Origin of the sequence: Tolypothrix sp. FACHB-123 (genome assembly GCF_014697075.1) — a bacterium.
Classification (GTDB): Bacteria; Cyanobacteriota; Cyanobacteriia; order Cyanobacteriales; family Nostocaceae; genus Aulosira.
In genome coordinates, this window is sequence record NZ_JACJRE010000060.1 from 1 (window position 1) to 43,354 (window position 43,354).

Annotated in this window: 29 protein-coding genes, 1 pseudogene and 1 CRISPR repeat array; of the genes and pseudogenes, 14 read left to right on the forward strand and 16 right to left on the reverse strand. The window is 40.6% G+C overall.

Annotated elements, in window-relative coordinates; all coding sequences use genetic code 11:
- Positions 1-239 (reverse strand): hypothetical protein (locus H6G41_RS34820; RefSeq protein WP_206756954.1); only part of this gene is annotated, 239 nt, incomplete at its 3' end.
- Positions 240-411: 172 nt separating this feature from the next.
- Here H6G41_RS34820 and H6G41_RS27620 point away from each other — a divergent pair.
- From H6G41_RS27620 to H6G41_RS27630, 3 genes are all read left to right on the forward strand, one after another.
- Complete coding sequence (locus H6G41_RS27620; RefSeq protein WP_190750623.1) at positions 412-633, forward strand: hypothetical protein; 222 nt, start codon at positions 412-414, stop codon at positions 631-633.
- A 62-nt stretch (positions 634-695) separates the two neighbouring features.
- Positions 696-2,135 carry a glycosyltransferase gene (locus H6G41_RS27625; RefSeq protein ID WP_190750625.1) on the forward strand — a complete coding sequence of 480 codons (1,440 nt, stop codon included), beginning with the start codon at positions 696-698 and terminating at the stop codon, positions 2,133-2,135.
- A 175-nt stretch (positions 2,136-2,310) separates the two neighbouring features.
- Positions 2,311-3,084 carry a sucrose-phosphate phosphatase gene (locus tag H6G41_RS27630; RefSeq protein WP_190750627.1) on the forward strand — a complete coding sequence of 258 codons (774 nt, stop codon included), beginning with the start codon at positions 2,311-2,313 and terminating at the stop codon, positions 3,082-3,084.
- 2 nt (positions 3,085-3,086) lie between these two features.
- Here the strand turns inward: H6G41_RS27630 and H6G41_RS27635 are convergent, their stop codons facing one another.
- The gene (locus H6G41_RS27635) at positions 3,087-3,920 is read right to left on the reverse strand and encodes a hypothetical protein (RefSeq protein ID WP_190750629.1); all 834 of its coding nucleotides are present in this window, start codon (positions 3,918-3,920) and stop codon (positions 3,087-3,089) included.
- A 371-nt stretch (positions 3,921-4,291) separates the two neighbouring features.
- Between H6G41_RS27635 and H6G41_RS27640 the strand changes: the two genes are divergently transcribed.
- The 3 genes from H6G41_RS27640 (at position 4,292) to H6G41_RS27650 (ending at position 6,900) form a co-directional block, all read left to right on the forward strand.
- A complete protein-coding gene (locus tag H6G41_RS27640) occupies positions 4,292-4,807 on the forward strand; it encodes a DUF4174 domain-containing protein (protein ID WP_190750631.1) in 516 nt (171 codons plus the stop codon).
- Between the two features lie 2 nt (positions 4,808-4,809).
- Entirely contained in the window at positions 4,810-5,451 is a 642-nt protein-coding gene (locus tag H6G41_RS27645; RefSeq protein WP_190750633.1) for a glutathione S-transferase family protein, read from the forward strand.
- Positions 5,452-5,913: 462 nt separating this feature from the next.
- Positions 5,914-6,900, forward strand: coding sequence for a methyltransferase domain-containing protein (locus H6G41_RS27650; RefSeq protein ID WP_190750635.1), 987 nt, complete (start codon positions 5,914-5,916; stop codon positions 6,898-6,900).
- Here H6G41_RS27650 and H6G41_RS35870 read toward each other — a convergent pair.
- The 4 genes from H6G41_RS35870 to treZ form a co-directional block, all read right to left on the reverse strand.
- Positions 6,893-7,015: a hypothetical protein gene (locus H6G41_RS35870; protein ID WP_277878200.1), complete on the reverse strand. Its 123-nt coding sequence runs from the start codon at positions 7,013-7,015 to the stop codon at positions 6,893-6,895. The two genes, H6G41_RS27650 and H6G41_RS35870, sit on opposite strands and share 8 nt — an antisense overlap.
- A gap of 126 nt (positions 7,016-7,141) precedes the next feature.
- Positions 7,142-8,662 (reverse strand): trehalase family glycosidase, encoded by a 1,521-nt coding sequence (locus H6G41_RS27655; protein WP_190750637.1) that lies wholly within the window; start codon positions 8,660-8,662, stop codon positions 7,142-7,144.
- Positions 8,663-8,759: 97 nt separating this feature from the next.
- On the reverse strand, positions 8,760-11,552 hold the full coding sequence (treY, locus tag H6G41_RS27660) for a malto-oligosyltrehalose synthase (protein ID WP_190750639.1): 2,793 nt from the start codon (positions 11,550-11,552) through the stop codon (positions 8,760-8,762).
- Positions 11,553-11,669: 117 nt separating this feature from the next.
- Positions 11,670-13,517, reverse strand: coding sequence for a malto-oligosyltrehalose trehalohydrolase (gene treZ, locus H6G41_RS27665; protein WP_190750641.1), 1,848 nt, complete (start codon positions 13,515-13,517; stop codon positions 11,670-11,672).
- 239 nt (positions 13,518-13,756) lie between these two features.
- On the opposite strand from treZ, the gene H6G41_RS27670 reads away from it, so the two are divergent.
- The gene (locus tag H6G41_RS27670; protein ID WP_190750643.1) at positions 13,757-14,527 is read left to right on the forward strand and encodes a peroxiredoxin-like family protein; all 771 of its coding nucleotides are present in this window, start codon (positions 13,757-13,759) and stop codon (positions 14,525-14,527) included.
- An 11-nt stretch (positions 14,528-14,538) separates the two neighbouring features.
- Here the strand turns inward: H6G41_RS27670 and H6G41_RS27675 are convergent, their stop codons facing one another.
- On the reverse strand, positions 14,539-15,987 hold the full coding sequence (locus H6G41_RS27675; protein WP_190750644.1) for a sensor histidine kinase: 1,449 nt from the start codon (positions 15,985-15,987) through the stop codon (positions 14,539-14,541).
- Between the two features lie 369 nt (positions 15,988-16,356).
- Between H6G41_RS27675 and H6G41_RS27680 the strand changes: the two genes are divergently transcribed.
- The 7 genes from H6G41_RS27680 to H6G41_RS27700 all read left to right on the forward strand — a co-directional run bounded on the left by H6G41_RS27680 (position 16,357) and on the right by H6G41_RS27700 (position 26,310).
- Positions 16,357-17,571, forward strand: coding sequence for a sigma-70 family RNA polymerase sigma factor (locus H6G41_RS27680; RefSeq protein ID WP_190750646.1), 1,215 nt, complete (start codon positions 16,357-16,359; stop codon positions 17,569-17,571).
- 5 nt (positions 17,572-17,576) lie between these two features.
- Positions 17,577-18,695 (forward strand): DUF1822 family protein, encoded by a 1,119-nt coding sequence (locus H6G41_RS27685; RefSeq protein ID WP_190750648.1) that lies wholly within the window; start codon positions 17,577-17,579, stop codon positions 18,693-18,695.
- A 176-nt stretch (positions 18,696-18,871) separates the two neighbouring features.
- Positions 18,872-21,202 carry a CHASE2 domain-containing protein gene (locus tag H6G41_RS27690; protein WP_190750651.1) on the forward strand — a complete coding sequence of 777 codons (2,331 nt, stop codon included), beginning with the start codon at positions 18,872-18,874 and terminating at the stop codon, positions 21,200-21,202.
- Positions 21,203-21,462: 260 nt separating this feature from the next.
- On the forward strand, positions 21,463-22,251 hold the full coding sequence (locus H6G41_RS27695) for a DUF928 domain-containing protein (protein WP_190750672.1): 789 nt from the start codon (positions 21,463-21,465) through the stop codon (positions 22,249-22,251).
- A gap of 355 nt (positions 22,252-22,606) precedes the next feature.
- A CRISPR array of direct repeats spans positions 22,607-24,776; the repeat unit is 36 nt; unit sequence GTTTCCATCCCCTTTCGGGGCGATGTGATTGTAAAG.
- A gap of 295 nt (positions 24,777-25,071) precedes the next feature.
- Positions 25,072-25,197 carry a hypothetical protein gene (locus H6G41_RS35875; RefSeq protein ID WP_277878201.1) on the forward strand — a complete coding sequence of 42 codons (126 nt, stop codon included), beginning with the start codon at positions 25,072-25,074 and terminating at the stop codon, positions 25,195-25,197.
- Positions 25,198-25,271: 74 nt separating this feature from the next.
- On the forward strand, positions 25,272-25,616 hold the full coding sequence (locus H6G41_RS34825) for a hypothetical protein (RefSeq protein ID WP_206756955.1): 345 nt from the start codon (positions 25,272-25,274) through the stop codon (positions 25,614-25,616).
- Positions 25,617-25,917: 301 nt separating this feature from the next.
- A complete protein-coding gene (locus H6G41_RS27700) occupies positions 25,918-26,310 on the forward strand; it encodes a hypothetical protein (RefSeq protein ID WP_190750653.1) in 393 nt (130 codons plus the stop codon).
- 455 nt (positions 26,311-26,765) lie between these two features.
- On the opposite strand, the gene H6G41_RS27705 is transcribed toward H6G41_RS27700, so the two are convergent.
- From H6G41_RS27705 to H6G41_RS27745, 9 genes and pseudogenes are all read right to left on the reverse strand, one after another.
- The gene (locus H6G41_RS27705) at positions 26,766-27,608 is read right to left on the reverse strand and encodes a calcium-binding protein (RefSeq protein WP_190750655.1); all 843 of its coding nucleotides are present in this window, start codon (positions 27,606-27,608) and stop codon (positions 26,766-26,768) included.
- Positions 27,609-27,881: 273 nt separating this feature from the next.
- Positions 27,882-30,344, reverse strand: coding sequence for a CHAT domain-containing protein (locus H6G41_RS27710; protein ID WP_242038074.1), 2,463 nt, complete (start codon positions 30,342-30,344; stop codon positions 27,882-27,884).
- A 165-nt stretch (positions 30,345-30,509) separates the two neighbouring features.
- Positions 30,510-32,792 (reverse strand): filamentous hemagglutinin N-terminal domain-containing protein, encoded by a 2,283-nt coding sequence (locus H6G41_RS27715; RefSeq protein WP_308796578.1) that lies wholly within the window; start codon positions 32,790-32,792, stop codon positions 30,510-30,512.
- Between the two features lie 468 nt (positions 32,793-33,260).
- Entirely contained in the window at positions 33,261-39,110 is a 5,850-nt protein-coding gene (locus H6G41_RS27720; RefSeq protein ID WP_190750660.1) for an ATP-binding sensor histidine kinase, read from the reverse strand.
- Positions 39,111-39,652: 542 nt separating this feature from the next.
- Positions 39,653-40,039 carry a response regulator gene (locus H6G41_RS27725; RefSeq protein WP_190750662.1) on the reverse strand — a complete coding sequence of 129 codons (387 nt, stop codon included), beginning with the start codon at positions 40,037-40,039 and terminating at the stop codon, positions 39,653-39,655.
- Positions 40,040-40,708: 669 nt separating this feature from the next.
- Positions 40,709-41,131, reverse strand: coding sequence for a response regulator (locus tag H6G41_RS27730; RefSeq protein ID WP_190750664.1), 423 nt, complete (start codon positions 41,129-41,131; stop codon positions 40,709-40,711).
- Positions 41,132-41,324: 193 nt separating this feature from the next.
- A pseudogene (locus H6G41_RS27735) lies at positions 41,325-41,576 on the reverse strand (response regulator transcription factor); the annotation flags it as partial.
- Between the two features lie 296 nt (positions 41,577-41,872).
- Positions 41,873-42,274, reverse strand: a complete 402-nt coding sequence (locus tag H6G41_RS27740) for a PAS domain-containing protein (RefSeq protein ID WP_190750668.1) — start codon at positions 42,272-42,274, stop codon at positions 41,873-41,875.
- A gap of 243 nt (positions 42,275-42,517) precedes the next feature.
- Positions 42,518-42,895: a response regulator gene (locus tag H6G41_RS27745; RefSeq protein ID WP_190750670.1), complete on the reverse strand. Its 378-nt coding sequence runs from the start codon at positions 42,893-42,895 to the stop codon at positions 42,518-42,520.
- Positions 42,896-43,354: the final 459 nt, after the last annotated feature.

A 43,354-nucleotide genomic window follows, 5' to 3' on the forward strand; every position in this document is an offset into this window, starting at 1 on the left:
CGGTACTTGTTTTTGTTGCCGCAGGTCTGGGTTTCCTGTTCGCGCTGGACGTTTTCTTGCCATGATGTATCTCTAAGAACATCATTATTAATGTTCTTAGAGATACATCTTTTGCTTACTTTTAGCTTAAGTTGACACCAATGGGCACTGCCATGCCTTCTAGAATATATTGATGTGCCGCCAAGACTATTTAAATTGCTATTAAATTTAAAAATGGCTGTTAACAGTTCATGTTCCACATTTAACAGCCAAAACGGGTATTTTTACAACTGAAATAGGATTGTAAAAGTTAATGATTTTTCGGGTATCACCGATTTCTACCCGATTAATACCCGATATTTTAACTTATAAGACGTAACATCTCAAAAGACCGGAGTTTTGCAACCTGGTTGTAGTTTTGAGTAAATTCTTATGTCACATTTTTCCGTGAACATTGCCAATATCGTGCTTACTAATGAGCAATATCTTAAGCTCAGAATATATGCAGAAGCTAATCAAATATCAGTTCATGAGGCAATTCGCTTACTCATCGATTCGCTGCCAGAACCTGCTAAAGATAGAAGAAATTTAGATAAATCACATCCAGCTTTTTTATCGAGAAGGTTTTTGCACAGTTTGTTTAATGTTCAGTAATTCTACTCTGAAGGCTAACAGTTAATTAATCATCTTTGAGTTTTGTAGGTAGAAATTTAACAATGAAAAATCTTGTCCCTGTGAGTTTATTTGAGTCTCTGGAAATTCCTAATCTAGAAACACATTCTCAACCCACCTATGCATTAATTTCAGTTCACGGCGATCCGACGGCTGAAATTGGCAAAGAAGGGGCAGGTGGACAAAATATCTACGTGCGAGAATTGGGATTAGCATTAGCACAAAAGGGATGTCAGGTTGATATATTTACCCGACGCGAACATCCCAATCAAGAAGAAATTGTGGAACTAGCACCAGGGTGTCGCACAATTCGTCTAACCGCAGGGCCAATAAAATTTGTTCCTAGAACCGAGTTATTTGAGCATTTACCAGAATTTGTTGCATCTTGGTTGAATTTTCAACAGCAAACGGGGCGTAACTATGCACTAATTCACACCAATTACTGGCTTTCTGGTTGGGTAGGATTACAACTCAAATCGCAACTAGGATTACCTCAAGTTCATACTTATCATTCCATCGGAGCAGTTAAATACCGTGATGAACAAAATCCGCCGCAGATTGCTGCAATTCGCCATTGTGTAGAAAAAACAATTTTAGAGCAAATAGATTGTGTAATTTCTACTAGTCCTCAGGAAGTAGACGACCTCCGCCAATTAATTTCGCAAAAAGGCAGAATTAAAATTATTCCCTGTGGTATTAACACTACACATTTTAGTTCTGTCAGCCAGAAAATAGCTCGCCAGAAATTGGGAATTAGCCCCGATGCTCAGATAATTTTATATGTAGGGCGTTTTGACCGCCGTAAGGGAATCGAAACATTAGTCAGATCTTGTGCGGCTTTACCTAATTCCTTTCAACTTTATTTTGTTGGTGGTAGTCGCGAAGATGGCCCAGATCTTCAAGAACAACAACGTATTCAAGCCTTAGTCAAAAAGCTGGGTTTAGAAGCAGTAACAGTGTTTACTGGACAGATTTCGCAAGCGCAGTTACCTGCTTACTATGCTGCTGCAAATGTTTGTGTAGTTCCCAGTTATTACGAACCTTTTGGTTTAGTTGCAATTGAAGCAATGGCAGCCAGAACACCTGTAATTGCTAGTAATGTTGGCGGATTGCAGCATACAGTAGTGCATGGTCAAACCGGGCTGTTGGTTCCTCCAGGAAATCATCATGATTTAACAAAAGCTATTAGTAATGTGTTAGATAACCCCAGTTTGAGGCAGTTTTACGCTAATGCTGCATATAGCTGGGTTCAGTCTCGTTTTAGTACTCAAGCAGTCACTAATCAAATTTACGAACTCTACCAATCACTAACGCTTTCTACATTTGTTCAAGAAATAATTCAAACGCATAATTTAACTCCAAATGTAGAAAAGCAAATTCAAACTTTGTTGAAGTCTAAAGCTTTAAAACCGAGCGACATTAAAGCTTTAGAGAAACTAGTTGACTCATTTTCTAATGGTACTGTGCAGTGGGTAAATAGTTAAGCCACAATATGCCAGGCTAAAATCGATTGAGAAATACAGGGATAAAAGAATTTTAGATAATGGATTGACGAATATATTTAAAACATGCAAATTTGTGGTGCAATATCCCTGTATTTTTACCAAATACGTCATTTATTTATGATTATAAACACATTATAAATGTGAGGAACTAATAATGAAATTACTATTAGTGATTGATTTAGATAATACTCTGGTCGAGAAAGATAAAGGAACTAATTTTTTAACCCAACGTTTAGCAGAGTTCCGTAAACATATATATTTAGTCTATATTACTGAAGAAACTGATACTTCCAGCCGTAAATTTATAGCACAATCAAAGCTTTTAAAACCAGATTACCTAATTACTAGTCTAGGGAGTGAAATTTATCAACAGGGTGTGATTTTAGAGCAAGATTGGGCAAATTACCTTTCACAAGGCTGGAATAGAGATACTATTTGGGCGATTGCTAGCCAATTTTCCGGCTTGAAAGTTCGTTCTCAAAGCGAACAAACTCGCTGGAAAATCAGCTTGAGCCTCGATATGGCTGCTTCACTTCATGTTATTGATGATTTACAAGATTTATTAGACTTTTCAGGATTATCAACTCAGGTTATTTTTAGTAATGGACGTGATGTTGATATCGTACCCAAAAATTGTAACAAGGGTAAAGCTGCTGCATATGTGCAACAACTCTTGCAAGTAGAACCGGAGGCCACTGTTATCTGTGGAGGTTCGGGAAATGACATTAGCCTATTTAAATTACCGTCGCCAGGAATTATTGTCAGTAATGCCCAAACAGAACTGCTTCAATGGTACTACAAAACCCATTACCCTTGGCACTATTTAACTTATTACCCCGATGCGGCTGGAATTGTGGAAGGACTGGTTTATTTTAATATTTTGGCATTCCCTAATAGCTGGCGATCTCAATCCATTTCCAATTCATAGGATTATGCTAATTCTAGCAATTGATTGGGAGCAAACAAAACTGGCGTTAACACAGATTCATCATCTAAATTTATTTCAGTTGGAGGTGCTGTCACGGCTTTGAGATCTACGCTTTTGTTTGTATTGGGGTTCAACTTAAATTTTACAACTCCACCAACAGTTTCTATCCAAATTGGACAAGCTTTGAAGCCAAATCCCAGGGATTGACTGCCATTAAATGAGATTTTTGTATCTCCTTTTTTTTCAACAGAAATTTTTGAATCTAATCCAATGACATTTTTAACAGCATCAATATTAATATCTATTCCTTGCACATTATCCTGATAAAGTCTAATGCCAAAAGAATTAGATTTCAGCACATCGATAATGATATAAGCTTCCCCCTCTTCATTAAACTGAGCAATAAAGTCTTCATCAATTAATGGCTGAGATTGCCGCAAAAATTTACTCACAGCAGCAGGCATAACAGTGTCATACAGAACATTTTCATATTCAAATTCGATTGCCGAAGCTTTGCCAAAAACTGATTTTATGCCCGCACTTTTTCCGCCCAAAGCAGATAATAGATTGTTGAGTATGGAAATACCAAAATTGAACTCTAACTTATTTGTTCTTAATCCACTAATTGTGCCTGCTTGCAGGTTTGTAAACACTTGGGGCAAAGGTGGCATTGGATCGGCAACTATATCTGTAATATTTGCATATATACTTGAAATGCCAGTTTTAGAATCGCGGGATAAAATAGTTAACGGGGTAATACCTTCTCGCGGAAGTTTAATTGCGTTATATCCAAGCTGGTTTAAGTGGTCAATTGCCTGGTCTTTGCAAGCTACCATTTGGAAAAATCCTTAATTATACTTTGATTACTAAAGCTTTAAATATAAATTTAACTATTTCCTAAATATAGCAATCCTAATTGAGTTGCGAAAAATATCGGTTTTGGCTGTTGATGGTTGGCTGTTGACGGTTGACTGTGAACGGTTAACAGTCAACAACCCTACTTGTAGTATTTCATATGGTTCTCAAAATAGATGTGGTTTATATGGAAATTTTACAAAGTCTGCTGAAAAAATAAGCTTTTTGAGTAATCCGACAGTGAAAGTAAGACAGCAAAGGCTTGTGATTTCACCAGTTTGCAATTGATTTTTTTATACCCAAAACAAACCACTAGATAGAGGAAAACTGGGGAAACTGATGATAGCTTGAAATGATGCCAGAAGATAAAAATCCCCTAGTGAATAAGTCAGTATTAATTTTCCTGACGCTAATAGCGTCTACTCTGTTACCAGTCAGTTTTGCTAGTAATGTCCAAGGTTCAAGCAATCATCAGCTCAAAATGTCTTCATTTAACCTTAGTTCCCAAAAATGGCAAAACCGTGTCTTACTCATCTTTGCACCGTCTGTTGATAACCATGCCTACCAACAGCAGATGCAGTTATTGCAACAGCATCACAGCGGTTTGGTAGACCGGGATTTAGTTCTGGTTCAGGTTTTGGCAACAGATACAAGTTATGCTAACGGACAGTTAATAGATCAATCTTCTGTAGCTAATTTGCGCGATCGCTTTGGAGTGGACAAAAATAATTTTCGCGTGATTTTGGTGGGTAAAGATGGTGGTGTTAAGCGCCAGGAAGCAACACCAGTCGAAGTTAAGGCTATTTTTGAACAAATCGACGCTATGCCTATGCGTCAACAAGAAATGCAACAGCGAGGTAGAAATTAGTTATGACGATTGTTGTCCATCATCTCAACAACTCGCGATCGCAGCGCGTGTTATGGTTACTTGCAGAATTAGGTATCGAATACGACATTAAATACTACGAACGTGACCCCAAGACGATGCTAGCACCAGCATCCCTGCGGCAAGTCCATCCCCTCGGTAAGTCACCAGTAATTACAGATGGGCAACAAACGGTTGCTGAGTCGGGCGCTATCATTGAATACATAGTCAGTCGCTACGGTAATGGTCGGCTAATCCCAGAATCCGGTACACCAGAGCGTCTGCGTTACACTTATTGGTTACATTATGCAGAAGGCTCGGCAATGCCACCTCTAGTAATGAACCTTATCTTTAACCGTTTTGGAGGAGATGACAGCAGCGCCAACGACGCATTTATTGCGCCCCAAATCAAGCTTCACTTTGATTATATAGAAGCTGAACTTAATAAGAGTACGTGGTTTGTAGGCGAAGAATTCACTGCTGCCGATATTCAAATGAGCTTTCCTCTGGAAATTGCTGCTATGCAAGCAGAAATGATAGAGAACCGACCAAAGATTCAGCAATTTATCGAACGCATCCATGCGCGGCCTGCTTACAAGCAAGCTCTTGAACGTGGAGGTAAATACAACTATGCCAACAGCATTTGATAATTCTTCGTTCCTGAAAATTCAATTGTAGATTGGGCAATGCACTACTGAGGGAGCTAGCGAACCCGTAAGCTCCCCTACCTATTATGGAGCCGTGTAAAAATAAGTTGAACAATTCAATATTTGTAGTGCGGGCATCTTGCCCGCGCGAGCAAGATGCTCGCACTACTTATTTTTACTTGATGCCTATGCAATGCTGAAATTTAGTGAGGTGGTAGTGAATTAAGATGCAGATATAGAAGGAAGAATTTATCTGGGAACACTGCAAAAAATTAACTCAACAATGAACTAAGTAGGGATTGAATGCGCCGTAAATTTGAAAACTTTCCCAATATTCAAGAACCTAATTTTTCTAGCAAGCAGGCATAAATAGAATTATAGATCAATAAGAATTACCTTTCAAGTATTAATATTTTTGTGCGTCTACCAGTTAAATTAGAGTTATAGTTAGCTTTCAAAACGATGTCAAACTTACTATATTTTGTAATTGGTGTTATTTTATTTTTAGCCATAGGAATTGTATTTTATTTCCTGACTGCTCGTAAGTATCAATCTTCTGCTACAGTTGCTAATTCTTACGATGAATGGACTACTGATGGCATCCTAGAGTTTTATTGGGGAGAGCATATTCACCTCGGTCATTACGGTTCGCCGCCACGACGCAAGGATTTTTTAGCGGCTAAATCTGACTTTGTACATGAAATGGTGAAATGGGGTGGTTTAGATAAATTATCTCCTGGAACTACTGTTTTAGATGTTGGCTGTGGTATTGGGGGTAGTAGTCGCATTTTAGCGCGAGACTATGGGTTTGCGGTCACGGGGATTACAATCAGCCCACAGCAGGTAAAACGTGCCCAAGAGTTAACGCCCCCAGGAATAAGTGCCCAGTTTGCAGTTGATGATGCAATGGCGTTGTCGTTTCCAGATGCCAGTTTTGATGTAGTTTGGTCGATTGAAGCGGGCCCCCATATGCCTGATAAAGCGGTTTTTGCTCGCGAATTAATGCGGGTACTCAAGCCTGGTGGTGTGTTGGTTGTAGCTGACTGGAATCAGCGGGATGACCGCCAGCTGCCCCTAAATTTCTGGGAGAAACCAGTGATGAAACAACTCCTCGATCAATGGTCTCATCCAGCTTTTGCTAGCATAGAGGGCTTTAGCGAACTGTTAGCAGAGACGAAATTAGTTGAGGGAGAAGTAATTACAGCCGACTGGACGAAAGAAACGCTTCCTTCTTGGTTGGATTCAATCTGGCAAGGTATAGTTCGACCTCAGGGATTGGTGCGTTTTGGGGTATCTGGTTTTATCAAGTCTGTGCGCGAAGTACCAACGTTATTGCTGATGCGTTTGGCATTTGGTACTGGGTTGTGTCGCTTTGGCATGTTCCGCGCTGTGCGGATGAACTCGCGCACAAAATTAATCGATAAAAACTTGGCGCACCAAACTATTTAGTATGGGGTATGGGGCATGGGGCATTGGGCATTGGGCATTGGGCATGGGGCATTGGGCATTGGGTATGGGGCATTGGGCATGGGGCATTGGGCATGGGGCATTGGGCATGGGGCATTGGGCAGGGGGAGTAAAGAAAAATATCATTAAATAAATTGGGTAATTTATTCTCTGGAAGTCCCTCAAACGCCCGTTAGGCTTTTATTGTTTTCTCGGTCAAAACATGGTTAGGGCTGACGCAGTCTCAAGGTAAAGTGGCAAGGAGTTCTAGAATCACACCATTAGTCCAACCGAAGCCGATTTCGTTGGAACTGTATCCAAAGCAGATTTCGTCAGAAACGTTGGCAGAACAGCGTTCTACATCGTATTTTTCGACCAAGATGCTACGACGTTCAAATTCCTTAATTATCATAGCTAGGAACTTGCGAGCAATGCGATCGCCTTCTTGATGATAGCCATAACGATGCAGCCCTTGAACAGCAATTAGGGTCAATGGTGCCCAACCAAAGGGAGCATCCCATTGGTTACCTGTAACGCGGGTACTGGTAAATATTCCTCCTGGCGCTTCAAACAAAGAGAGATTTTCAGCCACGCTTTTGGCTTGTGTTTCAGAAGCCATTCCCATCCACAGGGGATAGAAGGTGGTAGCAAATTCGTAATAGCGACGTTTTTCAGTTGGGAAATGATAATCGAGATATAATCCTTGGTTCTCATCCCAAAGGTAAAGATCGATAAGATTGCGGCGACTATCTGCGCGATCGCGCCATTGTTGCCCTAGTTGTTCGTTGCCTAAAATATCGTTAATCTGGGCTAAATCTTGTTCCATTTGATAAAGCAAACTATTGAGGCACACGGGTGCATAGTGGATAATATCAACACTGAAGGGGCCAAAGCGATTGCTGATATCAAAGCCAGACTCGCGCATTGTGCGATCGCCTTTGTAAAATAGATCGGTCAGTTGATCGTTTTCTCTGTCGTAGTAAAGATTGATATCATAATCTTCAATCTCAAATCTTTGATAGTATTCCTTGACGCGATCATAGTGGCTTTTTCCCTCCTCATCCCGTTCAGAGAACAAAACTTCTGGCGCTGGCCCTTCACCTAAGGCATAATATCGCGATAGACCTGTTGCCGGGTTGAGATGGGGCGCTACTACCCAGAAATAGTAAAACTGCTCTAATATCGGTAAAGTTGACTTTAGCCATTCTTCATCCTGGGTATGCTGGAACATTGCCAAAACCATCAGGCTGAGGACTGGAGGTTGCGATCGCGACAGCATATAAGTCCGGTTGGAATTGAGGATAGTACCATAATGCTGTACTTGGTAAAGTAGCTGATCGACTTGACTTTGGGCTAAATCCCATTCCTCATCTTGTAACAAACCTAGCAAAATAAAGTAGCTATCCCAGCCATACATTTCGTTGAAGCGTCCACCAGGGACAACGTAAGATCCTGGTAGGTATAGCAATCCATGCTCTGTAATGGCTTCGACTTCGGGGGGTAGAGTGCGAATTTCGATTTGTTGCATCTCTTCTGGAGACAGCGCGTGCTCTAACACAGACTGAATATTTGCCCGATCTTCTCTAGGCGAAATGTAAATAATCCAGGGAGTACCTGGTTTGTGTTCTAGCTTGGTATCTTTGGCAGATTGCAATAAATGTGCGTGCGATCGCGTTAATGTTTTCCAGGTTTTTTTGATATAGGTTCGCACCGCATCAATTTGCGTGCTAGTGAATGGCGATTGGGTGGAAGATTGAGTAGTCATAACATTATTTCAAAATTCAATAATTAATTGCAACCACAGATAAACATCGATGATTCATCTGTGGTTTCATTTTTATTTTTCGCAATAGGTTTAATGGCTAATCACTCACCAATAAAGCAACCGGAAAATGAGCCAGGGCTGCACCAATAGATAATGTTCCTGTAGCTGCTAAAGATTGCTGAGTTATAGCATTTTTCAAGGTTGAGGAAATTCCTTTGGGTAATTGCAGGTGTGTATCTTGCCATACCGACTCACCTAAGGGGTATTCTCCAGGCTGGATGAGACGAGTGAAAAAGCGCGGGGCGATCGCGATCGCTGTTTGATTTTCCTGCTGTCTGGCAAAGGCGATGATATGATTAGCGTGAGTTCCGTGAATTTCTAATGGCAAATATTCGCCGTCTTGGAATAATTCGAGATAGTCTATTCTAGTTTTTAGGGCTTGAACTGTTAAAAATAGTTTGATTCTGCCATCGTTTTTCTGAGTGAGTAATTCTTCAATTAAGGCGAGAATATCGGTTTTAATTTGCTCTTTCATCGCACTCAAATAAGTACGTCGCTGCTCAAAATCTACAGGGCGGCGGTTGTCTGGATCGACTAGACTTAGTTCCCAAAGTTCGGTTCCTTGATAAAAGTCTGGTACGCCAGGCGCAGCAATTTTGATGAGAGTTTGAGAAAGAGAGTTAAAAATTCCATATTCGGCAATTTGCTGTTGAAAACTGCGAAAAGTTGCCAAAAATTCTCCTGCTATGCTTGAATCTAAAACTTTTTCCACAAAGGAAGTACAAGCTTCTTCATACTCGCTATCAGGACGTAACCATGCTGTATGCACTTTCGCTTCACGAATGGATTTAATCATATATTCCTTCACCCTTTCGACAAAGGATGATTGTTCCTGTTCCGCGAAGGGAAACGCACCTACTAGGGTTTGATAAAGAAAATATTCATCGTTGCGATCGGGCATAACTGAACCATTGCGTTGGCTTTTGTGCCCTTGGTTCATGCTACTCCAAGTATTAACCTGTTGCTCCCACTCATCTGGGATTTCTGATAATACATTTAACCGGGCGCGTACATCTTCACCGCGCTTGGTGTCGTGGGTGGCGGTGGTGTTCATTGTGTGGGGCCAGTTGGCTTGGTGCTTTTGGTTAAAGGTATGAAATTCGCCTAGGGAGATGCCAAAATGACTGGGATTTCCGCCAACTTCATTCAGCGATAGCAACCGATTGTAAGCATATAATGTGGTGTCTTCCACACCTTTAGCCATGAGCGGGCCTGTATATTGCTGCATCCGCAGGACAAAATATAGCCACCGTTCCCGTTCTATTTGCGTCAGGGATTCATCAAACTCTAGCACCATCAGCTTTTCAATAAAGTCCATCTCGTGCTGCAATAGCGGTGCTTGTTCCTTGGCTTGACGGATTACTTTTTGAATACAGGCGCGATCGCTATCATGGATGCCATCAGGGGTAATGTAGGTGCGGTAGATAGGGAACAGGGTGAGAATTTCTGCGATCGCTCGTTTTAATCCATTAATTGTAAAGTCGTTGCTATAGCGATATTTGCTAGAAATATTCTGCAACAGAATTGCCAAATTATCAACGTCACCTGCTAAATTCTTTTCGAGGATGAGATGTTTATTACTCTTGATAAGAGATGCATAATCTACTTTTGAGCCAATAAAGCTATGGTAAATTGTATCGAAGTATTTTTCATTTTCTGCTTGACAAAATACACCATTTACATAATTCAAAAAATCATATCCAGATGTACCTTCAATTCTCCAATTTTTTGGTAAATCTTCTGTAATTTCCAAGATTTTTTCGACGGTAATGTAAACATCACCCATTTTTTCTTGGAGTCGTTCTAAATATTGTGTAGGATTATAAAGTCCATCAATATGGTCAATTCGTAAACCAGTAATTTTACCTTCTTCTACTAGCTTTTGAATTAAGCTATGAGTGTTATTAAAAACTTTTAATTCTTCAACTTTTACACAAATCAGCTCGTTGACAGTGAAGAAGCGGCGGTAATTCATTTCCTCCGCCCCAACTTTCCAGAAAGCGAGACGATAAAATTGGTCTTTGAGTATATCATCTAGGAGATTAAAGCTATCTGAATTACCTACTTCTCCATTAAAAGTTTTCAGGTTTTCAGCAATAAACTCACGGATTAAATCGTTGCTGGTGTAAAGTTCCCAAATCAGACCTTTGATAAAGGCGATTTGGTCTTGTCGTTGTTTACCAGCCACTTCTGAAGGCACATTTTTGAGAATATAAAGAATTCCCAAGAGTTTGATAAAATCGGGATGATTTCGTCCTAAAGTGCGGGTGAGTTTACCTAGATTATAGGTGAGAAATTTGGTGTAAGATTCTAACCGCAGAGGCAATTTTAAGCTGTAATAGTTGACAGTTAAACCGTTTTGTTCATATTGCAGTTGGATGTCTCCTTTTTCCAAAGAAACACCGTAGAAATCGCCTAGTAGGGGAGCGAGAATTCGCTGTTCGCGATCGCCAAAGGGAGCATTCCAACACAAATCAAAGTAGTCTGTATAACTAGAATCTGGGCCGTGTTCTAATACATCCATTAAGTAGGCGTTTTCGCTAGTATAAGCCATGTGATTGGGTACGATGTCTTGCAACCAGCCTATACCAAGGGATTGGAGTTTGCTAACTAAAGCTGTAAAGGACTCAGTGCTGCCCAATTCAGGATTTAATTGGGTAGCATCTACGACATCATAGCCATGTGTACTTCCGGAGCGTGCTTTGAAGATGGGGGAGGCGTATAAATCGGAAATACCTAAATCAGCGAGGTAAGATGCGATCGCTTTGGCGTTGTCGAAGTTAAATTGTGATGTAAATTGAATTCGATAAGTTGCTTGAGGAATTCGCATAGAATTGTTGTTTTGTCTGGAAAATGAGGGGAATATTTTTTCTGCTTTGCGCCTATGCATGAGACTCCTTGGTTTTAACTAACCGCCAAGACGCCAAGGACGCAGAGGAAAGAGTAATTAAGGCACTAACTCGTACAGCACCAAACTGGTGGGTTGCAGTGTGATTTCTTGTCCTACAGATAGTTCTTCAGGTGCTTGTGAACCGGGGCCAGCCCAGGCGGTATCTGCTGAGTCTAATTGTTTGTAAACATGATGCTGAATTGGCAAGGTTGCGGTTACTGGCGATTGATTGAAATTCAGTGCAAATATCACTTCAGTTGATTCACTCCAACGTCGCACTATGACTAATTGTTTATCTTCGTCGCTAGTAGCTTGGATGCAGTTACGTTCTTGCTTCAATAGTGCGGGATGGGTTTTGCGCCAATCAATTAACTGACGATACCAATTTAGTAATACTTTGTGCTGACCTTGGTTGCGTAATTGCCAGTTGAGTTTACAATGCAAAAAGGTTTCTGCTGATTCTGGATCTGGTGGATCTTCGTCATAATGAAAAGCTTCAAATTCTTGTTTGCGCCCGGCTCGTACTGCTTGAATTAAATCAGGATCGGAGTGACTCACAAAGTACATGAAAGGTGCAGTTTCGCCGTATTCTTCACCCATGAATAATAAGGGTAAATTCGGTGACAATAACACAGCAGCGGCGGCTAATTTCAATCCTGCAAAGGATATCCGATTCCATAAGCGATCGCCTTTCATTTGGTTGCCGATTTGATCGTGATTTTGAATGCAGACGGAAAATTGTGATGGCGGGCGATCGCGGCAAGATATACCATGAAATCGTTGACGATGGGGTGCATACTGCCAATCGTAGACAAAGGTATCTGTGTAAGCTTTGGCTAGTTGGGCACATTGTCCAAAGTCTTGATAATATCCTTGGCGATCGCCTGTTAGCAATGCGTGCAATGCATGGTGAAAGTCATCACTCCATTGCGCATCAAGTCCATAGCCACCTAATTCTGGCGGACGAATGATTTGGGGATTATTTAAATCGCTTTCGGCAATTAAGTAGCGTTTGCGTCCCCCATCTTGGGAGAAGCCATGAACAGCTTCTGCTAATTCCCATAAAAAATGTTTGGCTCCTAAATCGTAGATAGCCTGAATTGCATCCAGCCGCAATGCATCAATATGGAAATCTCCCAACCAATACAGCGCATTCTGAATAAAATAGTGACGCACACCCTGACTATGAGCGTCATCAAAATTCATGGCGTTGCCCCAAGGCGTTTTATAGGTTTTAGTAAAGTAAGGTGCAAACTGACCCATGTAATTACCTTCTGGGCCAAAGTGGTTATAAACCACATCCAGCACTACAGCAATACCATATTGATGACAAGCATTAACTAACTGCTTCAAATCGGCTGGCGTACCATAGGAATTTTGCACAGCAAACGGGTAAACGCCATCATAACCCCAGTTACGATACGCTAGGGAAGGTTCAATATGAGTGTCGCCAGGGAATTGGGCGATGGGCATAAGTTCAATAGCATTAATCCCCAGTTCTTTTAAATCTGCGAGACGGGGAATAATGGCGGTGAAAGTGCCTTCCGGTGTAAATGTGCCAACGTGGAGTTCATAGAAAATCATCGATTCCAAAGGAACCCCAGTCCAATCGTCATCTGTCCACTGGAATTGGCGATCGATAACTTGGGAAGGCCCGTGAACTCCTTCGGGTTGATACTGCGATGCTGGATCGGCAAAGGCATTTTCTTCGTTTAAAATATAGCGGTAAAGCGTGCCCGGATAGACATCATTTACTTTCGTCTGCCAATAACCCTCTGTGTGGGGTTTTAGGGGTATCACTTGCTGTTGTGGTGTCAAAATTTGCACCGCGACACTATTTATTGTTGGCGACCAGACTGTAAATTCACACTCTCCGTTACCCAAGTAATGAGCACCCGTTCTCACGCAGTATCCTCCCGTTAGATAATGTGTGCCGAATGTCAACGCCAACCCGAAAGGGGTCGTTCACGACATCACGCCAGATAAAATCATCTAGGGTGGAGCCAACAATTTTCCAGTATCAGTAGGTGGATTTTTTTTACCTTAAACCTTTGTCTATTCACCTAAGGGAAGATTAGCTGAAAAATTCTGTGAATTGGTATTACGATAAAATCGGATAGCTCAATCGCAGTTAATCTCTTTTCATGAATCCCTACAATCTCCTGAATCAGACTAAACTTCAGCGTGTTAATGATGGCATGACTCGACCCCTACTAGAAAATTGCGAGACCGCTTCACATATTCTCGTTTTAGTCTGGCCGCAACTTGGGGATTTTGATAGTCTTGAATATGCTTGGTGGTTAAACCACGAAGCTAAAAAATTGCCTTTAGAAAAACTCGCTATTCGTGCAGTGGGAATTGGCGATCGCGCATCGGGAGTAAGATTTTGTGAATATACAGGATTTCCCCCAGAAAATTTATATGTTGTACCTGATGCAGAACTACATCAACAACTTGAACTTTATTCAGGACTGAATCTTTCTGTACCTAAAATGTCTCCGGCTGTGAAAGCTTGGCTAAATCTCATGTTAATGTGTGCTGGGTTTGGTAGTCCGGGAACTCTCAGAGAAGTTTTTCGGGGATACAAAGGCGATCGCCAAGCACCTCAATTGGTTGGAGATGATGAAATTATTCAAGGTACTCCTCTACCTGCTTTCAAAGGCTCATTTTTTAAATTAGCTGGTGGAAATGGTTTTCAACGTCCCTTTGAATTAGCAACTCTCCGACTCCGGAATATGGTAGAAGTTTTGCGTAATTGGCAAACTTATGTACCTAATTCTGCCTACTTAACCCAGCGTGGTGGAACTTTTCTATTTGATAGCAAAGGCCAGTTACTTTACTCCCATCGCGACCCAGGAATTCTAGGCTTTGCTGCTAATATGAGTCAGCCTCTATCATTTTTATATTTGGGATAAAGACAATATTGTTAAACTATTTCTACAGGAATCTTAAGTATAAACTCTGTGCCTTGTCCCAAAGTCGAATTGACTTCTATTGTTCCACAGTGTTTGTCAACAATAATTTGGCGGACGATCGCTAATCCTAAGCCAGTTCCCTTACCTACACCCTTGGTCGTAAATAAATTATCAAACATCTTCTGCTTGGTTTGCTCAGTCATTCCTACCCCATTGTCTCGAATCCCAATTACTACCCACTGCTGACAAGTTGACAAATTGATGGAGACGTTGATGCGATTAGGCTGTGCTTGGATTTCTGAAAAGCTTTTACCCTGATTGGATTCATCGATTGCATCAATTGCATTGGCTAGCAAATTCATGAAAACCTGGTTGAGTTGTCCTGGGAAACATCGGACTGGCGCTATCTGTTGATAGTTCGTGGTGATTTTAATACCTGGACGATGCTCATTTACCTTCAGACGATGTTTCAAAATCAGTAATGTACTGTCAAGACCTTCATGAAGATGAAACGGGACTCTAGACTCTGCATCGGCTCTAGAAAAGGTTCTGAGGCTAGTACTAATACTCGCGATGCGGTTGATTCCTTCGCCCATAGAACAGAAGAGCTTGGGTAAGTCTTCCCGCAGATACTCTAGATCAATAGCTTCAATTATCTCCTCAATCTCCTTTCCTGGGTTAGGCAAGATTTTCTGATATAAATCGATTAACTCAAATAAATCTCTTATATATTCCTGTGCGGGTTGCAAGTTACCCATGAGGAAACCAACGGGATTATTAATTTCATGAGCAACTCCCGCCACCAGGTTACCCAGGGCTGACATTTTTTCTCGCTGGATGAGTTGTAGTTGGGATTGCTGCAATTGATCCAACGCCGATTTCAGCTCTAATGTCTGAAGTTCAAGTGTTTGATTTAATTCTTGCAGAGCGATATCTGCTTGCTTGCGCTGTGTGATATCTTGATAGGTTCCCAAAATACCAATAACTTTACCGTCAGGGTTATGGAGTGGTACTTTATTAGTCTCCAACCATGTTTGTTTACCTTCACTATTGAGTTGAGATTCAATGATTCCCAATTCAGCTTTATCTGATAGCATGACCCGACGATCACATTCTCGGTAAAACTCCGTTTCTTCCTTTTTCCAGGGCATTTCAAAATCTGTTTTACCTACAATATTTTGAGGAGAACCAACACCTGCATCTTCTGCAAAGTTCTGGTTACATCCGAGATAAACCGAGTTTCGATCTTTCCAAAAAATTGCTTCAGGTAGGGTATCCATGACTAACTGCAATAGTTGCTGAGAGGCTTTTAGTTCAGCTTCTACTCGTTCACGGTCAATGCTTTCCTGCTTGTGGGCTTGCTTGAGTGCTTGAATTTCTATTTGAGATTGAGTTAGGGCTTGCTCTAAGTCAGCGATTGTCTTATGCAAAGAACACATCGGTTCATCTAACTGAGTCATTGTCATACCTCCCAGCAAATTTTAATAGGTTCTACAGTCAGAATTCCCAGATGGGCTATCGGGCTAACGGTTGCATTGAGCGATAGTATAAAATTTTATACTTAGATGAAGATAAAGTTCGTGATTGGGCGATCGCGCACTCAAGTAACTCAGTCATCGCTACCCCAGGGCGATCGCATCTTAATTATTAATAAGAACTAGGAAAGATTTCAAACAGATTTTACAACTCACCTCGATAGGGTATATTTGGCTTTATTCGCCTAGGCTCGTTGCTTTAGCTGTGAAAATAAATTGAATAATGTAATTTCTATAAGCCCCCACACTTAATATATATAAATATATAAACCCTAATAGACAACTTATTAATTCATGCGCTCTCGGCAAAGTATCCCAGAAATGTTTGCTATGTTCCTGCAATTTGAGGCGGAACGCTTCAACGGTTGGGTATATGATGCCAAACTGCGCCGCAGCATCCAGAATCTATTAGTAAAAATCTCAGAAAACCACACAAACGAAATTTTTTGGGCGATTTACTGGCACAAGGCTTGGCAAAATCAGCCAAATTCATTGGCGCTGGGACATTTGTCTGCTTACTTGCAAGAAAGTTGTTATTGGGCTGTTAAAAAAACAATTCCGCAATTTGCTAGCGTACACAGCAATTTAGCTGATTATTTTCAAATAGCGATCGCCCAAGTACCAAAAATCCTCAAAGCCTGCGATCCTAATCAAAAAGCTAGTCTCAAAAGTTATAGTCATGTCGCTTTTGCAAATATTATCCGCGATGTTTTGCGTCAGCAACAAGAAATTGATTATGCTAACGATTGGGCTTTACTGCTGAAACTTAGCCGCAAGCGACTTCAAGAAGCTTTGCAAAATGCTGGGCTAAACAATGAGACGATCGCGCGTTACTTGTTGGCTTGGAAATGTTTTAGCGATGGTTATATTCTGGGCAAATCTCCTAATGTACGCAAGTTACAACAGCCTAATCAGGAAACTTGGGAAATTATCGCCCAATTTTATAACCGCGATCGCTTAACCCAACTTAACCCCCCTCCCCCAGAATCGCCGCCGCAAAGTTTAGAAAAGTGGTTGCTTTTATGCGCTAAGTATGCGAGAGCTTATTTATATCCCGCTGTTTCTTCCCTCAACGCGCCGAAAGCAGGTAATGCAGAGAGTGAATTACAAGATGATTTACCAGATAATAGCGGACATGATTCTTTATTAGAAAGTCTCATCGCTGGTGAAGAAGCCGAAACCCAGAAAAATCAACATCAGGAAATCCATGATTTGTTAATGAAAACTTGGGAAAACTTGCCAGAGCGATCGCAACAATTATTGCAACTATATTATCAGCAGGGATTGACTCAACAACAAATTGCTAAAAACCTGGAAATACAACAATACCAGGTTTCACGCCAATTAACCAAGGCGAGAGAATCCTTACTATTGGCGATTACCAAATGGAGTCAACAGACTTTGCATATTTCTGTGACTTCCAACGTGGTTAAACATATTAGTGCTGTATTAGAGGAGTGGTTACAGCATTACTTCGGTAATTTGCCCAATCACTCCTCAAAGGAGTAATCGCGATGTCATCATTTTGTGTTCCGCCAACTCAACTATGGTTAGAAGTTTCCCCAGAAATCCAAACCCAAGCTTGGCAACAAAGTCAATCTTATATTAGTGCTGATGGGCGTTGGAATGCCTTTCTCAATCAAGTTTGTGTGAGTACGTTTTTACCTTGGTTACAAGCCGAGTACGCCCCAGAAGCGACAATTGAGAACCAACCGGGAAATTGGGAATACGTCAATGGCGCGGCTATAAGTTTAGATACAAAACGCCTGATTTTGATTCCCGATAAAAATTTAGAAACACAAGAATTTCACGTTCCCCAGGAATGGATAGATATTCCCCAATGGGCTGGAGATTATTATTTAGCAGTACAAGTTAATCCTGATGGCGAGTGGTTGAGAGTTTGGGGTTATACCACCCACGAACAATTGAAAAATCAAGGTACTTACGATCCGCAGGCACGGATTTACTCTATAGATAGTCAGCAAATGGTGGAAGATTTGAGCGTGTTGTGGGTAGTGCGTCAACTTTATCCCGAAGAACAAACCCAAACAGCCATTACGCCTTTACCTACTTTATCAGCTACCCAAACAGAAAACCTTTGGCAAAGATTACAAAATCCGACAATTACCCATCCTCGCCGAGAATTACCCTTTGAAATTTGGGGAGCATTATTAACAAGTCAAAAACCAGCGCCTGTCAATTTGCGTCAGTGGTTACAAAATATTATTAGTGAAAGTTGGCAGACAATCGAAACAGTTCTTGGTACACAGCCAGATTTAGCCTTCAGCTTTCGCCAAATCAGCGACACAAATGAACAGCTAATTCAACGAATCAAGGTAATTGAATTACCCAATAATCATTTACCTGTGTTCCTGATGTTGAGTTTAGCCGCAGAAACAGACGGTAGAGTAGGCATCCGCATTCAATTATTCCCTAGCGATCACAACTTTTACCTCCCTAGAAATATTAAACTGGCATTAATTGCTACCTCAGGTGAAGTTGTACAATCAGTAGCAGCGCGAGAAGCAGATAACTCAATTCAACTTAAACGCTTTCGCTGTCCTGAAAACACACACTTTACCATTCAAGTAACTTTAGATGATTTTACTTTTACAGAAGAGTGTGTTGGTTAGGAATTGGGCATTGGGCATTGGGTATTGGGCATTGGGTATTGGGTATTGGGTATTGAGAATTATTTATTTTTCCGCGTCACCACGTCTTTCCCAGTCTTATTTTCCCCCTGCTCCCTGCTCCCTGCCCCCTGCCCCCCAGCCCCCTGTTCCCAGCCCCCTACTCCCAGCCCCCAACCATGAGTACACAGATCGTCCTAAACTTAGGAAAAGGAAACTTACAACAAGGATTTCCTACGGTCATAGCTCAACTTTGGCTAACAAATGCGCCTCATCCCATGCAATTTACTGGGGGATTACCAGCAGCACCACAATTAGAGTATCTTTATCAACGTTGGCAACAAATGTATACAGCATTGTATGCCAATATTGGCTGGCGAAATTTGGCGGATTTTGAAATTGATGAGGAAGATGTTACCCATATTTCCCAAACAGAATTTGACAATCTCTGCGAAGAATTACAACAAAGTCTCAACACATGGTTAAATAGTCCGCTATTTCTCAATATTGACCGCAAACTGCGTACTCAACTCTCACCTACAGCAGAAATTCGCTGTATTATCACTGCTGAATCTCCCCAAGTTTTACGGCTTCCTTGGTGTCTGTGGCATTTTTTTGATGATTACAATCAAGCAGAAATCGCCCTTAGTCCGCCAGAATATGCCCGTTCTGTGAAAACAATTGCCAAAAAAACACCAGGTAAGGTGAGAATTTTAGCTATTTTAGGTAATAGCGAACATATTGATATTGAAAAAGATAAAACTTTACTTCAGCAGTTACCCCATAGTGAAATTAAGTTTTTAATTGAACCTAATCTTTCCCAAATTACAGCAGAATTATGGGAATCGGGCTGGGATATTTTATTTTTTGCTGGGCATAGTTCTAGTCAAGGTAAAGGGCAAATAATGCTGAATGCTGAAGAAACCTTGACCATTGACCAATTAAAATATGGATTACAAAAAGCGATCGCACAAGGTTTACAGTTAGCAATTTTTAACTCCTGTGATGGTTTGCAATTAGCACAAGATTTAGCAGACTTGCATTTACCGCAGGTAATTGTCATGCGCGAACCCGTACCGGATAAGGTAGCACAGGAATTTTTAAAACATTTCCTGGCGCTGTTTTCACGAGGGAACAGTTTATATACAGCAGTCAGGGAAGCAAGACAAAGATTACAATCCCTCGAAAATAACTTTCCCTGTGCGACTTGGTTACCGATTATTTGTCAAAATCCTGCGGAAATTTCCCCCAGTTGGCAAGATTTATCGGGACAAAAACTAAATTTACAGCTACCAAGCCCTAATTTAGGAAAGTTACCCCTAGTTTTTGGCAGTAGCTTAATTATTACTTTGATTATCAGCTTAATTCGCGGATTGGGGTTACTGCAACCATTAGAGTTAGCTGTATTTGACTTGTTGATGCGCTGGCGATCGCCAGAACCACCAGATTCTAGAATACTAGTAGTAACTATTACCGACCAAGATATTCAAGCCCAAGGCAAAGAACCCCGGCAAGGTTCCTTATCTGACAAGCATCTCAACTTATTGCTGACAAAATTAGAGCAATATCAGCCAGCAGCGATTGGTTTAGATATATACAGAGATTTTCCCGTAAGTGCCAACCAACCAGAACTAGCCAAACGAATGCAAAAAAGCGATCGCCTGATTGCCATTTGCAAACGCGCCGATCCACAATACGATCCTACAGGAGTTGCACCGCCACCAGAAATCCCCGAACCCAGACTAGGTTTTAGCGATTTTATCGAAGATGACGACAGCGTACTGCGCCGTCATTTAATGGCGATGACTCCTAACCCAATTTCCTCAACTTGTACCACCGCTTATGCATTCAGCACCCGTTTAGCTTTTCTTTATTTGCAACAGCGAGGAATTAAAGCCCAATTTACCCCCGATTGGGATTTACAACTAGGAAATAAAACCTTTCGCCAGCTAAAAAAAGCTAAAGGCGGCTATCAATCAATAGATACCCAAGGTAGTCAAATTTTACTAAATTATCGGTTTTCGCCATCAGTACAGGCGATTGCTACCCAAGTTACTCTTAGCCAAATTCTCACAGGACAAGTTAACCTCAACGCCATCAAAGACCGAATTGTTCTTATTGGTGTCACGAGTAATAGTAGTAGCGATTACTGGACTACACCTTATGGCAACAAACCTTCACAAACCATACCAGGAATTACCATTCAAGCCCAGATGGTGAGTCAAATTATCAGCGCCGCTTTAGATAATCGACCCCTGTTATGGGTTTGGACACAATGGGGAGAAATTTGCTGGATATGGAGTTGGTCATTGACAGGTGGTTTACTAGCTTGGTTTATTTATCAAAGACTGTATCTCAGTATTACTGTATCTGTAGGAATATTAATATTATCTGGGGTTTGTTATCTGCTAATTATCCAAGGTGGCTGGATACCTTTAGTACCATCTGCGATCGCACTCGTAATTACTAGCATTCAAGTCGCCTACATCAGCAAAAAATTACCGAAATAATTCCGTAGGGTGTGTTGTCGCGCAGCGCAACGCACCGCCAACCGCCAGTAGGGGCGGGTTTATTGAGAATTATCGTTGATTCAGTGAGGATATTTGTGAACCCGCCCGTACAACCGCCAACAGTCAACCGCCAACAGTCAACAATCAACAATCAACAATCAGCAAAAAATTACCGAAATTGTAGACTTAGGAATTGTATAAAAACTTCAGTACAAAAAGTTAAATACAAAATCCTCAACTAATTATCAGTAATTTCTGTGATGAAAAACCTACGTTACTTGCAAACCGCCACCCTCATCTCTGCAATAACCTTAAGCATATTTAACTTTCCTGGAAATTGGCAACCTGGACAAGCTCAAACCTTAAAATCTACTAGTAAACTCCAGTATGTTGCACCAGTAAACCAAGAACAGCCAGGAGAACCCAGAGGACGACGCAGAGGTGGTGGTAGTAGAGGTAACTGTAAGCAGTATGAAACTCTCACAGCATTAGTACCGATAACAAATACAGGAAGCAAAAATTCCGTTTGGGGACAATCCGCAGAACAAAACCCCACATTTTGGTTTGCTGTACCCGATCGCTTAAATTCTCAAGTTCCGATAGAATTTGTGATCCAAGACGAAGCAGATAATTATGTTTATCAAACAAAATTAAATCCCCCAGAAACACCAGCCGGCATAATTAGCATCGCTGTACAGCCGCAAACACCCTTAGTAGCTGGTAAATCCTATCGTTGGACTTTTTCGATTTATTGCGATCCAGAAAAACCCTCTTCATCTGTTTATGTTCGCGGTTCAATGACACAAGTTGCGCTTAACTCCACAATCCAAAAGCAACTGAAAAGCGCTAAAACACCCTTAGAACGTGCAACAATTTTTGCTAAAAATGGCATTTGGTATAATGCCTTAACAACCTTAGGCGAAGAAATTCAAAAGAATAAACAAAAAAATTCGGAAATTACATCAGCTTGGAATGAGTTACTTAAACAAGCTAATTTAGAAAACTCAACTTCTGCGCCGATTGTTCCTTGCTGTACGCCTAAGAATTGACTATTAAAATTTTTAAATTTAAGCGATCGCTTGGTTGTTAATCAGTCGCTACAATTAGGGACTTCCAAATAAAAAACGTCCCCATCATTAACTTACCAAGCTCGTAACTCGTAGGGGCGGGTTAAGCGAGATAGTCGTGAATTATTGGAGCATATCTGTGAACCCGCCCCTACTAAAGTAAACTGGGGATAAATGATAATTTTTAGTTAGCTTTAGCTTACTTTTCCTCTTAGACTCAGAATTCATTCTGAGGCGGGCTATGGGTTTCGCGTTAAGTTGACACCAATGGCGGTCACCCCGCCCCTACAATTTGCGATAATTTATTTTTTGGCGTTCTCCAAAAGATTTAATCTAAGTTTTCATCCCCTTTCGGGGTAATGCGATCGTAAAGTCTACATTGCAGCCTTTGCCACCAACCATACATCGTTTCCATCCCCTTTCGGGGCGATGTGATTGTAAAGCGATGTGGAAAATCATCTCAACAGCAAGAATTACAAGTTTCCATCCCCTTTCGGGGCGATGTGATTGTAAAGCAAAATCCTGCAACAACAAAAGCTCCATGTAGCACAGCGTTTCCATCCCCTTTCGGGGCGATGTGATTGTAAAGTTGGGAATTCGCTTGTTCTGTTCCATCCAGGGCAGACAACGTTTCCATCCCCTTTCGGGGCGATGTGATTGTAAAGGGAAAATGGTACACACGTTCCTATGTATTCGACCAAGTGTTTCCATCCCCTTTCGGGGCGATGTGATTGTAAAGTCTCTTTATGTAAAAAAAACAGCGGCTGACAGCACTTTAGTTTCCATCCCCTTTCGGGGCGATGTGATTGTAAAGGCGAAGTGATTGAGCAAATCCGTTCCGTTTCCCCTCGTTTCCATCCCCTTTCGGGGCGATGTGATTGTAAAGGGGAATGCAAGATGCCGCGCTTACATTGGAGATACTGGGTTTCCATCCCCTTTCGGGGCGATGTGATTGTAAAGCATCTCAAGCAGTCGACTTCACTACCGATTAATTTCGTTTCCATCCCCTTTCGGGGCGATGTGATTGTAAAGGGACGTGGTCAGCGCTCAAACGAGCAACAGCAACGAAAGTTTCCATCCCCTTTCGGGGCGATGTGATTGTAAAGACGCGCACCCATCGTCGTATTGCTATACGACATTGGTTTCCATCCCCTTTCGGGGCGATGTGATTGTAAAGTGTGCGGAGCCGACCTGAATCCAGACGACTTAGTTTCCATCCCCTTTCGGGGCGATGTGATTGTAAAGTTTTTTCCGACTCACCTACACCGGGTTCGGCCCCAATCCGGTTTCCATCCCCTTTCGGGGCGATGTGATTGTAAAGTTGATGGTAATACTTCTGTTGAAGCAGTTGTGGTTTCTGTTTCCATCCCCTTTCGGGGCGATGTGATTGTAAAGTTTTATTTTTTTCAGAATATCAAATCAGAGGAAAAAAAGTTTCCATCCCCTTTCGGGGCGATGTGATTGTAAAGACTGCAACGGAATGTTTAACTAGGAGAGATAGCGTTTCCATCCCCTTTCGGGGCGATGTGATTGTAAAGTCAATCCTGATATTAGAGTTAACCCAACAACCACTTCAAGTTTGTTTCCATCCCCTTTCGGGGCGATGTGATTGTAAAGGTTACAAATATAACAATTTTGGCAACTTGGAGGGTTTCCATCCCCTTTCGGGGCGATGTGATTGTAAAGGTAATGGCGGAGTGGAAGATCGTTGATAAACACGATGATCGTTTCCATCCCCTTTCGGGGCGATGTGATTGTAAAGATTTGTACAACCAAGACAGTCGGAAGGTACTGGATCGTTTCCATCCCCTTTCGGGGCGATGTGATTGTAAAGCTCCAGCAATAGAGAGATACATGTTGCATTCAAAATGGTTTCCATCCCCTTTCGGGGCGATGTGATTGTAAAGGCAAGCAGCTGAAAGTGGAAACTCCAAAGCCGACCAATTTGTTTCCATCCCCTTTCGGGGCGATGTGATTGTAAAGCTTTTACTAGCGCTTCCAAATCCTCTTCAGGAGTTGGTTTCCATCCCCTTTCGGGGCGATGTGATTGTAAAGTTCTTTGAAAAACACTGCTGCTGTGATGGCAATCGGTATCGTTTCCATCCCCTTTCGGGGCGATGTGATTGTAAAGTTTTTTTTTTTTTTTCCATGAGGAGGTTTCTCTGGAAGTGCATTAGGTTTCCATCCCCTTTCGGGGCGATGTGATTGTAAAGATGGCTAACGTTAACTTGGTTGCTGTTGCTCGTCTTTCGTTTCCATCCCCTTTCGGGGCGATGTGATTGTAAAGGAGATCAGAACGCTATCCAAGGCGGTTTTTCCCATAGTTTCCATCCCCTTTCGGGGCGATGTGATTGTAAAGACAATAGAAACCGGCGGGGCAACCTGCCGCTGTGAAAGCGTTTCCATCCCCTTTCGGGGCGATGTGATTGTAAAGAAGAGCAGATACACCCACGATGAAAGGGAACTGATTCGTTTCCATCCCCTTTCGGGGCGATGTGATTGTAAAGAGTTCACTTCTGAAAGCCTTACTAGGAGCGGGTTTTAGACCCCCTAATCGACACCACTTTTTATAGTGTCAATAACTCCTAGAAAATCTCAATAAGCGATAAATTTTACAGCCTGGAAACCTTGCTGTGTAAGCAATCGACACCAGTCAACGAAGTTATGAGGTTTTCAAGGTTCGGGCGAGTGGTGTCGATAAGCGACTCACGCTATTTCTAAATATAGCTTTCCAGTCTTTTTTTAGTCAAATTTATTACACATTTGTTACAAATAACTAGGTAAATTTGAGCGCTGTCTACGATGGTCACTGAGCTTGCCGAAGTGCGGGCTACGTCTACGCATTTTTTGAGTCAGTTGGAAGTGCGATCGCCTGCTGTTATGAGATGGGTGAACAAAGTGCGATCGCTATTCTGTAGCTTACCGTAAGTGGCTTAAGCAACAGGGTGTTAATAGGGGATGCGATCGCGCAATTTTGAGTGAACAAGCAAAAATTGCGATCGTTGGTTAACAAAACAAACACTTTCATTAAGAAGGAGAACACTTTCATTGAGAAGGAGAACACTTTCATTGAGAAGGGGAACACTTTCATTGAGAAGGGGAACACTTTCATTAAGAAGGGGAACACTTTCATTAAGAAGGGGAACACTTTCATTAAGAAGGGGAACACTTTCATTGAGAAGGGGAACACTTTCATTGAGAAGGGGAACACTTTCATTGAGAAAGGGAACACTTTCATTGAGAAGGAGAACACTTTCATTGAGAAAGGGAACACTTTCATTGAGAAGGAGAACACTTTCATTAAGAAGGGGAACACTTTCATTGAGAAGGGGAACTCCAAAAAATAAATCATTCCCATTTCTGGACTCAACACAACTTTTCTCTCTCCTGCTCCCTACCCCCTGCCCTTTTTTTAGTCACAAGTCCCTAAATGCGTCGGTGCATTGCGCTGCGCGACAACACACCCTACATTTTTGAATTTTCTAGTATAAATACTGAATTTAAAATAGTAAAATTTTGCGGTAATTACTGAGTAAATAATAATTTTATTTTAGAAAAAACGGCTTATTTTGGCTATTTTTACTGAACCAATTCTTTATATTGTTGAGAGACGCTATAAGAATAAATGTAAGTTCAAGGTATGTATTAATGCCACGCCTAAAACGAAGTTCTTCCGTGCTGACAAAAACCGAACTCCAGACAATCGGGTTTCAATCGATTGATCCAAGGCTAGATTTTGGTGATTCTATCAGTTTAAAGTATTTGAATGAGTTAACTGAACAACTAAGGGAAGAACTCAATGAATATAATAAGATGTTAAACGCCCTTGACACAGCAAAAGAAAAAATAGAAGTTCTGGAAAAGAACATTCGCCAAACTTCAGAACGCTTAATTAGTGGTGTGGCGACGAAGTATGGCAAAGACAGCCGAGAATATGAAATGATCGGTATGGTAAAAACAAGCGATCGCGTTCGTAAAGCCACTATTACGCGGTTAAAATCAAGCGCAGATGCGAAAGCCGCTGCTACAGAGACGGTGTAACAGGCGACTCCTTGCTAAAATAGGTGATGTCTGCAAGTAATACAATTTCACGTTAATCATAATACAAATACGTTGGTAGGGGCATGGCATTGCCCATACTTGTCAACTTAACGTGAAACCCTCTTGGTTGCAAGGTTTTGCCCTCACCCCCAGCCCCTCTCCCTGAAGGAGAGGGGAGCAAGAGATTTAGTTCCCCTTCTCCTGGGGGAGAAGGGGTTAGGGGATGAGGGCGAGGGTTTTTGTACAACACTCGCCGTATATAGCTTTTAGTAGTATTAACATCCAAATGCGAACATCTACCATCTCGCCTAGAAAAAACCGTTCGTTTTCTGGGATAGTCGCACCAAATTCCCAACTGTTGGCTAAAAGCAACAACACCCAGAGATTAAAAATAATTTCTGAGTGTATTTAGGAAGATTAAATTATAAATTTGTGAAACTAATTTTTATGGAGTTTTAAATAAACAGGATATCTTTATCAACCGCAAAATCAGCAGGTTTATTTTCAAGAGTAGCGAATTGAATTCCTGAGTAGAACAATCCGCCACTAGTTTTATCGTAGCTAAAAGTGTTGAAGTCAATCGGACTAGATCCAAAGTTTATATTTATATTATTAAATCCACCTCTAAAAATCTGAATCTTGTCACCTTCCATCCGATTGAAGTCTTTGATAATGTCGCCGCCTTCAAACATCGAGTTGAAGATAAATGTATCAGCACCACTGCCACCTATAAGTGTGTCATTGCCAAAGCCACCTACTAAACTATCATCACCATCATTACCGTTAAGGAGATCATCGCCATTGATACCCCACAGCTGATCGTTATATTGTGTACCTGTAATTTCAAACCGCTCAATATCTCTGTAATTGAGTAAAACACTGCCATCGCGGCGACTAAAGATGCTGTTGTATCCCAAATAGCCGACATGAATACCAGCACCATTTTTCAAGGAGCTGTAGTCTGCTTTGAGAGTGTCATTACCTGCACCACCATCCACAGAACCATTAGTATTAATTAAAGTATCATTACCTCCTTGACCAAAGAGGTAGTAATTACCATCTCCACCAATTAGGGTGTCATCACCTTCCGTTCCAAATATGGGCACAGGAAGTACATAGTTAATCGGTGCAGTAAAAATATCAAAATTAATCAAGGTATCGTTACTAACTTCACCAATGACAGGTGCAGTGAAAATATCAAAATTAATCAAGATATCGTTACTAAATTCACCAATAATAGGTGTATTGATAATATCAAAATTAATCAAGTAATCGTTACCTTCAAAATCAGTGGACATTTTAATTTCTCCGAAAATTTTTCTAAATTTTTGCCTGTAAGGGAGTTTGGCATGAGCTTTAGGGAACTCCAAAAAATAAATTATTCCGTTAAACGTTGACTGTTGACAGTTAACGGTTCACAGTTAACAGTCAACCGTCAACAGTGAACAATAGCAATGGAATATTTTTTTACTTGGAAGTCCCTTAGAACTCCTTGATGAGTTACACGTTGAGGTTTTTGATTTTATGCAGTAGTTTAGAAAAATCTCACAGAAAAAATTTTGCAGGCTTGACTACAGCCAATTTCCCAGCAAAACGTAAGCAGCCCAATGCAGAGGATGGCGATAATCAGGATCTTTTAAGAGTGAAAGTTGCGCCAGCCTTAAGGCTTCTGCTTTTGTTACCTGCTTAGTCGCTAGCTCTTTATAAAATTGACCAACTAGACGCGCCCCGGATTCATCATCTAAACTCCAAAGAGAAGCTAAAGTACTGCGTGCACCTGCTTGAATTGCTACTCCAGCTAGTCCTAAAGCTGCTCTTTTGTCTCCCGCAGCAGTTTCGCAAGCACTCAGAACGAGTAATTCTATGGGTTCAGGGCTAATTTCATCTCTGCGGCGGAGCAAATCTTTCAATTCATTGACTTTGACTGGTTTATCCCAAGCCAGTACAAAAGTTTCCTCAGCATTAGAACTAAATTGACCGTGAGTCGCCAAATGTACGACAGAGAAGGGTAGGGAGTCAAGCTGTTTTTGTAAGGCTGTACTAGTAAATGTCTGATTCAGGAGAACTTCGCTAGGTACTTCCGATTCCACAGCTTTTAATTCGTCTGCAACATTGGGTAAGGAATTAAATCCGTGTCGTGCTTCTGTTAGTCCTGCAACTAAGGTTTTGAGTTTACTTTGTCTCAAAGGCTTAGGCCCCAACAATTCTAAGCCTGGTGTCAGCGCAATACTGTATTTTTCGATTAAATACTGTTTACCATCATATAAAGCCGCCATTGGCACATTCCGCAAAGCACCATCCAAAACAAAAACTAAGGTTTTCACCTGGCTTTGAGAAAGTTGTGTTTCCACAGGGCGAATTAACCAATCGTAAACTTTCGCGGCTAAATCTTTGCCTTCTGGTGTGGTGAAAGGTTTTTCTAAATTTTCTCGCAGTTGTTCGACAATATTGTCTACTTCAGTTTGAGATACTTTAGCAGCATAGTGGCGTAGTGGCTGCTGGGGTAAGCTGAGAATTACTTCTAGCTTGTCTTGCAGAATAATCGGATAAATCACGGCGGCGCTTGACTGTTGTATCTGCTCAATCGGGACTATCTGTCCTTGAAGACAAGCAGAGCGAAAGAAGTTATCGAGTTCAGCTAATTGTAATGATTCCATTACTTGGCGAGCTTGTTTTAGCTGTTCTTGAGTTGGTTCTAAGTCTACACCTGGATTTAACAATAATTCTACATATTCACGATACACAGGCTCTACAGCTTCCCGAAAAGAAAATTGGATGTCGCTGTTAATGGCGACTAAATCGCTGCGCAGAGATGTTAATGTGGTGAAGGCGACTTCATAGGCGGCTGTTGCTTTTTTGATTGCGCCTTGAGATTTTAAAATCCGTCCTAATTGCCATTGCCATTGATAGGCTACATCGGCAGCATTAATGGCTTGGGCTAGTTGTAAAGCTTGTGCGGTTAACTCTTGAGCATTTGACCATTGTTGGGTTTGTTCATACATTCCACCTAAATAACCTAAAGCGTAAGATTGGGCTTTTTGGTCATTTAAACTTTTGGCTTGTTGAATTGCTTTAGCCAGTAACCGAGCGGAGTCAGATTTGCCTTGATTTCCTAATTTGAGCAAGCTTTTAGCCAGGTTAATGCGAGCATAAATTGCCGAGCGACTGGGAGATAAATTAGCTAAATTAGGCTGGAGTTGTCGCCAGAGATTTTCCGCTTTTTGTGCTTCTCCAGTGGCTATTAATAAGTAAATTTGATTAATTTGCGCTTGAATCTGGGTAATGTTAGCAGGTGCGTTGATTGCTGCTTGTTCGTAATATTTTAAGGCAGAAGTGCGATCGCCTTGAGCATAAGCTGTGTTACCTAGACTTAGTAAAGTGGCACTGAGTTCTTGTTTTGACCCATTGGCTTTATTGATAATCTCTAAGTTACGCTGCAAAACCCTTTGAGAATCGTTGTTAGCACCTACTAATCTCAGAACATTACCTAGACTACGTAGCCCTGTAATTTGTAATTGTTGCTCTGGTTGCTGTAAGAGTGCTTGTTCTAATTCAGTTAGGGTTTTTCTAGCTTGCAAGTAAAGTCCCAAGGCTTGTTGAGCTTGAGCCTGATTGACTAGACTACCAATTTTACCTTGGATATTACCAGTAGCACTATAAATAGCTGTGGCTTGTTGCCAGGTGTTCAACGCTTCTTCTGCCTTACCTTGAGCTAATTGCAGACTTCCCAGAGTGTTGAGCGCTTGGGCTAGGGTGAGTTTTGCCGGCTGAGTTGTGGGCTGGGATTTTTGGATTAAGTCGAGGCTAGAGTTAATTGCTACCGTTGCCTCTTGCCATTTTCCCAACTGCTGATAGGCTAAGGACAGATAATTTAACACCATAGCCTGTGAGAATTGACTTCCTGACTGGCTTTTCTCTACTTTCAATGCCTGTTGCCAAATATCTACAGCTTCCGCAAATCTTTCTACTTGGTATAGTTCTTGACCTTGCTGAATCAGAGAAGAAGTTGCTGTCACTCTACCCCATCCCAGCATGAGAGTTAAACTTGCAGCTATGAGGGCACAAAGCAGAAAAGATATAATCCCAGTGAACGAAAACCTGGATACAGATAGATTTATCGTAGGGGCATGGCATTGCTTCCCTAGATGCGACCATTTTAATTTGGGTGTTTTGTTCGCCATCTTAAGATTTCCCCACAATCAGTTTTGTACAACTGGGCAATTAACAGATTTCAGGGAAGATCCATGAAGCATGGTGGTAGGTGCTTGAGCTACAAGCATGATGTTACCATTAGCAGCAATTACCAAACCTTGAGCTTCCACAATAGCTGTAGATGGTTGAAAAAGCGTTTGCTGTTCTGCTTGAGAGTTAGGCAATTTTTCATTCCGTAAAGCGTGGGGTTGTAAGTCTTGCCAAACAGCATCACTGTTGAGTAGTTCACTAGGATTTGATGGTAAACCACCCCGTCCAGTGACGATAAATTCACTTTGTTGATTAGCTGTTGCGCCTCCGGTATCTCTACAGCTTTGGGTAATTAACCGAGAAGCATCTACTAAATTTGTGGGCAAATTTACCAGTCCGTTGCTGGGATCTACATCAGGGGTATTAATTTCGACAACTCCGTTGATGCCTAATTGAGAACTGGCGTTAATATCACTCAAAGGAGTTAAAGTTTCCCGGGAATTCAATCCAAAGATACCTTGAGCGGTAATATTAATTCTGCCGCCTGCACCTTCAAAAGCATTGGCAATAATATCGCTATTCTCATCAGCGGCAGCAACAACAAAATTTGTATCAATATTAATATTGCCGCCATTACCATTGTTAGATGCTTGGGAATTAATTACACTTTGGTTTTGCATCAAAATAAAGTCGGATACTTGTAACTGAATATTGGCATTTTCGCCAGAAGAAGTGAATGCTTCAACTGTACCCCGATTTAAAAAAAGTTTATTAGCATTAACTTTCAGGTCGCCAGGATTACCAGACCCTAAACTGCTAACAGATATTCTCGCTCCATCTTCGATCAGTAATTGCCCTGTTTCGATCAACAAACTTCCAGCGTTACCCTTAGCAACCCGGTCAGAGCGAGCAGTCAAGGAAGTAGAATTTTGTCCATTAGGGGTCATACCAGATACTTTCACTGACTCCGAAGCCTTGATGACTATATTCCCACCTTGACCTGGGCTAAATGTGGCAGTTGATATCTGTGCGCCATCTTGCACAATCAACCGCTTAGTATTAACAGTGATGGTTCCACCATCTCCTGTAGCGTCTCGGCGTGATTGAGCAAACAAGCCACTGGCAAACTGGCTATCTAAAGTTGTACCAATAAGTTCTACTGATTCTGATGCATTCATAGTTAAGCTACCACCTTTACTGGCACCTGTAGCAGTAGCTGCGATGTATGCACCATCGCGGATAATCAGTCGGCTAGTGTTAATTATTACTGCGCTTCCGCCTCCAGAACCAGAGTTGGAGACATTTATTAAGCTATCTTCGTTGATTGGAGAACCTCCAATCAATTCCACCAAATTTGAGGCGTTAACAATTACATTTCCTGGCTTTTTAGAACCTCTGTTACGGTTAAAAATACCTGATTCTTCACTCACAGTGACTCGCTCACCCTGGATATGAACACTACCTATACTTTCTGTAACGATGTCAGAATTAGCACTGATTTCCGACCTACCAGACAATTGGATATCCTGAAAATTTTTGACGTTGTTGTAGCTCAACGTCAGCGGAATAGTATCAGCAGCAAACGACCAGTTTAATTGCACAAAAGCATTACTAGAGACAGATCCTAATTCTATCTGTCCGCCATCGGCTATCATTGTTCCTTTTTCTAGGAAAATAGCACCACCCACAAGCGCCAGAGTTTTTAAGGGCTGCACTTTTAGTCCGATAACATTACCCGTGCTATTTGTTGCTTGCGATTGGTTGATAATTTGACCTGGATTTTTTTCAAATTGTAAACCCAACGGTACATTCACGGTTAATAAGGGCGGCGCTTGGGGATTAATTGCACTAAACGCAAAGCCATTAGCAAATACCAGACTATCCGCTGTACTCGCAACAAATGAACCGCCCACATCTAACCGGGCATTTGCGCCAAAAACTATGCCATTGGGATTAATTAAAAATAAGTTGGCATTACCTAATACCCCCAGTGTTCCTACAATCTCCGACCGATTATTCCCTGTAACTCGTGTGAGGATATTTTCTACTCCTGCGGGGTTGGCGAAATATACTCTTTGCCCATCACCAATGTTAAATTCGCGAAAGCTGTGAAATAAATTATCTCCCCGGACTGCGCCCCCATTGATGATATCTGCTGTTGCTCCTTTAACTTCCAGCCCTGGGGTTAATACTGATGGTTCGCCACCCAAAGTAGTATCAGGCTGAATTTCTGCCAGGACAAGGGTTTCTCTACAAATAACCGAAATAAATGTAAACCAGGCTAATGCAAACACTAACACTTCGCTGAAGCATTTTCTGCTCTGCGGATATTTGATAGGTTGTAGCTTTGCATTACTTGCATTAAACCATTGGTTAACACATTTAAGCTGAAGTATTTGGCATTTCATGAAAATTATGATTTAGGAATTATTAAACAGTAATGCAACCCTAAAGTCAAATTTATCTTACTACCATCCTAGCTTTTGTAGCAATTGCTGAAATCTATATGACGCAGATATATGATCGCGGAAAGGCAGAGGGCAAAGGGAATTAGGGAACTCCAAAAAATAAATTATTCTGTTCAAGTCGTTGACGGTTGACGGTTGACTGTTAACTGTCAACAGTGAACAATAGTAATAGACTCATCCTAAAATTTGCAAACAAGTATTTGCAAGGGTTTTAGGTAAATAATTTTCTGACTGGTAAGTAGGGAATAGGGAACAGGAAATCAAAGTGTATTGAGTTTTTTCAAAAATTAAATAGGAATCCTATACTGGAATTTCTATAATAAACTCTGTACCTGCGCCCAAAACAGAATTACAAGTTAATTTACCGCTGTGGATTTCTTCGACAATTTGGCGAGCGATCGCTAATCCTAATCCGGTTCCTTTACCCACAGCTTTAGTTGTAAATAAATGCTCGAAAATTTTTTGTTGAATTTCTGTATTCATCCCTTTACCATTATCAGTAATCACAATTTTCACGATTTTATTTACTAATGAAGTTGTAATTGTGATGCAGTTAGGCTGGGCTTGAATTTCTTTAAAACTCTTACCAATATTTGCTTCTTCTAAAGCATCAATCGCATTGGCCAAAATATTCATGAATACTTGGTTTAATTGTCCAGGAAAACATTCAATTTGAGGTAAATCTCCATACTGAGTTATGACTTCAATTGCGGGGTGGTGTTCATTAGCTTTGAGACGATGTTTAAGAATGAGAATTGTGCTATCGATGCCTTGATGAATATTAAATGGCACTTTATAATCTTTATCAGCACGGGAAAAGGTGCGCAGACTAGTACTAATATTTTTCAATCTGTCGCACGCCATAACCATTGCATCTATTGTTTTGGGTAAATCTTCTAAAAGATAATCTAAGTCAATTTCTTCGGCGTGTTCTTGAATTTCATCGCTGGGATTTTCGATGATTTCCTGATAAAGTTTCAAGTGTTCCGTGATATCGGCAAAATTTGGTTTAGTCTGTTTGAGAGTAGCAGAAATAAAGCCCAAAGGATTATTCATTTCGTGAGCGATACCAGCAACTAAGTTACCCAATGCAGACATTTTTTCACTTTGAACAATTTGTAAATGGGCGTTTTGCAGTTCTGTTAGGGCTTGCTCTAAATCAAGTGATTTTTGTTGCAAGGCTAGTTCTGCTTTTTGACGTTGCGCAGCTTGCTGATAGGCATCGCTAATATCAATTAGTACCCCATCCCATACAATTGCACCATCGGCTTGTCGTTCTGGCCTAGCAGCAGAGCGTACCCATTTCACGGTTCCGGAAGGCAAAACAATCCGCCATTCATGCTCAAATGGTGTTAAATTTTGGGCAGATTCCATCGTTGCTTGGATAATATTTTGGTCATCATCAGGATGATGCATGGCACTGAGGCTATGTACACCAGCCATGACTAATTCTGGCTCTAATTCATACAAGTCAAAACAGCCAGAACTCACATAAGGTGTGGAAGTTGAACCGTCAGGAGCTAGACGGAATTGATACACCATCCCCGGAATATTATTTGCCAAATTTTGGAAGCGGGTTTCGCTAGCCTGCAATTTGGCGAGAGATTGTGATAACTGTTGGGTAGATTGTTGAGAATTTTGATAAAGTCGGGCATTTTCTAGAGAAATTGCCGCTTGAGTGCAAATTAAGTTCAGCAGTTCCACGCGATCGCTTGTAAAAGCTCCTGTTGCTAAGTTATTCTCTAGATACAAAATACCCAGCAATTTACCTTGATGTAAAATTGGGCTGCATAAGATACTTTTTGGCTGTTGACGCACGATATAGGGGTCATTTGCTAAACTCAAATCGGCACTGGCATCAAACAGCACAACAGTCTGCCGATTGTGCTTGACTTTGTATATTAGCTTTAGGGGAATATCTTGGCTATCCTCTACGGGAATACGCTGTAAAATCACTGGCTCCGTTCCCACAGTAACTAACCCTTTGATTAACAGGCGTTCGTCTCGCAGCATCATGAACGCACATTTATCAGCCCCCACATTTGCAATCACAATCGAAAGCAACAAGGAAAGCAGTTTTTCCAGTTCAATTTCGCCAGAAATAGCATGAGTAGCTTTGAGAATGGCAGCTAAGTCAAGAGAATTAGAGATACTGTGAGAAGAAGAACTAGCCAAGGCGAAGGTTTCCCTGGCCAAGAGGGTTTCTTTGATTGAGAGGTGAGGGCGGGTTGAGTGCAAAATAGCAGCCAAAAGTTGTGGGTAACGTCTTTCCAAGTCGGCAACTTTCGCTTTTGCACCCCAACGAGCATAGTTATAGTAGGCTTTGATCATATATTCTTCGCCAAGGCGTTGTTTATCCCATTGCAGATAAAACTTGGCTGCTAATTCATTGGCGAGGGCTTCTTCGTTAATAAATTGATGTTCTTGAGCCAGATTTATCGCTTGGTCATAACATTCGCTGGCGGCAAATTTTTCACCCAATACTCGATGACGTTCCGCTTCTACTAAATACCATTTATGCAAGTGGTTCATCGGTGCATATTGCGCCCACTGGTGCAGAATAGTTTGATGGTTGGTAGCAGCAGTTAGCAGTTCGGCTTGCTCTGGTTCTGGTTGGGTGGGGACAAGTCCGAGATAAGTTAAAGCAGCATAAAAATGGAAAATGGGCACAAAAATCGTGCCGGAAACTGCCATTAAACATGGTTGAGCTTGGGCGATATAGTCCCGTGCATCTGTATAATTAGCAAAATAGCAAGCAAGTAGCAGTTTATAGATATAAGCTTGCGCGATCGCAATAAAGTCATTATCCTGCTGGTGCTTAGTTAGCATCAGGGTTTCATTGTAGGTATTGCCAATCAAGTAATGTGGTTGGCTGATTGGTTCTATTAAATTCTCTGCGGCTTGTTTTCCCAGATTCAGATATACCTGAGCCGAATATTGTTTCACCTGAGCCAATGCCAAACTATAATCAGCCATGACTTGAACAAAACTATTCAGTTCTTCACCACCGAAAAATCTACCATCACTGTGACCACCCAGCGCAAAACCAGCATGTAAAAAATCTCCGGTTTCGATGCCAGTTTGGTAAGCTGTTAACAGAAGTCCAATTGTGGCATCTAATCGCTCTTGATAATGTTGAATAAAGCAGCCAAACAAAGAAAGGACACCGGATTTATTCTTTTGGATATGAAATTTTTCTAGTAAATTCAGCGCCAATTGACCAAAAGCATAGCCTGTGGCAGGATCTTCCAAGAATCCACACAATACCATACCGTGAATACCATATCCAGTTGTGGATGCTACAGTATTACCCGATTGCAGAGATAAACTCACCATCATCGAACTCAACCAGGGTAATAAACCTGGTATTCCTTGGATAATTGGTGAAAACAACATACCCAACAGTTCCATAGCTGCTTCTGTGGTAGGATCTGTCATTAATGGCAGATTTATCAAGTCTGCAATTTCTCTACCTGCAAGTTGGGTGGTCAGCTTTTGTAGCATTGTGCCAATCAAGCCTGGGTCTGGTTCTTTTGGCAGTTCCACCCCCAATTGTGCTAATGCGTTTCTACCAACAGCGATCGCTCCTAACACATTACTTTGTAAAACTTGCGCAGCAATTTGAATTTCATAAATTTTTACTTTATCTAAAATTGTGCGCGCTGATAGCAAGACTATTGTTGCTATCTGTTCCATACCTTCAAAGTCACTATTTAAATAACTCGCTTCAGCTGCTGCAATATTTAGATTAAGAGCCAATTCATACTGATGCAGCCAACAATTTTCTGGTAGTAGTTCCAGTCCAATTTGAAAATATGTTCTTGCTGCTGCATAGGCTGTAGAATTTTTCGCCTTAGTTCCTGCTTTTAAGTTGAGTTGAGCTAATGTTTCTTGTTCACAAGGTTCAACAATTAACTGAATACCTTTATTCAAATGCTCGATAATATCAAACAGTTTTTCCTCTTGTTGGATGGCGGATAGATTTTGCTGGAGTAATTGTCCAATTTGCAAATGAGTTGCTTGTTTTCGCTCTTTGGGAATCAGGGAATAGGCAGCTTGCTGTACCCTGTCATGTAAGAATTTATATTTTGCTAATTGTTTATTATGTGCTTCTTCCAGGGTCAATTGTTCCCATTCTTCGCATTCGTTTCCATGATAAAATTTATAAACTTCACTAATTGGTAAAATTAATCCTGCTTCCAGTGCTTTCCACAAATCGGCAGCAGTTTCTATTTCTGACTGCTGAGACACAATTGCCAAAGTTGCTAAATCAAAAGAGTTTCCAATACAAGCAGCTAATTGTAAAATATTTTGCGTTGATTGTGGCATTTTTTGTAATTGCCATGCCATAAAAGCTACAACATCATCTGTAAGCGCTAGCTGATTTACTTGGGTAATATCGCATTGCCAACAACCTAATACAAAATCAAATTGAATAAAATTCTCTTGATGTAATGACTTGAGAAACTGTGTAGTAAAAAACGGATTACCCTGAGTTTTTTGATAGATAGATACAGAAAGAGTCCATGCTAAATTTTCTGAGCATTTAAGTGTATCAGCCACCAACTGATTTACTTCTACTTGATTAAGTGGCGTTAAGGTAATAGTATTAATTATTAATTGGGTTTTTTGAATTTCCCACAAAGTCAACATTAATGGATGTGCTGGTTTGACTTCGTTATCGCGGTACGCCCCAATTAAGAAGAGATAACTTGTATCAGACATTAAAAGCTGAATCAAATTTAATGATGCTGAATCTGCCCATTGCAAATCATCTAAAACTATCACTAATGGATGTTCAACACTGGTAAATACTTGCGTGAATTTTTTAAATAATAAATTAAATCTATTTTGCGCTGCTGTACCTGATAATTCTATCGCCGGGGGTTGTGCGCCAATAATTATTTCCAATTCCGGAATAACTTCAATAATTACCCCGCCATTTTCTCCCACAGCTTCTAAAATTTTATGTTTCCATTGTTGAATTTGTGTATCGCTTTCAGTTAATATTTGACCGATTAAGTCGCGAAATGCTTGCACAAAAGCAGAAAAAGGAATATTCCGTTGAAATTGATCGTATTTACCTTTGATAAAATAACCGCGCTGTCTGACAATGGGTTTATGAACTTCATTGACAACTACTGTTTTACCAATTCCAGATGACCCAGCAACCAGCATCATTTCTGTAGCACCAAGGCTCACTCGCTCAAATGCTTGCAGTAGCGTTGATACTTCCGCTTCTCTGCCATAAAGTTTATCAGGGATAATGAAGCGATCGCATAAATCCCGTTGTCCAATTGCAAAATATTCAATCTTACCAGTTTCTGCAAGTTGAGATAAACATTTCTCTAAATCATATTTTAATCCCAAGGCACTTTGATATCTATCTTCAGCATTTTTTGCCATCAATTTCATCACAATATCAGCAATTACCTGGGGAATTTCTTTCCTTTTACCTTCTGGACTAGGCGGCATTTTTGCAATATGACAATGTACTAATTCCATTGCATCATTTGCGGGAAATGGTAATTCTCCTGTGAGTAATTCATAGAAAGTTACGCCCAAAGAATAAAAATCAGTCCGGTAATCAATCCCGCGATTCATCCTACCTGTCTGTTCTGGAGAAATGTAGGCAAGTGTTCCTTCTAAGACATTAGGATTAACTATTGCTGGCGTTTCTCGCGGTAATAAAGAGGCAATACTAAAATCAATTAATTTAACTTGTTTAGTTTTGGGATTAATTAATATATTGCTGGGTTTAATATCTTTATGAATAATGCGCTCGTGGTATAATATATCTAAAATTTTGCAAAGAGCGATCGCAATTTCTAAAAATTCCTGGAGAAAGTCTGTCTTACCCTGAGCTTTGCATTCTGGAAGAGAAATTCCACCAAAGTCTTCCATGATTAGAGCATAACCATTTTGGTATGCTTCGAGGCTATAAGTTTGAATAATTAGTGGTGAGTTGAGATTTTTCGCAATGTTGTACTGATTGCAAAAAGATAACAGTTCCCTAAAACTAGGATAAGGATTTTTCAGCAGTTTAATGACTACAGGTAATGAGTCAGTTTCTCGAATAGCCCGATAAACCAATGTTCTAGAGCCATTGTAGATTTCCTCGCTGATCTTATATCCGGGAATATTAAGCATATTGTCAAGCCCTAAGTATCGGGCTTAGTATTCCCATATACGCAATTTATTTCACTAAAATAGCAAAAATAGATTGACTTGCTGTGACTTTACCTATAACTTTGCCGCTAGTCCAAATTGAAAGGATCAGGGATGTCCAAAAAATAAATTATTCCAATGTCTGAATTCAAGACAACTGTTTCTCTCCCCTGCTCCCCTTCGGGTTCGCCAGTCCCCCAACCCTTACGGGAAGCCGCACTCTCCGAGAAGCCTCGCTCCGCTCGTCTACCGCGTCTATGTGACGGAGACCGCCAAGACGGGGGCTGGTCTCACCTGCACCCTCTCCCCCCAATCCCTCTCAAGGGTAGGTATTTTGTATTTGGCCATTTTTTGGCTATTTCAGCCGATGCTTAAATCCTGAAACGACCAAACCACGTTAAACAATTGAGAATTTTCTCAACTATTTTTGAGATTCTGAAAACCCTACCCTTGAAAGCTTTTCCCTTTCCCCCTTAACCGAACCGTATTGCTTTAACCCTTACCCTTGATATGTATTGCTGCTTCTATTGGTTTCTAGATTGTTTATAAGCAGACTGAACTATGTGTATCAATTCTTCAACATCAAATGGTTTATGTAAAAAATAGGAAATACCTAATGATGAGGCTAATTTCTCTAAGGTAAAATCTGAAGAAATTAGTACAACTGGTAATTTAATTCCATTTGATTGGAGATTTTGATAAACTTGACCGCCTGTTAGTATTGGCATTTGATAATCTAAAATTAGTAAGTCTGGTTTTTCCTGCAAAACTTTTTGTATTGCTTCTCTACCATCTTTTGCTGTACTGACTTCCCAGTCTCGTTCCTCTAGGATAATAGTCAGCATTAGGCGATAGGATTCTTCATCATCTGCAATCAGGACTCTAGGTTTTTTAGAGTTGTGAGATTTCATAAAATATTATCCATTTTGAGAATAGATAAAATCATGAGTGCGAGCGTCTGTTTCTAGCTATGCACTTGCCGCTTTGGCTTTTTGCGTATCAGAAGATAAACTCATTGTGTTAAGTATTTTAAAAAAAGAATAGAAACCAAATTAAAATTAGTAAATTGTTTTTTGAACTACTGATGTCATAGTTTTAGTTAAGCCTAAAAGACTATGAGTTTTTGTGAAATTTAGATTAGGCATTTCTTGCCAACAGTGGCGACAAAACCAATAAGTTTCATTGGCGCGGATATGACGTAGCATCTGATGGGAACAGCAAGGACAGTGTGACATAAAATTGTAGTTTTATTTAATAAATTGAATGACAGTAAACTAAATTTTGGTTAAATATTGGTGAGTAATTTGCTGGAAATAAAGCAAACTATGTTAAGCAAGGTAAGTGAGTGCAATTCTTACTCATTCACAAAGCTAAGTAGAATCACCAACGAAATAAATTTATAGACAAAAAATAAAAAACTGATGAAAAAAATGTGGTTGTAACAAATTGAAATAATAAATGATGAGAAATTTGATTTTTTAAATAAGTAGGCAAAATTTCCCAGCGTCAAAACGTTGGGAAATCACACCACACATTTATGTCAATTGACAACAAGTCAGCCAAGGAAAAAACAGGCAATTCTACAAATAAGAAATTGGTACATAATCCCAACCCAGGATTTTTGCAATTTGCACCGGAATTTGTAGAGGATTAAAGGGTTTAGATATGACACCTGCGATTTTATTCTGTTTCAAAAATTCTGGCTGTAACCATCGTAACGCACCACTCATTAGCACTATAGGAATTGCTTGATTTTCAGGCTTATTTCTAAATTCATTAAGATATTGAAAACAGTTAATAGAGTGCATTGATAAGTCTAAAACAATCGCATCAGGATGTTCAATTTCCGCTTTCTGGATTCCTTCTAAGACAGAATCAGCAACTACTACATTCCAACCAGCCAAATCTTTGAAGCACAGTTCCAAAATCTCTCGCACATATAGTTCATTGTCAATGAGCAAGATAGTTTTGGTGGACATACCTACCACCTCTAAAGTCTGCATTTAAGGATACTCCAGCCAACAAAATTGTCATCTTAAAGCCAATACCGTTCAGTTAGCGCCAAAAACCTGAAAATGCGTAGGTTGGGTTGAGGAACGAAACCCAACATTTCCGGGGGTTTGTTGGGTTTCACTTCGTTCAACCCAACCTACAATTTATCCTTAACTGAACCGTATTGATCTTAAAGTGATTTGATTAATCTACTAAGCCAGAGCGCAAAGCTAATACAGTAGCTTGAGTGCGATCGCAAACATTGAGCTTATTAAAAATGTTTCTAACGTGCGCTTTAACAGTTCCTATTGTTATATACAGTTTTTGAGAAATATTAAGATTGCTATTGCCATCAACAATCATTTTGAGAATACAAAGTTCGCGTTCAGTCAAAGGATGCTCTAGGATTTGCTGTCGCTGTTGCACATCAATAGCACGGATGTTCACAGTTTGGGGGTGCAAAACCGAAATGCCAAACCATTTCTCTGTAATTTTACTGTCAGCATAACTTGGGGGTGGGCATAAACTAACTTTTTTTGCTGCAAATGGTTCAATTTGACAAGTTTTCATATATTTTTATTGTGGTCTAAGGGATTTTGCTGACATCAGAAAGGTAAATTAGAAAAATAAAAAACTAATAAAAACCGAAATTTTGTTACAAACCTTAAAAATTGATTGCTCATCTTAGTTGTGAATCTACAGCCCTCACCAACTATGTTTAATTGCACTGCGCTCTTGGCTGATTTGTTCTTTCATGTTGCCTCCCAAAACACTATTACGCCGCCTGTAAGCTTATTTTGGTTATTTTTAAAAGAATTAGTACTACTAGCTATGGAAATCATGTTTCCATTTTTAGCCATTAACAAAATACCGTTATGAAAATAAAGGGTAGCTCTTTCTTGAATTGTGGAAATAATTGTATTTTCAAGATTTAGCAGAGTTTTTTGCTCGACAACTTTCAGAATTTCGGTAAAAATTTTGCCTTTGGCTTCGTGTAATTCCCATCCTGTCATTGTTTGTGCTTGTTGATTTATGTGATCAATCTGCAATTGGTAATCAAATACAATCACTCCATATTTGCTTGGGTGATGTCTAGTAAGAGATTTTTTTTGACTAATATTAGTTTCTTGTGCCTTGGATAAAATAATATTCATTCTTGTTTCTAAATAGAATGCACAGTAAACTTGTCTTGGCTAATTAGCTAAGACTGTGAATAAACAAGATAGTATTTATTTAAAAAAATAAATAAATGTCAGCAGTTAATAAACTTTCTGCACAAATCAAAAGTCCTCACCTTTGATTTGCGGTTTCAGATATTTTGCTGATACAAGAAAGGTAAAGGACAAAAATAAAAAACTTATGAAAACCTAAATTTTGTTACAAAACTTAACAATCAATTATTCATCCCAGCCGAAAATATCAGCTACATCTTGAGAAATAGTCAAAGGTTCAAAAGGTTTAATAATAACTCCAGCAATTCCCATGTGGGCAAACCGCAGGCGATCGCTTGTTTGAGATTTGGCTGTGAGAAAAATTACTGGTATGGTTTTAGTAGCGGAATTAGTCTGAAGTTGTTCATATACAGCAAAACCGTCCATTTCTGGCATAGACACATCCAGCAGAATCCCATCAATAGGGTGATTCTGGGCGATTTTGAGCGCTTCTTGCCCGGAGCTAGCCGTTAGTGTTGTCCATCCACCGATATCTGATAAACAAGCTTCGACTAGCTCAAGAATACATTCTTCGTCATCGACAATTAATAGTTGTTTAGTCATTGGTCAGTTGTTAGTTGTCATCTATAGCCTTTTTTAGTTGGATGCAATACAAAATTATATCGTCGCCTGTAGGGGCAGTGCCGTGCCCCTACGTGTCAACTTAAGCTAAAAGCTATATAGGGCAAGCATTGTACAAATACCTCGCGCCCTCATCCCCTAACCCCTTCTCCCTCAGGGAGAAGGGGAATTAAATCTCTTGCTCCCCTCTCCCTCAGAGAGCGGGGCTGGGGGTGAGGGCAAAACCTTGCCACCAAGCGGGTTTCACGTTAAGTTGACACCAATGGGCAGTGCCATGCCCTCTAGAATATCTTGATGTGCCGCGAACACTATATTAAATGGGTATCACAAAGATAAATAAGGTTCTTCAGTAGCTATTATGCCAAATTATTAGTTATAGCACTCATATAAACACAAAAAAAGCATCTTTATTTTGCCAAAAGCCTTATATGTATTGACATC

Bases quoted from the DNA above. Each gene is read 5' to 3' on its own strand.
- H6G41_RS27740 (WP_190750668.1), bottom strand. From the start codon at position 42,274: ATGAATATTATTTTATCCAAGGCACAAGAAACTAATATTAGTCAAAAA.
- H6G41_RS35875 (WP_277878201.1), top strand. From the start codon at position 25,072: ATGGTCACTGAGCTTGCCGAAGTGCGGGCTACGTCTACGCATTTTTTG.
- H6G41_RS27630 (WP_190750627.1), top strand. From the start codon at position 2,311: ATGAAATTACTATTAGTGATTGATTTAGATAATACTCTGGTCGAGAAA.
- H6G41_RS27705 (WP_190750655.1), bottom strand. From the start codon at position 27,608: ATGTCCACTGATTTTGAAGGTAACGATTACTTGATTAATTTTGATATT.
- H6G41_RS27675 (WP_190750644.1), bottom strand. From the start codon at position 15,987: ATGACTCAGTTAGATGAACCGATGTGTTCTTTGCATAAGACAATCGCT.
- H6G41_RS27640 (WP_190750631.1), top strand. From the start codon at position 4,292: ATGATGCCAGAAGATAAAAATCCCCTAGTGAATAAGTCAGTATTAATT.
- H6G41_RS27695 (WP_190750672.1), top strand. From the start codon at position 21,463: ATGAAAAACCTACGTTACTTGCAAACCGCCACCCTCATCTCTGCAATA.
- H6G41_RS27685 (WP_190750648.1), top strand. From the start codon at position 17,577: ATGTCATCATTTTGTGTTCCGCCAACTCAACTATGGTTAGAAGTTTCC.
- treY (WP_190750639.1), bottom strand. From the start codon at position 11,552: ATGCGAATTCCTCAAGCAACTTATCGAATTCAATTTACATCACAATTT.
- H6G41_RS27655 (WP_190750637.1), bottom strand. From the start codon at position 8,662: ATGACTACTCAATCTTCCACCCAATCGCCATTCACTAGCACGCAAATT.
- H6G41_RS35870 (WP_277878200.1), bottom strand. From the start codon at position 7,015: ATGCCCCATGCCCAATGCCCCATGCCCAATGCCCCATGCCCAATGCCC.
- H6G41_RS27730 (WP_190750664.1), bottom strand. From the start codon at position 41,131: ATGCAGACTTTAGAGGTGGTAGGTATGTCCACCAAAACTATCTTGCTC.
- H6G41_RS27690 (WP_190750651.1), top strand. From the start codon at position 18,872: ATGAGTACACAGATCGTCCTAAACTTAGGAAAAGGAAACTTACAACAA.
- H6G41_RS27710 (WP_242038074.1), bottom strand. From the start codon at position 30,344: ATGCTGGGATGGGGTAGAGTGACAGCAACTTCTTCTCTGATTCAGCAA.
- H6G41_RS27745 (WP_190750670.1), bottom strand. From the start codon at position 42,895: ATGACTAAACAACTATTAATTGTCGATGACGAAGAATGTATTCTTGAG.
- H6G41_RS27720 (WP_190750660.1), bottom strand. From the start codon at position 39,110: ATGCTTAATATTCCCGGATATAAGATCAGCGAGGAAATCTACAATGGC.
- H6G41_RS27700 (WP_190750653.1), top strand. From the start codon at position 25,918: ATGCCACGCCTAAAACGAAGTTCTTCCGTGCTGACAAAAACCGAACTC.
- H6G41_RS27670 (WP_190750643.1), top strand. From the start codon at position 13,757: ATGAATCCCTACAATCTCCTGAATCAGACTAAACTTCAGCGTGTTAAT.
- H6G41_RS27620 (WP_190750623.1), top strand. From the start codon at position 412: ATGTCACATTTTTCCGTGAACATTGCCAATATCGTGCTTACTAATGAG.
- H6G41_RS27680 (WP_190750646.1), top strand. From the start codon at position 16,357: ATGCGCTCTCGGCAAAGTATCCCAGAAATGTTTGCTATGTTCCTGCAA.
- H6G41_RS27645 (WP_190750633.1), top strand. From the start codon at position 4,810: ATGACGATTGTTGTCCATCATCTCAACAACTCGCGATCGCAGCGCGTG.
- H6G41_RS27635 (WP_190750629.1), bottom strand. From the start codon at position 3,920: ATGGTAGCTTGCAAAGACCAGGCAATTGACCACTTAAACCAGCTTGGA.
- H6G41_RS27625 (WP_190750625.1), top strand. From the start codon at position 696: ATGAAAAATCTTGTCCCTGTGAGTTTATTTGAGTCTCTGGAAATTCCT.
- H6G41_RS27725 (WP_190750662.1), bottom strand. From the start codon at position 40,039: ATGAAATCTCACAACTCTAAAAAACCTAGAGTCCTGATTGCAGATGAT.
- H6G41_RS27650 (WP_190750635.1), top strand. From the start codon at position 5,914: ATGTCAAACTTACTATATTTTGTAATTGGTGTTATTTTATTTTTAGCC.